General features: G+C 72.0%; 48 protein-coding genes and 1 pseudogene (1 of these 49 cut by a window edge). 20 read left to right on the top strand and 29 right to left on the bottom strand.

The window, feature by feature from the left end; all coding sequences use genetic code 11:
* Positions 1-1,588: the 5' portion of a sigma-70 family RNA polymerase sigma factor gene (locus ABZX96_RS26260; protein WP_355549110.1), read on the bottom strand. The gene continues 206 nt to the left of window position 1, outside the view; only the first 1,588 of its 1,794 coding nucleotides appear in the window; the start codon lies at positions 1,586-1,588; its stop codon lies beyond the left edge, outside the window.
* 429 nt (positions 1,589-2,017) lie between these two features.
* On the opposite strand from ABZX96_RS26260, the gene radA reads away from it, so the two are divergent.
* Positions 2,018-3,445 carry a DNA repair protein RadA gene (gene radA / locus ABZX96_RS26255; protein WP_355549108.1) on the top strand — a complete coding sequence of 476 codons (1,428 nt, stop codon included), beginning with the start codon at positions 2,018-2,020 and terminating at the stop codon, positions 3,443-3,445.
* Between the two features lie 135 nt (positions 3,446-3,580).
* The gene (disA, locus tag ABZX96_RS26250; RefSeq protein WP_355549106.1) at positions 3,581-4,708 is read left to right on the top strand and encodes a DNA integrity scanning diadenylate cyclase DisA; all 1,128 of its coding nucleotides are present in this window, start codon (positions 3,581-3,583) and stop codon (positions 4,706-4,708) included.
* Between the two features lie 354 nt (positions 4,709-5,062).
* Here disA and ABZX96_RS26245 read toward each other — a convergent pair whose 3' ends face one another.
* On the bottom strand, positions 5,063-6,049 hold the full coding sequence (locus ABZX96_RS26245) for an NAD-dependent epimerase/dehydratase family protein (protein ID WP_355549105.1): 987 nt from the start codon (positions 6,047-6,049) through the stop codon (positions 5,063-5,065).
* Between the two features lie 392 nt (positions 6,050-6,441).
* The gene (locus tag ABZX96_RS26240; RefSeq protein ID WP_355549103.1) at positions 6,442-7,287 is read right to left on the bottom strand and encodes a hypothetical protein; all 846 of its coding nucleotides are present in this window, start codon (positions 7,285-7,287) and stop codon (positions 6,442-6,444) included.
* 280 nt (positions 7,288-7,567) lie between these two features.
* On the opposite strand from ABZX96_RS26240, the gene ABZX96_RS26235 reads away from it, so the two are divergent.
* Entirely contained in the window at positions 7,568-8,170 is a 603-nt protein-coding gene (locus ABZX96_RS26235; protein ID WP_355549101.1) for a phosphatase PAP2 family protein, read from the top strand.
* A 211-nt stretch (positions 8,171-8,381) separates the two neighbouring features.
* Here the strand turns inward: ABZX96_RS26235 and ABZX96_RS26230 are convergent, their stop codons facing one another.
* From ABZX96_RS26230 to ABZX96_RS26220, 3 genes are all read right to left on the bottom strand, one after another.
* Positions 8,382-8,831 carry a pyridoxamine 5'-phosphate oxidase family protein gene (locus ABZX96_RS26230; protein ID WP_355549133.1) on the bottom strand — a complete coding sequence of 150 codons (450 nt, stop codon included), beginning with the start codon at positions 8,829-8,831 and terminating at the stop codon, positions 8,382-8,384.
* A gap of 155 nt (positions 8,832-8,986) precedes the next feature.
* Positions 8,987-9,682, bottom strand: coding sequence for a response regulator transcription factor (locus tag ABZX96_RS26225; RefSeq protein WP_355549099.1), 696 nt, complete (start codon positions 9,680-9,682; stop codon positions 8,987-8,989).
* A gap of 158 nt (positions 9,683-9,840) precedes the next feature.
* The gene (locus ABZX96_RS26220; RefSeq protein ID WP_355549097.1) at positions 9,841-11,724 is read right to left on the bottom strand and encodes a histidine kinase; all 1,884 of its coding nucleotides are present in this window, start codon (positions 11,722-11,724) and stop codon (positions 9,841-9,843) included.
* A 464-nt stretch (positions 11,725-12,188) separates the two neighbouring features.
* Here ABZX96_RS26220 and ABZX96_RS26215 point away from each other — a divergent pair, with 464 nt between their 5' ends.
* The 5 genes from ABZX96_RS26215 (at position 12,189) to cseC (ending at position 17,206) form a co-directional block, all read left to right on the top strand.
* Positions 12,189-13,271, top strand: coding sequence for an A/G-specific adenine glycosylase (locus ABZX96_RS26215; protein WP_355549095.1), 1,083 nt, complete (start codon positions 12,189-12,191; stop codon positions 13,269-13,271).
* Positions 13,272-13,694: 423 nt separating this feature from the next.
* Positions 13,695-14,240 (top strand): SigE family RNA polymerase sigma factor, encoded by a 546-nt coding sequence (locus ABZX96_RS26210; protein ID WP_355549093.1) that lies wholly within the window; start codon positions 13,695-13,697, stop codon positions 14,238-14,240.
* 98 nt (positions 14,241-14,338) lie between these two features.
* Positions 14,339-15,172, top strand: a complete 834-nt coding sequence (locus ABZX96_RS26205) for a hypothetical protein (protein WP_355549092.1) — start codon at positions 14,339-14,341, stop codon at positions 15,170-15,172.
* A 7-nt stretch (positions 15,173-15,179) separates the two neighbouring features.
* Positions 15,180-15,890 carry a two-component system response regulator CseB gene (gene cseB / locus ABZX96_RS26200; protein WP_355549090.1) on the top strand — a complete coding sequence of 237 codons (711 nt, stop codon included), beginning with the start codon at positions 15,180-15,182 and terminating at the stop codon, positions 15,888-15,890.
* 8 nt (positions 15,891-15,898) lie between these two features.
* Complete coding sequence (cseC, locus tag ABZX96_RS26195) at positions 15,899-17,206, top strand: two-component system sensor histidine kinase CseC (RefSeq protein WP_355549088.1); 1,308 nt, start codon at positions 15,899-15,901, stop codon at positions 17,204-17,206.
* 161 nt (positions 17,207-17,367) lie between these two features.
* On the opposite strand, the gene ABZX96_RS26190 is transcribed toward cseC, so the two are convergent.
* Both ABZX96_RS26190 and ABZX96_RS26185 read right to left on the bottom strand, forming a co-directional pair.
* The gene (locus tag ABZX96_RS26190) at positions 17,368-17,811 is read right to left on the bottom strand and encodes a VOC family protein (RefSeq protein ID WP_355549086.1); all 444 of its coding nucleotides are present in this window, start codon (positions 17,809-17,811) and stop codon (positions 17,368-17,370) included.
* 196 nt (positions 17,812-18,007) lie between these two features.
* On the bottom strand, positions 18,008-19,615 hold the full coding sequence (locus ABZX96_RS26185; protein WP_355549084.1) for an MDR family MFS transporter: 1,608 nt from the start codon (positions 19,613-19,615) through the stop codon (positions 18,008-18,010).
* A gap of 130 nt (positions 19,616-19,745) precedes the next feature.
* Here ABZX96_RS26185 and ABZX96_RS26180 point away from each other — a divergent pair, with 130 nt between their 5' ends.
* Positions 19,746-20,348, top strand: coding sequence for a helix-turn-helix domain-containing protein (locus ABZX96_RS26180; RefSeq protein ID WP_355549082.1), 603 nt, complete (start codon positions 19,746-19,748; stop codon positions 20,346-20,348).
* A gap of 229 nt (positions 20,349-20,577) precedes the next feature.
* On the opposite strand, the gene ABZX96_RS26175 is transcribed toward ABZX96_RS26180, so the two are convergent.
* From ABZX96_RS26175 to ABZX96_RS26165, 3 genes are all read right to left on the bottom strand, one after another.
* Positions 20,578-21,264 carry a M23 family metallopeptidase gene (locus ABZX96_RS26175; RefSeq protein ID WP_355549080.1) on the bottom strand — a complete coding sequence of 229 codons (687 nt, stop codon included), beginning with the start codon at positions 21,262-21,264 and terminating at the stop codon, positions 20,578-20,580.
* A gap of 709 nt (positions 21,265-21,973) precedes the next feature.
* Entirely contained in the window at positions 21,974-22,273 is a 300-nt protein-coding gene (locus ABZX96_RS26170; protein WP_355549078.1) for an acyl carrier protein, read from the bottom strand.
* Between the two features lie 193 nt (positions 22,274-22,466).
* The gene (locus ABZX96_RS26165; protein WP_355549076.1) at positions 22,467-22,901 is read right to left on the bottom strand and encodes an ATP-binding protein; all 435 of its coding nucleotides are present in this window, start codon (positions 22,899-22,901) and stop codon (positions 22,467-22,469) included.
* A 280-nt stretch (positions 22,902-23,181) separates the two neighbouring features.
* Here ABZX96_RS26165 and ABZX96_RS26160 point away from each other — a divergent pair, with 280 nt between their 5' ends.
* From ABZX96_RS26160 to ABZX96_RS26150, 3 genes are read left to right on the top strand one after another with little or no spacing between them, the layout of a single operon-like run.
* Positions 23,182-24,069, top strand: a complete 888-nt coding sequence (locus ABZX96_RS26160; protein WP_355549074.1) for a helix-turn-helix transcriptional regulator — start codon at positions 23,182-23,184, stop codon at positions 24,067-24,069.
* Between the two features lie 10 nt (positions 24,070-24,079).
* A complete protein-coding gene (locus ABZX96_RS26155; RefSeq protein WP_355549073.1) occupies positions 24,080-24,277 on the top strand; it encodes a DUF397 domain-containing protein in 198 nt (65 codons plus the stop codon).
* A gap of 58 nt (positions 24,278-24,335) precedes the next feature.
* Positions 24,336-27,596, top strand: coding sequence for an NACHT domain-containing protein (locus tag ABZX96_RS26150; protein WP_355549071.1), 3,261 nt, complete (start codon positions 24,336-24,338; stop codon positions 27,594-27,596).
* A gap of 52 nt (positions 27,597-27,648) precedes the next feature.
* Here the strand turns inward: ABZX96_RS26150 and ABZX96_RS26145 are convergent, their stop codons facing one another.
* Positions 27,649-30,174 (bottom strand): ATP-dependent Clp protease ATP-binding subunit, encoded by a 2,526-nt coding sequence (locus tag ABZX96_RS26145; protein WP_355549069.1) that lies wholly within the window; start codon positions 30,172-30,174, stop codon positions 27,649-27,651.
* A gap of 447 nt (positions 30,175-30,621) precedes the next feature.
* Here ABZX96_RS26145 and ABZX96_RS26140 point away from each other — a divergent pair, with 447 nt between their 5' ends.
* Positions 30,622-31,377: an SCO3374 family protein gene (locus ABZX96_RS26140; RefSeq protein ID WP_355549067.1), complete on the top strand. Its 756-nt coding sequence runs from the start codon at positions 30,622-30,624 to the stop codon at positions 31,375-31,377.
* Here ABZX96_RS26140 and ABZX96_RS26135 read toward each other — a convergent pair.
* The 10 genes and pseudogenes from ABZX96_RS26135 to ABZX96_RS26090 all read right to left on the bottom strand — a co-directional run bounded on the left by ABZX96_RS26135 (position 31,308) and on the right by ABZX96_RS26090 (position 40,957).
* Positions 31,308-31,643 carry an Lsr2 family protein gene (locus ABZX96_RS26135; RefSeq protein WP_355549131.1) on the bottom strand — a complete coding sequence of 112 codons (336 nt, stop codon included), beginning with the start codon at positions 31,641-31,643 and terminating at the stop codon, positions 31,308-31,310. The genes ABZX96_RS26140 and ABZX96_RS26135 overlap by 70 nt on opposite strands.
* A gap of 156 nt (positions 31,644-31,799) precedes the next feature.
* Positions 31,800-32,318 carry an amino-acid N-acetyltransferase gene (locus ABZX96_RS26130; protein ID WP_355549065.1) on the bottom strand — a complete coding sequence of 173 codons (519 nt, stop codon included), beginning with the start codon at positions 32,316-32,318 and terminating at the stop codon, positions 31,800-31,802.
* A 9-nt stretch (positions 32,319-32,327) separates the two neighbouring features.
* Positions 32,328-32,984, bottom strand: a complete 657-nt coding sequence (locus ABZX96_RS26125) for a BlaI/MecI/CopY family transcriptional regulator (RefSeq protein WP_355549063.1) — start codon at positions 32,982-32,984, stop codon at positions 32,328-32,330.
* Between the two features lie 437 nt (positions 32,985-33,421).
* On the bottom strand, positions 33,422-33,601 hold the full coding sequence (locus ABZX96_RS26120) for a hypothetical protein (protein ID WP_355549061.1): 180 nt from the start codon (positions 33,599-33,601) through the stop codon (positions 33,422-33,424).
* Between the two features lie 46 nt (positions 33,602-33,647).
* Complete coding sequence (locus tag ABZX96_RS26115; protein ID WP_355549059.1) at positions 33,648-34,280, bottom strand: hypothetical protein; 633 nt, start codon at positions 34,278-34,280, stop codon at positions 33,648-33,650.
* A 252-nt stretch (positions 34,281-34,532) separates the two neighbouring features.
* Positions 34,533-35,330, bottom strand: a complete 798-nt coding sequence (locus tag ABZX96_RS26110) for a type III pantothenate kinase (RefSeq protein ID WP_355549057.1) — start codon at positions 35,328-35,330, stop codon at positions 34,533-34,535.
* The gene (gene nadC / locus ABZX96_RS26105) at positions 35,330-36,499 is read right to left on the bottom strand and encodes a carboxylating nicotinate-nucleotide diphosphorylase (protein ID WP_355549055.1); all 1,170 of its coding nucleotides are present in this window, start codon (positions 36,497-36,499) and stop codon (positions 35,330-35,332) included. Before nadC ends, ABZX96_RS26110 begins: the two co-directional genes overlap by 1 nt.
* A gap of 329 nt (positions 36,500-36,828) precedes the next feature.
* Positions 36,829-38,682, bottom strand: a pseudogene (locus ABZX96_RS26100) (L-aspartate oxidase); the annotation flags it as partial.
* Between the two features lie 107 nt (positions 38,683-38,789).
* Positions 38,790-39,833, bottom strand: coding sequence for a pantoate--beta-alanine ligase (panC, locus tag ABZX96_RS26095; RefSeq protein WP_355549053.1), 1,044 nt, complete (start codon positions 39,831-39,833; stop codon positions 38,790-38,792).
* The gene (locus ABZX96_RS26090; RefSeq protein WP_355549052.1) at positions 39,830-40,957 is read right to left on the bottom strand and encodes a DUF2520 domain-containing protein; all 1,128 of its coding nucleotides are present in this window, start codon (positions 40,955-40,957) and stop codon (positions 39,830-39,832) included. Before ABZX96_RS26090 ends, panC begins: the two co-directional genes overlap by 4 nt.
* Positions 40,958-41,685: 728 nt before the next feature.
* On the opposite strand from ABZX96_RS26090, the gene ABZX96_RS26085 reads away from it, so the two are divergent.
* The gene (locus tag ABZX96_RS26085; protein ID WP_355549050.1) at positions 41,686-43,065 is read left to right on the top strand and encodes a beta-eliminating lyase-related protein; all 1,380 of its coding nucleotides are present in this window, start codon (positions 41,686-41,688) and stop codon (positions 43,063-43,065) included.
* Positions 43,066-43,298: 233 nt separating this feature from the next.
* Here ABZX96_RS26085 and ABZX96_RS26080 read toward each other — a convergent pair whose 3' ends face one another.
* Positions 43,299-43,712 (bottom strand): hypothetical protein, encoded by a 414-nt coding sequence (locus ABZX96_RS26080; protein WP_355549049.1) that lies wholly within the window; start codon positions 43,710-43,712, stop codon positions 43,299-43,301.
* 413 nt (positions 43,713-44,125) lie between these two features.
* On the opposite strand from ABZX96_RS26080, the gene ABZX96_RS26075 reads away from it, so the two are divergent.
* From ABZX96_RS26075 to ABZX96_RS26065, 3 genes are all read left to right on the top strand, one after another.
* A complete protein-coding gene (locus ABZX96_RS26075; protein WP_355549047.1) occupies positions 44,126-45,244 on the top strand; it encodes a DUF5937 family protein in 1,119 nt (372 codons plus the stop codon).
* Positions 45,245-45,347: 103 nt separating this feature from the next.
* A complete protein-coding gene (locus ABZX96_RS26070; RefSeq protein ID WP_355549045.1) occupies positions 45,348-46,118 on the top strand; it encodes a haloacid dehalogenase type II in 771 nt (256 codons plus the stop codon).
* A gap of 177 nt (positions 46,119-46,295) precedes the next feature.
* Positions 46,296-47,180, top strand: a complete 885-nt coding sequence (locus ABZX96_RS26065; RefSeq protein WP_355549043.1) for an alpha/beta hydrolase — start codon at positions 46,296-46,298, stop codon at positions 47,178-47,180.
* A gap of 148 nt (positions 47,181-47,328) precedes the next feature.
* Here ABZX96_RS26065 and ABZX96_RS26060 read toward each other — a convergent pair whose 3' ends face one another.
* On the bottom strand, positions 47,329-48,060 hold the full coding sequence (locus ABZX96_RS26060; protein WP_355549041.1) for a response regulator transcription factor: 732 nt from the start codon (positions 48,058-48,060) through the stop codon (positions 47,329-47,331).
* 177 nt (positions 48,061-48,237) lie between these two features.
* Positions 48,238-49,431 (bottom strand): sensor histidine kinase, encoded by a 1,194-nt coding sequence (locus tag ABZX96_RS26055; RefSeq protein ID WP_355549039.1) that lies wholly within the window; start codon positions 49,429-49,431, stop codon positions 48,238-48,240.
* Positions 49,432-49,731: 300 nt separating this feature from the next.
* On the opposite strand from ABZX96_RS26055, the gene ABZX96_RS26050 reads away from it, so the two are divergent.
* Positions 49,732-50,880 (top strand): SAM-dependent methyltransferase, encoded by a 1,149-nt coding sequence (locus tag ABZX96_RS26050; RefSeq protein WP_355549038.1) that lies wholly within the window; start codon positions 49,732-49,734, stop codon positions 50,878-50,880.
* 177 nt (positions 50,881-51,057) lie between these two features.
* Here the strand turns inward: ABZX96_RS26050 and ABZX96_RS26045 are convergent, their stop codons facing one another.
* The gene (locus ABZX96_RS26045) at positions 51,058-52,449 is read right to left on the bottom strand and encodes a PH domain-containing protein (RefSeq protein ID WP_355549036.1); all 1,392 of its coding nucleotides are present in this window, start codon (positions 52,447-52,449) and stop codon (positions 51,058-51,060) included.
* 215 nt (positions 52,450-52,664) lie between these two features.
* Positions 52,665-53,141: a PH domain-containing protein gene (locus tag ABZX96_RS26040; RefSeq protein WP_355549034.1), complete on the bottom strand. Its 477-nt coding sequence runs from the start codon at positions 53,139-53,141 to the stop codon at positions 52,665-52,667.
* A 150-nt stretch (positions 53,142-53,291) separates the two neighbouring features.
* Here ABZX96_RS26040 and ABZX96_RS26035 point away from each other — a divergent pair, with 150 nt between their 5' ends.
* Complete coding sequence (locus ABZX96_RS26035; protein WP_355549032.1) at positions 53,292-54,434, top strand: NADH-quinone oxidoreductase subunit D; 1,143 nt, start codon at positions 53,292-53,294, stop codon at positions 54,432-54,434.
* A 136-nt stretch (positions 54,435-54,570) separates the two neighbouring features.
* Here the strand turns inward: ABZX96_RS26035 and ABZX96_RS26030 are convergent, their stop codons facing one another.
* Positions 54,571-55,263, bottom strand: coding sequence for a DUF4232 domain-containing protein (locus ABZX96_RS26030; RefSeq protein ID WP_355549030.1), 693 nt, complete (start codon positions 55,261-55,263; stop codon positions 54,571-54,573).
* Positions 55,264-55,655: 392 nt separating this feature from the next.
* Positions 55,656-56,297, bottom strand: a complete 642-nt coding sequence (locus ABZX96_RS26025; protein ID WP_355549028.1) for a TetR/AcrR family transcriptional regulator — start codon at positions 56,295-56,297, stop codon at positions 55,656-55,658.
* A gap of 67 nt (positions 56,298-56,364) precedes the next feature.
* On the opposite strand from ABZX96_RS26025, the gene ABZX96_RS26020 reads away from it, so the two are divergent.
* On the top strand, positions 56,365-57,171 hold the full coding sequence (locus ABZX96_RS26020) for a hypothetical protein (RefSeq protein WP_355549026.1): 807 nt from the start codon (positions 56,365-56,367) through the stop codon (positions 57,169-57,171).
* The last annotated feature ends 319 nt before the right edge of the window (positions 57,172-57,490 follow it).

Below are 57,490 nucleotides of genomic sequence, written 5' to 3'. Positions count from 1 at the left end.
TGCCCGGTCCCCGGCCGTGACCGGCGGCGCCCCGGCCCTCCAGTGCCACGGCCGTCCCTCCCGGGTCGAAGAGGATCCGCGTGCGCCAGTGCCCGGCGGGCTCCCGTTCGTGATCGACGCGCACCGTGAGCGTCGTGACCTCCCCAGGCCGCAGCTCCCCGTCCGAGGTGCTCAGCCGCAGCCAGGGCGCGTCCGACCGCGCCGACCAGTGGACCGGGGCGCCACCGGACGCGGTGAGCACGACGGCGGTGGCGCCGCCGACCGCGTGCGCGGCGACGGCCAGCCGCCCGGGGCCGCTCCGCGACCGGAGCGGCTCCGCCTCCCCGAGCGGCTGCCCGTCCGCGCCGAGCACCGCCACCGCGAGGTCGGGGGACCGGCTGCCCGCGGTGAAGCGCGGATCGGGGGTGGAGTGGGCGCTGCCGGCGTTCTCGTACGGGGCGCCCTCGTAGCCGCCGCGGTCGTTCGTCTCGTTGGCCGTCACCGAGGGGGTGTCGCCGCCCGCCTCGTCCGTGGGTGCGGTGCCCCGGTAGGCGGCCCACAGGGCGAGCAGCGGCGCGGCGAGGACGGTGGCCACGACGGTGGTGGTCAGCACCCGGCGGCGCAGCCTGCGGCGGCGGGCGGCACGGTCCCGGGGGCCGAGGGGGAAACCGCCCCGGTCGTAGCGCGGGGCGTCGTCCGCGCCACGCTTGCCCGCCGCCCGCGCGACGCGGCCCGCGCGGCTGCCGGTGACGGCGCCCGGCACCCCTTCCGCCCGGCCCGAGCGGGAGTTCCACGCCGCCGACATCGCCGCGCCCACCTCCGTCCGGGGCACCGCCACCAGGGGGAGGGCGTCCTGCGCGGCCGGGTCGGTGCCCGGCCAGGGGCCGCCCGCCGTGACCCGCTCGGCCGTGCGCCGGCATTCGGCGCACTCGTCCACGTGCCGGACCAGCTCCCGGCGCAGCGCCGCGCCCAGCAGCATCTGGGTGTCGCCGCCGAGCTGCGCCACGTCCGGGCAGCGCCCGACCTCCACCACGGCCAGCGCCGCCCGCGTCCGCTCCACCTCGCAGGACGCGCTGGACAGCAGCTCCCGGGTGGCCTCCGTCCCGGTGCCCAGGATGGCCGCGACCTCCCCGCACGAGAGGTGGTGGCGCACGGACAGCTCCAGGGCCTCGCGCTGCTCGGAGGAGGTGCCGGCCGCCTCCGGCCAGGCGAGGGCGGCCAGCTCGGCGCGCCGGCGGGCCGCCTCCCGGTCCTCGTCGGGGGCGAGGGGCGCGCCGGGGTCCGGCCGCCCGGACGCGGACGCGCGGACGGGGCGCCGTTCGGCGAGGCGGCGCAGGCAGGCCCAGCGGGCGAGGGCGTAGAGCCAGGGCCGGTAGAGGCCGTCCTCGGTGGGCCGCCGTCCGTGGTGGCGCTCGGCCAGGACCAGCACCTCGCCCAGGACGGCGGTCGCCGCGTCGTGCTCGCACAGCACCGACAGGCAGTAGGTGAACAGCCCGTCCAGATAGGGCTCGTACCGCTCCGGTGGCCGCTGGTGCGTGCGGCCTGACGCGCTCGCGTCCACGGGGTGGGAGCCGGTGGTGTACGGATGGGAGTCGGGCCTGCTGCTCATCACCCGGCGACGGTAGGCGGATGATGCAGACCTTCTCGCGTCACTTGGGCAGTTTTAATCCCTACGGGTGACCTTCTCCCTCAAAAGGGGACAGGAACCCCGCGAATAGCCGCTGTCCTTCCTCCCTCCGGGGTGTTATTCCGCATCCGGGTTTCGTTCGCGGGGTGCCCGTTCCGTGGGGGTTGGTTTGGTTGGTTCGGTTGGTTCCGTAGGCATCGTTCTTCGTTGTTCTTCAGGTTTCGGCCGCTTCGTTCTCGGGGGTACGGGAGCTTCGCCCCGCCGGGGGCACGGGACCTTCGTCCCGGGTTTGTCCCGGGTTTCGTGAGCCGTGCGTCATAGGGCGACCCAGGCCCGTCCCCACCCACCCCGCGCAGCCCGCTCCCACCCGCCCTCCCGGCGTTGTCAGACCCCGCCATTACGGTGAACCCCATGGCGACCCGTAAATCCCCGGCCAAGGAACGGCCCTCCTACCGCTGCACCGAGTGCGGCTGGACGACGGTGAAGTGGCTCGGCCGCTGCCCCGAGTGCCAGGCGTGGGGCACGGTCGAGGAGTTCGGCGGCGCGCCCGCCGTGCGCACCACCGCCCCCGGCCGCGTCACCACGGCCGCGCTGCCGATCGCCCAGGTGGACGGCCGCCAGGCCACCGCCCGCACGACCGGGGTGGACGAGCTGGACCGCGTGCTGGGCGGCGGTCTGGTGCCGGGCGCCGTGGTGCTGCTGGCCGGGGAGCCGGGCGTGGGCAAGTCCACGCTGCTGCTGGACGTCGCGGCCAAGGCAGCGGGCCCCGAGCACCGCACGCTGTACGTGACGGGTGAGGAGTCCGCGAGCCAGGTGCGGCTGCGCGCCGACCGCATCGGGGCCATCGACGATCACCTCTACCTCGCCGCCGAGACCGACCTCTCGGCGGTCCTCGGGCATCTGGACGCGGTCAAGCCCTCGCTGCTGATCGTGGACTCCGTCCAGACGATCGCCTCACCCGAGATCGACGGCGCGCCCGGCGGCATGGCGCAGGTCCGCGAGGTGGCCGGGGCCCTGATCCGGGCGTCCAAGGAGCGCGGGATGGCCACGCTGCTGGTGGGCCACGTCACCAAGGACGGCGCCATCGCCGGTCCCCGGTTGCTGGAGCACCTGGTGGACGTGGTGCTGAACTTCGAGGGCGACCGGCACGCCCGGCTCCGCCTGGTGCGCGGCGTGAAGAACAGGTACGGCACCACCGACGAGGTCGGCTGCTTCGAGCTGCACGACGAGGGCATCACCGGCCTCGCCGACCCCTCCGGCCTCTTCCTGACGCGTCGCGACGAGCCGGTGCCGGGGACGTGCCTGACGGTGACCCTGGAGGGCCGCCGCCCGCTGGTCGCCGAGGTGCAGGCGCTGACGGTGGACTCGCAGATCCCCTCGCCCCGCCGCACCACGTCCGGGCTGGAGACCTCCCGGGTGTCGATGATGCTGGCCGTCCTGGAGCAGCGCGGCCGGATCAGCGCCCTGGGCAAGCGGGACATCTACAGCGCCACGGTCGGCGGCGTGAAGCTGACCGAGCCCGCGGCGGACCTCGCCGTCGCCCTGGCGCTGGCCAGCGCCGCCAGTGACACGCCGCTGCCGAAGAATCTCGTCGCCATCGGCGAGGTGGGGCTGGCGGGCGAGGTGCGCCGGGTCACGGGCGTGCAGCGGCGGCTCGCCGAGGCGGCCCGGCTCGGCTTCACGCACGCCCTGGTGCCCGCCGATCCGGGGAAGATCCCGCCGGGGATGCGGGTGCGCGAAGTGGCCGATGTCGGCGAGGCGCTGGGGGTGCTCCCCAAGCGCGTCCGCCGCGAACCGCCCCAAGAGGACGCCCCCCGTCCGGAGTCCGGCCGCCGGTAGACTTTGCCCAGGTCTCGCCCGTCCAGGGAGCGGTGCCCCCGGCACACGTACGCGACTCGTACGCACGTTCCCACGTGACCAAGGCTTCGGCCGGGCGGCCCGCGGCACCGACAGACCTTGCGACGGAGGAGTGCAGTGGCAGCCAACGACCGGGCAGCGTCTCCCGGCAGGTCCAGGTCGGGGGAGAGCGGCACCGATGGGCTGATGCGCGCCTCGCTGAGCGCGGTGGCACCCGGCACCGCGCTGCGCGACGGACTGGAGCGCATCCTGCGCGGCAACACGGGCGGCCTGATCGTGCTCGGCTTCGACAAGACCGTCGAGTCGATGTGCACCGGTGGCTTCGTGCTGGACGTGGAGTTCTCCGCGACCCGGCTGCGCGAGCTGTGCAAGCTGGACGGGGCGCTGGTCCTGGACAAGGACATCACCAAGATCCTGCGCGCCGGGGTCCAGCTCGTCCCGGACGCGTCCATCCCCACCGAGGAGACCGGCACCCGCCACCGCACCGCGCAGCGCGTCTCCATCCAGGCCGGGTTCCCCGTCGTCTCCGTCAGCCAGTCGATGCGGCTGATCGCCCTGTACGTGGACGGCGAGCGCCGGGTCCTGGAGGAGTCGGCCGCCATCCTCTCGCGCGCCAACCAGGCGCTGGCCACGCTGGAGCGCTACAAGCTGCGCCTGGACGAGGTCGCCGGCACCCTTTCCGCCCTGGAGATCGAGGACCTGGTCACCGTCCGCGACGTCACCGCGGTGGCGCAGCGGCTGGAGATGGTGCGCCGGATCGCCACCGAGATCGCCGAGTACGTCGTCGAGCTGGGCACGGACGGCCGGCTGCTCTCCCTCCAGTTGGACGAGCTGATCGCGGGCGTCGAGCCGGAGCGCGAACTCGTCGCCCGGGACTACGTCCCCGAGCCGACCGCCAAGCGCTCCCGCACCGTCCCCGAGGCGCTGTCCGACCTCGACGCCCTCAGCCACGCCGAACTCCTCGAACTGCCCATCGTCGCCCGCGCCCTGGGCTACAGCGGCTCACCGGAGACGCTGGACTCCGCCGTCTCCCCACGCGGCTTCCGTCTCCTGGCCAAGGTGCCCCGGCTGCCCGGTGCGATCATCGACCGGCTGGTCGAGCACTTCGGCGGGCTGCAGAAGCTGCTCGCGGCCAGCGTGGACGACCTCCAGATGGTCGAGGGCGTCGGCGAGGCCCGCGCCCGGTCCGTACGCGAAGGACTGTCCCGGCTGGCCGAGTCGTCGATCCTGGAGCGGTACGTCTAGCGGCGGGTGCCGTGGGTGGGACGGGGAACCGGTCCTGCGGGGCGGGACGGCGCGGGGCGAGCGGGCGGGCGGCGTGACGGCCTCCTCGTCCCGTCGTAGGTGACTCCCCGCACACGTCGTGATCGGCCTGATCGGCCCCCTCGCGCGTCATGATCGGCTTGCTCGTCCGTCGTGACGGGCGCCCTCTCCCGTCGTGACGGTGCCCTCGTCCGTCAGCGTCGCTTCCGCGCACCCGTCGTGATCGGCTCCCCCACACCCGTCGTGGTGATCGGCTCCCTTGCCCGTCGTGACGGACGCCCTCGCCCCGTCATCGTCGCTCCCGCGCACCCGTCGTAGCCGACTCCCCCGCATCCGTCATATCTGCCGCAGCACCGCCGCCTCCTTCTCCGGGGAGAGGCCCACCGGCGGTCGGTCCGGCCGGTGCGGGGCCGTGCCGCCCCGTTCCCGCAGCCAGGCCCAGGTGTCCGCGACGGTGTCGGCGACCGGCCGGCAGCGCAGCCCGGCCGCGTGGACCTTGGTGACGTCCCCGCCGTGCATGGCCGCGTGCATCTCGCCCGGTGGCGTCCAGACCGGAAGCTCGGTCCACGGTTCGATCCCCGCCGCGAGCACCGTCTCCGGGTCCGTCCAGCGCAGTTCGGCGCCGGAACCGGTGACGCGTACGCAGGCCTCCAGCAGGTCGCCCATCGTGGCGTGCCCCGGCCGGCTCACCAGGTTGTAGGCGCCGCCCAGACCCGCCCGGGCGGCGTCCAGCAACCACTGGGCGAGGTCGCGCACGTCGATGTACTGCAGCGGCAGCTCGCGCGGGCCCGGCGCCAGCACGGGGCCACCGCGGGCCACGCGCCCCAGCCACCACGGCAGCCGCCCGAGGTTCTCCCCCGGCCCCAGGATGAGCCCCGCGCGCCCCAGCAGCGCCCGGTCCCCGAACTCCGCCAGCGCGGCCAGTTCGCCACCCCGCTTGTCCTCGGGGTAGGCGACGTCTCCGGCGTCCGGAGAGGCGTCCACCACCGGGCCGTCCTCGGCGGTCCCCGCCGCGACGGGGAACGGGTGCACCGAGCGGCTGGACACGTAGACGTAGTGCCCGACCCGCCCGGAGAGCGCCCGGGCGGCATCCCGCACCGCCGACGCCGCGCCCGCCCAGGTGTCCACGACCGCGTCCCACTCGCCCTTCTCCAGCGGCGCCAGCGTCGCGGAATCCGTGCGGTCGCCGTGCAGCACGCCCACCCCCGGCGGTGGCGCGTGCTTCCCGCGATGGAAGACGGTCACCTCCCAGCCGCGCGCCAGCGCCTCGTCCGCCACCGCCCGCCCCACGAACTCGGTCCCGCCCAGAATCAAAAGCCTCATGCCGCGACTGTGCCCCACGATCCGGCGCCGGCGGAAGCGGTCACGCCGAGGGCGGAACGGGGTGTGAAAGGCCGATCGGGGACCTATAAAGACGCGGGGAAGTGCGGGGGTTGTGGGAGTTTTTGGGGGTTGTTGCGGTTGTGGGGGTTGTGGGGGTTGTGGGGGTTGTGGGGGTGTGCGCGTCGGGTGTGTCGGGTGCGCCAGGTGCGTAGCTGTGGACGTGGGCGGTTGGCGCCTGATGAGAGGGCAACGCGTTCGTCAGTTCCGCCGACTCGTACGCGCCTTGATGGTGCGTCACATGCGTCGGCTGCGTATACCGCGCTACGCCTTGCGCCGGGGAGGTCGGCACGGGCGCCGCCTCGGGCCGCGAGGACGGCGGATTACGCCCCGGCTCAGGCTTCGGCGAGGGTGAAGCGGACGTGGGTCGCCGTGAGGCCGGGGACCCGGATCTCCGCGAGGTAGTCGCCGGCCGGCACCTCGGTGAGGCTCGGGGTCGCGCACCCGGGGGCGCTGGGCTCGCGGTTCCATTCGACGATGCGGGTGACCGTGGCGCCCGCGCCCACTCGCACCAGCACGGAGCCCTTGACCACCGGGCAGTCGGCGGAGCCCCACACCCGCGTGTCCCCGGTGTCGTCGCTGATGGTGAGCAGCGCCGATCCGCGTCCCAGGTCCACCTTGCAGTCCCCGTCGGCGGAGTTCTTCACCGTGATCTCGAACTCCGGTTTCTCGTCCGGCCCGTAGCTGTCCTTCAAGGGGCGCAGCTTCAACTCGGTCGTGTTCGACGAGCAGTTGGGCGGGGTGGCGCCCGCCGGAACGGTGACCACGCCAGGGCCCGCTCCGATGGGCGCGTTGTCGCCCGCGGATCCGGCGCCGACCCCCGAGCCGGTCGCCGCGCCGCTCCCCCCGGATGCCCCGCCTCCGCCTGAACCGGACCCGGACCCCTCACCTGACCCCGAGTCACCGCCCGACCCGGCACCGCCACCGCTTCCCGACTCGTCGCGTCCGCCCGGCTTTTGGCTGATCCCGGACTCCGTCGCGTTGGGACCGGGCGTGATGGAGGTGGCGGGCGCGGCGCCGCCCCGGCCCTTGCCCGAGCCGGCGGTGTCCTCGTCGTCGCCCAGGTTGACGGCCCAGATGACCAACAGCGCCAGCAGCACCACCACGGCCAGCGCAACGGCCCTCCGCCGCCAGTAGATGGAGGAGGGGAGCGGCCCGATCGGATTGCGCAGAGATCCCACGCGGAAACTCTACGAGAGATCAGTTGTCACTCCGGTCAGTACCCGCCACACGAGGTACCACTTTTCCTATCGTCTGCTCTCATGACCGGTCACGATGCCGCCCATGGCGTCCACACGCCTCGGTGGCCGGTGGACCGGTGGACCGGCGCTCGGCGCTCGGCGCTCGGCGCGAAGAGTGCCGCTCCCGGTGGCCCCGCCGGTGGCCCTTACCTTCGTCAGGTCCCCGGTCCGACCACCGTCTGATGTGGTGATCACCGAGGGCTACGTACCGTTGTCGACCATGAACGATCTCTATCGCGGCAGCGCCGACCTCTATCGCGACATCACCGACTTCGCCCGCAGTACACCCGGCTGGTTCCATTCCTTCGCCGAAGCCGGCACGGAGGGCGGCATCCTGCTCCTGATGGCGGTGGCGGTGCTGGGCTGGTGGCGGGCCCGGCGCGGGGACGCCCGGGGCGTCGCGCTGGCCGTCCTGGTGCCCGTGGGCACGATCGTCGCCTACATCGCCAGTGAGGCCGTCAAGAGCGTGGTCAACGAGGAACGGCCGTGCCGGGCGGTGCGGGCGGCCGTGGCGCCGATCGTGCCCTGCCCGCCGGAGGGTGACTGGTCCTTCCCGAGCAACCACTCGGCCATCGCGGCCTCCCTGGCCGTCGGCATCCTGCTCGCCTGGCGCGTCGCGGCCTGGCTGGCGATTCCGGTCGCCCTGCTCACCGGCTTCTCCCGGATATTCGTGGGCGCCCACTACCCGCACGATGTGGTGGTCGGCCTCTGCGTGGGCGCGGTGCTGGCGGCGGTCACCGTCATGCTGCTGACGCGGCCGGTGACGTCACTGGTGACGCGGCTGGAGACGGGACGCCTTCGGGTGCTGGTGACGACGGCGTAGCGCACGCGCACCGGGCCGCGAAGAGGGCCGCGACGGGAGCCAGGGCTCCGGTCGCGGCCTTCGCGCTATAGGGCGCTATAGGAAGACGACCCGTTCTGGCGGGTGCGCCCAGGTCCGTCACCCAGAGCGCACGCCCGGTCCGTCACTGGGGTGCGCAGATCCGTCACACAGAGCGCTCGCAGATCCGTCACTCGGGGCGTGCGCAGGCCCGTCACTCAGGTGCGGGGTCCGGGTGCCACTCCTCCTTGTGGCCGAAGCCCTGGCCGTTGTCGATCAGCCTCAGCCAGTCCGGGCGCAGTTCCCACAGGGCGGTGCGTTCCAGGGCGGCGGTCAGCCGGGGGTCCGCGGCGACGAAGGGGAACCGTGCGAGGTAGGCGCGCCACCCCGCCTCCCGTTCCGCGCCCTCCAGACGCCGGCAGGTGCCCCGGCCCTGGACCCCGGTGAGCTCCGTCCACTGCTGCCCGTCCTTCTGGACGGTGCAGGCCACCCGCGCCCCCGGGTGCGACAGCGCCCGGCCGTGCCGCGTGGTGGCCGCGGTGACGAAGACCAGCGTGGGCACCGGCCCGTCCGTGGGCGCGTACAGGACGGCGCACGCCTGCGGGCCGTCCTCGTCGGCGTATGCGAGCGTCATCGTCGTGTGCGCGGCCAGCGCGCGGCGGATGGCGGGCGGGCAGGTGCCTGGTGTGCTCGAAGCGTTCGATTCACTTGACGCGTTCGGTTCGCTTGGCGCGTTTGATTCACCTGACGCATTCGATTCGCCTGATGCGCCCGGTACATCCGCCATGTCGGTCATGACCGTATCCTCGTCCCTCTTCGTCACGCGTCGCGTACCAGCCCGGCTTCGTACGCGATGATCGCCGCCCGCACCCGGTTGCCGACGCCCAGCGCCTCCAGGACGGCGCTCACGTAGCCCTTGACCGTGCCCTCCACCAGGTCGAGCCGCCAGGCGATCTCCGCGTTCGTCAGTCCGGCGCCGAGCAGAGCCAGCACCTCGCGTTCGCGGTCGCTCAGCCGGTCGGTGCGCGCCCGTGCCGCGGCCTGGCGGGACAGCCGCACGCCGCCGCCCCCGAGTTCGGCGATGACGTGCCGGGCCACCGTCGGCGCCAGGAACGCGGCCCCGCCCGCCACCGCCCGGACGCCCGCCATCAGTTCGTACGGATCACCGGACTTCAGGAGGAAGCCGGTGGCGCCGACGGCCAGCGCGCGGGCGATGTACGCGTCCTCGGAGAACGTCGTCAGCATCGCCACCGCCGTACCGGGCACCTCCGAACGGATCTCCTCGGCCGCCGTCAGGCCGTCCGCCACGGGCATCCGGATGTCCAGCAGCGCCACGTCGGGCCGGTGGACGCGCGCCGCCTCGACGGCCGCCCGGCCGTCCGCCGCCTCCGCGACGACCTCTATGCCCGGGTCCGCCGCCAGGACGGCCCGGATGCCCGCCCGGACCATCACCTCGTCATCGGCGAGCAGCAGGCTCACCCGTCCGTCGGAGCGCTCGGCACGCGGCTCGGTCATGCGCCCAGCGTAGGGAACGGCGGACGGGCTCCCGTGCGGGGCACCGATCGTCGGCACCCGCACACGCCGACCGCCCTCGGCGGCTTCCGTGCGTCGGCCGTCGATGCCCCCGCGCGCTGCCCGTCGGCGTCTCCGCGTACTGCCTGGGGTGTCGGCCGTCACCGCTCCCGGACGGACGCGAGGGTGGGCACGGTCAGTTTGGACACCAGCCGTCCGTCCCGGAAGCAGAGCCGGAAGTGGTCCACGCTGCCGAAGATCTTTCCGCTGGACCGGTAGTAGGCGCAGGACGCCCCTGGGGGTGGCGCGGGGGCGCGCTCGGCGGGGGTGTCGGTGGCCTCCCGGCCGGGCAGGACGGCCGCCACCTCGGCGTGGGGCTGGCCCACGCGCAGCGCCCGGTAGTCGGCGGGCGCGAGGACGGAGTGGGTCTTCGCGTAGACGTGGTAGCCCGTGAACGCGCCCACCACGGCGAGGGCGACCGAGGCCGCGACGGCCGAGTACACCAGCAGCGACCGCCGACCGGCCCGCCGCGCCCGAAGGAACTCGGCGGCGGGGGCCGGGGCCGGGGCCTCGGGTGGGGCGTTGCCCGAGGTGGGCGACCGGTCGTCATACGGGGTGGCGGTCGGCCCCTCGTACACGGCGTCATACGAGGCGGACGCCCGGTCGTCATAAGGAGCGGCACCCGCCCCCGGCAGTCGGGCCCGGACCCGGTAGCCGCCTTCGTGCGGGCCGGCCTCCAGCGTGCCGCCCGCCAGTCGTACGCGTTCGCGCAGGCCGATCAGGCCCGTGCCGCCGCCGGGACGCGGTGGCCCGGCGCCCGGCGCCCGCTCCGGCGCGGCCGTGTTGACGATCGTGACCACCGCGCCGCCGTCCTCCGTACCCTCGGCGCGCACCGTCACCTGGGCGCCAGGGGCGTGCCTGGCCGCGTTCGTCAGGGCCTCCTGGACGACGCGGTGCGCGGCCCGCTCGGCCTGGGGAGAGAGCCGGGCGAGCGGCGCTGCGGGAGGCGGTGGGGCGGGGGGCCCCAGAGACGGCGGGGCGGAAGCCCGGTCCGGGGTCCGCGACACGGGCACGCCCGCCACCGATCCGGCCGGCCCCACCGCACCGACCGACCCGACCGGCCCCTCTGGCCCCACCGGCCCGACCACCCCTCCGGCCTCCTCCACCTCCACCCCGTCCGTCGCCCCCGCCTCGCCCTCCGAAGGCCCGTCCGCCCCCGTCACCATCCGCACCCGCAGCCCCGACGCGGCGGCCCGGTGCACCAGGGCCTCGATGCTCTCCCCGGCCGGAGCGAGGGGAATGTCCTGTTCCGCTTCCGTCGTCTCCCGCTCCCGCAGGACGCCGATGATCTCGCGCAGCCGTTCCGTCGCGTCCGCCGCCGCGGTGCGCAGTTCGCGGGCCGCCTCACGGTGCGCGGCGCTCATCCCCGGGGCTACCTGGAGGGCGGCGGCCCTCAGGGCGAGCAGGCTGAGTTCGTGGCCCAGGGAGTCGTGCATGTCCTGGGCGATGCGGGCGCGCTCGCGCAGCCGCGCGCGGTCGGCGACGACGGCGCGCTCCCGGGCGAGCTGTTCCGCCCGGCCCCACCCGGCCGCGGCCAGCGCCCGTTCCTGCCGCCGGTACCGCCCGACGAGCCAGGGGAACACCGCGCCGACCAGCAAGGCGGCCAGGATCAGCAGCCATACGGCCACCGGGTCCTGAGCGCCCGCCAACGAGGTCACCAGGCTCGCCAGGGCCATCACGGCGAAGGCGAGGAGCGCGGGCCGGGGGCGGGCCGCCCGGCGGCCCAGCAGGTAGCCGGTGACGGCCAGCGCGGGTACGTACGACGCCGTCAGCAGCGTCGGGCCACAGGTCAGCGCCACCCCCGCCACCACCAGCAGCGCCACGGCCGGCGCACGCCGCGTCAGCGCGACGGCCACCGCCAGCAGCACCGGGCCGCCCACCGCCCACCACCAGGAGACGACCGCCTCCCCCGGCGCCCCGATTTCGGCCACCACCGGCGCGACCAGCAGGGCCCACAGCCCCACGCCCCTCAGGAACCGCCCCATCCGACCGCTCGCCCTCAGGGACGCCGTTCCCCCGCCCTCAACCGGCCGGGCCGGCCGGGCCGACCGGGCCGACCGGGCCGACCGGGCCGACCGGGCCGACCGGGCCGACCGGGCCAGCCGCACCAGTCGGAACAGCCACACCACCCGCCCCAGCCGACGCCTCACCTTCCCCGGCATCCGCACACCCACCCCACCCGAGGCCGCCCACCCTTCCCGCCACTCATCAACCATCAACCATCAGCGATCACCGATCGAGCCATCACCGATCAACAACCGGTCAACGAACAACAATCACCGAACAACATTCACCGACCTCGCCCACCCCGCCAGCCGCCACCCCTCACCCACCCGCCCCCGCGAACCCCACCCCGCGCGTGGCGTGCGGGTGGGCGCGCGCCCCGCCGGACCGGCGCGTTTCCCGGTGGGCGCGCGGCCGTGCCAGGATCGACGGTGCGATGACTTCCATGCCTGTCCCTTCCGCCGCCCCCGCCGCCGACGCCACCGCGGCACCCGTTGACGCGGTCATCCCGGCCTCCGCCGCCGCGCCCGGCACGGCGACCACCGCCCCGTCCGCCACCGACGCCACCCTCACCCCCCTTGAGGCCGCCGTCACGACCGCGGCGCCCGCCCCCGCGCCCCGTTCCGCCCTCGACGTCACCGTGGACGCCGTCGAGGTGACCCGGCTGCACGGGCGCGTCACCGCGTGGTTCGACCAGCACGCCCGCGACCTGCCGTGGCGCCGCCCGGAGGCGGGCGCGTGGGGCGTCATGGTCAGCGAGTTCATGCTCCAGCAGACGCCCGTCAGCCGGGTGCTCCCGATCTACGAGCAGTGGCTGGCCCGCTGGCCGCGCCCGGCGGACCTGGCCGCCGAGCCGCCCGGCGAGGCGGTCCGCGCCTGGGGACGGCTCGGCTACCCCCGGCGCGCGCTGCGCCTGCACGCCGCCGCCTGCGCCATACAGGAGCGGCATGGCGGCGACGTGCCCCGCGACCACGCCGCGCTGCTGGCGCTGCCCGGCGTCGGCGAGTACACGGCCGCCGCGGTGGCCTCGTTCGCGTACGGGCAGCGGCACGCCGTCCTGGACACCAACGTCCGCCGGGTCTTCGCCCGCGCCGTCTCCGGCCGCCAGTACCCGCCGAACGCCACCACCGCCGCCGAACGCCGCCTCGCCCGCGCGCTGCTCCCCGAGGACGAGGCGACGGCGGCGAAGTGGGCCGCGGCCACGATGGAGCTGGGCGCCCTGGTGTGCACCGCGCGCGGGCCCGAGTGCGTCCGCTGCCCGATCGCGGCGGGCTGCGCCTGGCGGCTGGCCGGGTCGCCGGCGCACGACGGGCCGCCGCGCCGCGGCCAGACGTACGCCGGCACGGACCGGCAGGTACGCGGCAAGCTGCTCGCCGTCCTGCGCGAGGCGGTGGCGCCGGTGCCGCAGGCGGCCTTGGACGCCGTTTGGGACGAGCCGGTGCAGCGGGCCCGCGCGCTGGACGGCCTGGTGGCGGACGGCCTGGTCGAACCGCTGCCGAACGGCGAGTACCGGCTGCCGCTGAGCTGAGCTGAGCGCCCTGAGGGCGGGCGCGTTCCCTGGTGCCTGTGGGGGCCCCGATCAGGGCCCTTCGGCACCAGGGCCCTGCAAGGCCGCCCGACCAAGGCCTCACAGCACCAGGGAAGCAATCCCGTTCTCGTAAGGAGAAGCCGCGCACGGAAAAGGCACGTACGAAGAAGGCGCCTCCCGCCCCGCCCCCCTTCCCGCAGCCGCTACGCACCCCGTCCCTCCCTGGTAGGACGCCCCGATGGCAGCCGTCCGTCCCAGGTATGACTACGAGCCCGCTGTTACACAACCGACGGTTTTCCGTGCATTGCCTGTGGGCTCGACGCACATTGCGTCGCAACACCCCGTCCGTAGCGTCTGTCTCGCGCCGGAGATGACCACCAGCGCGACCAACGTGGGGAACGCAAGCGGAACGGAGGCGTCGGAATGGCGACCAGCGGCGGCAAGGTACTGGACTTCGAAGAGTACGTGCGCACGCGGCAGGAGGCCCTGCTGCGCAGCGCCCGGCGCCTGGTGCCGGACCCTGTCGACGCCCAGGACCTCCTCCAGACGGCCCTGGTCCGCACCTACGGGCGCTGGGACGGGATCGCGGACAAGTCGCTGGCCGACGCCTACCTCCGCCGCGTCATGATCAACACGCGGACGGAGTGGTGGCGGGCCCGCAAGCTGGAGGAAGTGCCCACCGAGCAGCTTCCGGACGCCAGCGTGGACGACGGCGCCGAGCAGCGTGCCGACCGCGCCCTCCTGATGGACATACTCGGCGTGCTCGCGCCGAAGCAACGCAGCGTCGTCGTGCTGCGACACTGGGAGCAGATGAGCACGGAGGAGACCGCGGCGGCGCTCGGCATGTCCACCGGGACGGTCAAGAGCACGCTGCACCGGGCGCTGGCCCGGCTGCGCCAGGAACTGGAGAACCGCGACGCCGACGCGCGCCTGCTGGAGCGCGGCGAGCGGGAGCGGTGCGCGGCCTGACCCGCGGGCCGGACCGACGGCGACGGCAGGACGAGCGGCTTGGTCACGAGACGGTGAACAGAAGCGGTTTGACCAGAAGCGGTTTGACCAGGAACAGGTTGGCCAGGAACCGGCCGACCACCGAGGGGCCGGGCGGCCGGGAGCCGACCGGCCCCGAGGCACGCACGGCACCCGGGGCGCCCCCGACGACCGGGACACGCCCGACGACCGAGGCGCACCCGGCAAACAAGACACGCACCACCCCCCGCACCCCCCTCCCCGGCAGCGGCCTCGCCAAGCTCGGCGTGGCGGTCGCCGTGCTGGCAGCCGCCGGTCTGCTGCTCGCCGGGTGCAACGCCGCCGGTCAGGGCGTCCGGACCGAGGGCACCGGGAACAGCACCCCCATCCGCAAGACCCCGACCTCCGCCTCCCCCTCCGCGTCGCCCTCCGTCGCGTACAAGAAGGTCAACGCGGTCGACCTGCTGAAGAAGGACCCGAAGGTCGGCGCGGAGGTGAAGAAGTCCCTCGCCAAGCCGTGCGCCGCCGACGCGTACCCGATCGAGGTGACGTACGCGCCGCTGACCGGCGGCAAGACCGCCGACGTGATCGTGAACGTGATGACCTGCGCCGACTCCGTCGGCATCGGCTCGTACGTCTACCGTAGGAACGGAGACACGTACGAGAATGTGTTCACCATGGAGCAGCCGTCGGTGTACGCGGGTGTGAACAAGGGTGAGCTGGAGGTGTCCAAGCAGACGTATGACACGGGCGACAAGGTGTGCTGTCCCTCCGGCGAGGACGTGATGCCCTACCGCTGGAAGAACGGCCGTTTCGTCGCGTACGCCCCGTACCACACCGACTACAGCAAAACCGCCGTCGAATCCCCCACCCCGGAACCCGCGGAAACCGGAGAACCGGGAGAAACGGAAGACGGCGCGGAACCGGAGGGCTGAGACCGCCATGGCCGACACCCATGTGCTCTTCGTCGAGGACGACGACGTCATCCGCGAGGCCACCCAGCTCGCGCTGGAGCGGGACGGCTTCGTGGTGACCGCGGTGCCCGACGGGCTGGCGGGCCTGGAGGCGTTCCGGGCCGACCGGCCGGACATCGCCCTGCTGGACGTGATGGTGCCGGGCCTGGACGGCGTGAGCCTGTGCCGGCGCATCCGTGACGAGTCCACCGTCCCCGTGATCATGCTGTCGGCGCGCGCCGACTCCATCGACGTGGTGCTCGGCCTCGAAGCGGGCGCCGACGACTACGTGACCAAGCCGTTCGACGGCGCCGTCCTGGTCGCCCGCATCCGCGCCGTGCTGCGCCGCTTCGGGCACGCCAGCGGCCCGGACGGCGCGGGCGCCGGGGCCGGCGAGGCGGAGCGGACCGCGGAGGCCGTGCTGCGCTTCGGCGACCTGGAGATCGACCGCGAGGGCATGGAGGTGCGCCGGGACGGCCGGCAGGTCGCGCTGACGCCGACCGAGATGCGGCTGCTGCTGGAGTTCTCCGACGCGCCGGGCACCGTCCTGTCCCGGGACCGGCTGCTGGAGCGGGTCTGGGACTACGGCTGGGGCGGTGACACCCGCGTCGTCGACGTCCACGTCCAGCGGCTGCGCGGCAAGATCGGCCAGGACCGCATCGAGACCGTCCGCGGCTTCGGTTACAAGCTGAGGGGCTGACACCCGCGGTGGTCATCCGTACGGGGCTGAGGTGGAAGCTCAGCGCCGCGATCGCGCTCGTGGGGGCGCTCGTCGCCATCGCGGTGAGCCTGGTCGTGCACAACGCGGCGCGCGTCTCCATGCTTGACAACAGCCGCGACGTGCAGACCGAGCGCCTGAACTACACCCAGCGGATCTACGAGACCACCAACCGGCTCCCCTTCGGCGCCAAGCTCGACGACCCCGCGCTGCCCGCGCCGCTGCGCGACGAGGTCGCCAAGAACAAGCGCGCCACCTACCTCCAGGACACCGGGGACACCGTCCCCGAGGTGTGGGCCGCGGCGCCGCTCAGCAACGGGCGGGTGCTGTCCATGCACGATCGTTTCGCCGACCGGTTCGCCGTCCTGGACGACCTCGACCAGGCCGTGGTCATCGGCTCCACCTCCGTCGTCCTGGCCGGGTGCGCGCTGGGCGTGCTGATCGGCGGGCGGCTCTCCAAGCGGCTGCGCAAGGCCGCGGCGGCGGCCGGGCGGCTCGCCGACGGCGACACCTCGGTCCGCATCCGCGACGAGGTCGGCGGCCGGGTCCGGGACGAGACCGACGACCTGGCCTGGGCCGTGGACGCCATGTCCGACGCCCTCCAGCGGCGCATCGAGGCGGAACGCCGCGTGACCGCCGACATCGCCCACGAGCTGCGCACGCCCGTCACCGGCCTGCTCACCGCCGCCGAGCTGCTGCCGCCCGGCCGCCCCACCGAACTCGTCCGGGACCGCGCGCAGGCGCTGCGCACGCTCGTGGAGGACGTGCTGGAGGTGGCCCGCCTGGACGGGTACGCCGAGCGCGCCGAGCTCCAGGACGTGGCCCTGGGCGACTTCGTCACCCGCCGGGTCAAGGCGCTCGACCCGGGCATAGAGCTCACCGTCCTGCGGGACGCCGAGGTCAGCACGGACCCGCGCCGCCTGGAACGCATCCTCGGCAACCTCATCGCCAACGCCGCCCGGCACGGCAAACCACCCATTCAGGTGACGGTGGAGGGCCGGGTCATCCGGGTGCGCGACCACGGGCCGGGCTTCCCCGAGGCGCTGCTGCGCGAGGGACCCAGCCGCTTCCGCACCGGCAGCAGCGACCGCGCCGGACGCGGCCACGGCCTCGGCCTGACCATCGCCGTCGGCCAGGCCCGCGTCCTGGGCGCCCGCCTCACCTTCCGCAACGCGGACGAGCTGACGGATGGCAGCACCGGCGCCGTCTCCGTCCTGTGGCTCCCGGAGAACGCTCCGACGGACACGGGCAGCTTTCCGGTGCTGAATCTGCGGCAGGGGGAGGGGCCCAAGGGCTGAGGGGCGCGGGGCGGACGGCAGGCGCCTCCTCCGCGGGCCGTGCGCTTCGTACGCGGGCCGTGCGCCTACTCTGCGGGCCGTGCGCTTCGTACACGGGCCCTGCGCCGCCTACGCGGGCCGTGCGCTTCCGACGCGAGGCATGCACCACGCGCCCCGCGCCGCTACCCCCAGTCCTTGCTCATGTCCAGCTCCTGCGTCGGCTGCGTCAGCGAGATCCAGTTCCCCGAGTCGTCCCGGATGATCGCCTCCGTCCCGTAGGGGCGTTCCTGCGGTTCCTGGACGAACTCCACGCCGCGCGCCGTGAGCATCCGGTAGTCGGCGTACACGTCGTCCGTATGGAACGCGCCGGCCCCGAACGTCCCCTTGGCCACCATCCGCTTCATCGCCTCGGCCTCCTCCGGGCCCATCCCCGGCGGCCCGGGCACCATCAGCGCCATCTCCACGTCCGGCTGCCCGGCGGCGCCGACCGTCAGCCAGCGCATGCCGTCCTCGCCGCCCATCCGCATGTCGGTACGGGCCTCAAGGCCGAGCTTGTCCGTGTAGAACTCCTTCGCCCGGTCGGGGTCCAGGACCCAGATGGTGGCGATGGCCAATCCCTTGATCATGCTGTCTGCTCCCGGTGCGCGCGGGCCCGCCCGGCCCTTCCGCCGGACGGCGCCGGGAGGTGGGGTGTCCCGGGCGGGGGCCTCGTACGCGTACGTGTCCCCGTACGAGGGACGAGCAGCACCCCGCGACAACGCCGACGGCCCCGGCGGGAGGGCCGGGGCCGTACGGAGGTGTGGGGCTTTGCCCCTGGGGTTACTACTCTGCGACCGGCTTCGGGGCCGGGCCGCCGCGCAGCGGCACCTCCTTGAGGAACCACGCCGTCGCGAAGCCGATGACGCTGATCAGCGCGCCCCACACGAAGACCTGGTGCGTACCGCCGGCGACCGCGTGCATGTACGCGTCCTTCATCGCCGCCGGCAGCTTCTCCAGGCCCTTCGGGTCCATCTGGGCGGTCGGCATCGCGGCACCCGCCTTGCCCATCCGCTCGGTCATCGCGCTCTGCACGTGGTTGGTGAAGATCGCGCCGAAGATCGCGACGCCGAAGGAGCCGCCGATCGTCCGGAAGAGGGTCGCGGAGGACGAGCCGACGCCCATGTCCTTCATCTCGACGCTGTTCTGCGCGATCAGCATGGTCGTCTGCATCAGGAAGCCCATACCGGCGCCCAGCACCACCATGTAGACACTGGAGACGAACCGCGTGGTGCCGACGTCCATCAGGGACAGCAGCGCCAGGCCGACCACCAGCAGCCCGCCGCCGATCACGACGAACGCCTTGTACTTGCCGGTGCTCGTGGTGATCCGGCCCGCGACCAGCGAGACGGCCATCATGCCCAGCAGCAGCGGCAGCAGGAGCAGGCCGGAGTTGGTGGCCGAGGCGCCCTGCACGATCTGCTGGAACAGCGGCAGGAAGGTCATCGACCCGAACATCACGAAGCCGACGAGGAAGCCGATGACGGTGATCAGCGAGAAGTTGCGGTTGCCGAAGATGTGCAGCGGCAGCACCGGCTCCGCGACCTTCCGCTCCACCAGGACGAACCCCGCGATGGCCGCGACGCCGACCGCGCCGAGCCCGATGATCTGCCCGGACAGCCAGTCGTACTCGGTCCCGCCCCAGGTGGTGATCAGGACGAGCGCGGTGATCCCGACGGTCAGCAGGATGGCGCCCACGTAGTCGATCCGCGCCTGCGAGCGCTTCTTCGGCAGGTGCAGCACCGCGGTGATCATGAAGAGGGCGACCGCGCCCAGCGGCAGGTTGATGTAGAAGCTCCACCGCCAGCCGAGGTGGTCGGTGATGGTGCCGCCGACGAGCGGACCGCCGATCATCGCGACGGCCATGACGCCGGCCATCATGCCCTGGTACTTGCCGCGCTCCCGCGGCGGGATCAGGTCACCGATGATCGCCATGACGCCGACCATCAGACCGCCCGCGCCCAGCCCCTGGACCACGCGGAAGCCGATGAGCTGCCCCATGTCCTGCGCCATGCCGGACAGCGCCGAGCCGATCAGGAAGATCACGATGGACGTCAGGAAGATGCCCTTGCGCCCATAGAGGTCACCGAGCTTGCCCCAGATCGGCGTGGAGGCGGCGGTGGCGAGCGTGTACGCGGTGACGACCCAGGACAGGTGGTCCAGCCCGCCCAGCTCGCCCACGATCGTCGGCATCGCCGTACCCACGATCATGTTGTCCAGCATCGCGAGCAGCATCGCGATCATGAGCGCGAACAGGACCACGCGCACGCTCGCGGGCTGCTTCTCGCCGGCCCCGGCCTTGGCGGCCCGTGCCGCGGCGTCCGCCGCTCCGCTTCCCCCGTCCTTGGCTGGTCCTGATATGTCCCCCACAGGGGTCGCTTGCTGTTGCGACATCCCGTCCACTCCTACTTACTTGCCGCCCGGCTAGTTCTGTACCGTGCAGAAGGTAGAGGCCAACTAGCCGGGCGTCAAGTAAGTTATTTGGCAAACGCCCTGACCAGGACCGACAACGCAGGAGAGCACCATGGGCACACCGCAGGCGCGCAGGGGCAACACCCGTCAGCGCATCCAGGACGTCGCTCTGGAGCTCTTCTCGCAACACGGCTACGAGAAGACCTCGCTCCGCGAGATCGCGGAACAGCTCCAGGTCACCAAGGCGGCGCTGTACTACCACTTCAAGACCAAAGAGGACATCGTCATCAGCCTCTTCCAGGACCTCGCCCGGCCCTGCGACGAACTGATCGCGTGGGCCCGGCAGCAGCCCCGCACCCTGGAGGTCAAGCAGGAGATCATCCGCCGCTACGCCGGGGCACTGAGCGGCGCCGCCCCCCTCTTCCGCTTCATGCAGGAGAACCAGGCCACCGTCCGCGACCTCAGCATCGGCGAGACCTTCAAGCAGCGCATGATGACGCTCTTCGACCTGCTCCGGGAGCCCGACTCCGAGATGGTCGACCAGGTCCGCTGCCTGACCGCGATCTTCTCCCTGCACGCCGGCACCTTCGCGATGCAGCACATGGAGGGCGACCCCGACGAGAAGCGCAAAGCCCTCCTCGAAGTCGCCACGGAATTGGTCACCGCGGCCAACCACCCGACCGACGACGAAACGCGCCGAACCGAATCCTCTTGATTCGGTACGGCGCGCTCATCGATTCCCCGGCTCCCCGCCACTCAATTACCGAAAGCCATCGGCATTTCACTCACGGGAATCCGCAGCTATTCGGTTGAGTACCGCACTCCGGGCCCCGGGAACGGAATCCCTTCGGCCCCGTCGATTTCCCCCGCCCCGGCGAGCGGGGCGGCGAGGAAATCGGCGTCATATCACCCGGCCGACCGGCCGCGCGTTTCGGTGGTCCGGCTCACACCGCGTCGTCATGACGCTTCAGGAACCCGGTCGGCTCGATGCCCGAGCCGTAGTTCGGGCCGGTCCGCACCTCGAAGTGCAGGTGGGGGCCGGTCGAGTTACCGGTGCTGCCGGACTTGGCTATCTCCTGGCCGGTCGCGACCTTCTGGCCCACCCGGACCTCGATCCGCGACAGGTGCGCGTACTGCGTGTAGGTGTGGCCGTTGTGCTCGATCACGATGGCGTTGCCGTACGCCGGACCGTCACCGCCACCGTTCGGACCGGCCTTGATCACCGTGCCCTGATGGACGGCCTTGACCGCCGTACCGGTCGGCACCACGAAGTCCTGACCACTGTGGTTGTGCGCCCAGTGGGTACCGGCCCGGCCGAACTTCGCGCCCATGACGTAGGAGTCCACCGGCTTCACCCAGGAGGCGGCCTTCTTCTCCGCCGCCTGCTTGGCGTCCTGCTGCGCCTTCTTCGCGTCGCCGGCGGCCTTGCTCTGGGCGTCGGCCTGCGCGTTGATCGTGTCGGTTATCGAGGCCGACAGACCGCTCAGCGCGATACCACCGGAATTGCTCTCCGCAGCCGTGGCCACTCCGGCGCCCATCGCGGCGGTAACTCCCACACCGGCCACCAGAACGGCGGCACGGGTACGCACGGCGGACGACTTGGCGGAGCGGAAAATGGCGTGCTTCGACATACGGGGAAAGACCTCCAGAAAGGAATGGGTCCCGGGTTGCGAACCGGGATCGCCATACCTTGATAGGCGGCGGCTCCCACCCCCGCCAAGAGGCCTACCTACTACCCCCCACCGTATCGATCACCCTGGAAATAAACCCCCACCGCCACCCACCCCCATCCCCACCCAAACTGCCGCCCACCAACCCCGTCCTATCCCCCGTCGTAGTCCGGATTTCACCTGTGCCGCATGTCACCAAAAACGAGATCGTTTACGGGGAGAGGGGCGGGCTTTCCCTGGCCTGGCCCTCTTCATAAGTAGCGCCAGGGCGTGATCAACCCCCTGCCTGACGGGCGGGACCCGCCACATCAACCCCCCGCCCCCCGGCCCGGCTGACAGGCGGCGGCCCGCCCTATCGAACCCGTCCCCCAGCCCGACTGACGGGCGCGCCCCGCTCAATCAAGCCCGCCCCCCAGCCCGACTGACGGGCGGGGGCCCGCCACATCAACCCCCACCCCTCGGCCCGACTGACGGGCGGCGCCCCGCCAAATCAAGCCCGTCCGGCGATTGAGGACAACGCCCCCGGCGTTCACCGGCACCCAAAACCACCCGCCACACGCCCACGAGCCCACCGCCCACGAGACCTGGGAGCGGGCCGGCACGGCCCGAGAGGCCCCGGCGCGCAAGCCGGAAAGAGATCCCGGCACACAGCCAAAAAAGCCGCGGCACCCTACGGAAGCGCCTCGGCCCCCGCCCCCTCACCCGCTACCGCGGCCCGAACCGCCGACGCCAACCCCCGCGACGCCTCCCCCAACGTGCTCGCCGGCGAAATATCCAGCATCCCGTCCTCGATCTCGACCCCGGCCCGGTTCTCGACGATCAGCAACAGCTCCAGCAGGGCGAACGAGTCCAGCTCCAGTTCCTCGAAGGTGGCGTCATCCCTGAGCTGCTCCGAAGCGATGCCGAAGACCTCCTGCAGCAACCCGGCGAGAAACCCCTCGCCCCATCCCTCGGCGGCCTGGTGAGTCATCCTCGATCACCCTTTTCACCTGTTTTCCGACCGGTCGTTCCGGACTCTTCCGGGCCCGTCACGGCGTGTACAGGCGACATGCGGCACGCACCGGAGGAATCCCCCGAAGCGCACAACGAGGACTCTTCACCTCACCCACGGCGCCACCCACCCTCACCACACCCACGACCACCCACCCCGTCAGCCACCCCCCTCACACATTCAGCTCGAACCACACCCCTTTCCCCTCCCACTCCCAATCCCCCTCCGACCGCCGCCCGTCCCCCGTCGTCCCGCAGACATCCGCCAAGGCCGCCACCAGGAACAGCCCCCGGCCGCCCGTGTCCCCGTCCCCCGCCCGCCGCACGTCCGGAAGCACGGGACTGCGGTCGTAGACGGCGACCCGCACCCGCGCCGCCTCGATGGCCAGCCGCAGGTGCACCTGGCTCTCGGTGTGCACATGGACATTGGTGACGAGCTCGGAGGTGCAGAGCGCCGCCGCGTCGACGAGGTGCGCGAGCGCGTGCTCGGTCAGGACGCCACTGACGAAGTCGCGGCAGACCTTGGGAGAGAGCGGTGAATTGGGCGCGAAGAGCGTGTACTGCCCCTGCCGCCCACCTGGTACGTGCGCTTCCGTACGTGTTCCCATCAGACGCCTCCAAGGCGTTGGAACAGTCGTGGGGATTCCCGCCTCGTACGCGTCCAGGCAACTCGTACGCGCTCAGGCGACTCGTACGCGCTCGGGCGACTCGTACGTGTTCAGGCAAAGGGACAACACGCGGCACGCCCATCCCATAACGTGAACGAGGCGCCACACACCGTAGTGGCGCGTTCAGCACTCATGCAACCAGAACGCTCTTTTCGCCAGCACCGGCCCACGCCGCCCGGAACGAGCACCCCGCCACCGGCTCCCCAAGGAGGACGACACCTTGGCCCTGCGCACCCTCATCACCGAACGCCAGCGCCGACTGGGCACCGAAGTCCGCAAAATGCGAGAACGGGCCGGCCTGTCCATCCTCCAGGCCGCCGACCTCGTCGGCATGGGCCGCCCCCACATCAGCCACATCGAGGCCGGCCGCACCGCCGTCCCCCCGGAACGCCTCCGCGAACTGGCCAAGGCGTACGGATGCACGAATGAACCTCTCATCGCGGAACTCGTCAGCATGTCGGAGAGCGATGGGAAGGGGTGGTGGAGCCACTACCGCCGCCAGGTCCCGCAGATCATGCTCGATCTCGCCGAACTGGAAGCCCGGGCAACACACATCCGGAGCCACGAGACGCTACTGATCCCCGGCCTGCTCCAAACCGAGTCGTACATGCGGGCCCTTTTCCGCAGCTCCCGGATCGGCGCGCCGAAGTACGAGATCGAGACGGCCGTCCGCTTCCGGCTGGACAGGCAGCGGATCCTCGCCCCTGACAGCAACGTCACCCTGCACGCGGTCATTCACGAAGCGGCACTGCGCATCGCTGTGGGCGGCCCCGCCGTCATGCGTGAACAACTCGTCCACCTGGTCCGCGCGGCGCAGCGCCCAGGTACGCGCATTCAGTTGCTTCCCTTCGAGACCGGAGCCCGTGCCTGGTTCGGAACGCCCTTCCTCATCGCGGAGCCGAGCGTGCCGCAACTGGGAACAGTCATCCTGGAACACCCTGCGGAACCGCTCCGCCTTGACGACGATGAATCCCTCAGGCGCTACACCGAGACGTTCGAAGGCCTTCAGCACAGCGCTCTTCCCCCGGTGTCCTCCGACGGCTCGCCGGACCCGCACGAGAAGCGCGACTCGTGGGGACTGATCCAACACATCGCGTACACCTACTGAAGGGGGCACCATGGCCCACCTCGTCTGGCAGAAATCCACCTACAGTGACGGTGCCGGCGCCAACTGCGTAGAAATCGCCGCCAATTACCCCGTCCTCCACCTCCGCGAAAGCGACCACCCAAACCACATACTCACCACCACCCCCACCGCCCTCCGCGCCCTTATCCTCACGCTCAAGAACGACACCGCCCACTCACCCCGCGTCTGAGCACCGAGGAGCCGGCCACCATGGAACCCACGACCCGGGCATCCGCCTCGCCTCAACCGTGGCCGGCCCCCTCGTCAGGAAACTGTTCGTCAAGGACGGCCCGGGCGCCGGGCTGGTCGACAAGCCCGTACGGATCTCCGGCCTGCTCTCCTTCAAGGGCGAGAAGCGCACCCTCACCGAGAAGGACGTCCACAAGCTCGCCGCAGAACTGGTGGCCCGCGCCGTCCGCACCGGCGCCCCCGGCGAGCGCCCCGTCCCCGCCGACGAGGAGACGGCCATCGCCGAGGCCCTGGCCCGCACCCTGCACGGCCTCGGCGATCTCGACATGGACGACCTCCAGGCCGTCCAACTCGGCGCCCCCACGCTGGCCGCCCGCCTCCGCGAGACCCATCCGCTGACCACCAGCGGCCTGTCCACCGACAGCCTCGCCCTCCACGACGAGTTACTGCACCTCGCCTGCCTCCACATCGTCCACTTCTTCACCCAGCGCTCCACCTTCGTCGACCGCACCCTCGTTCAGCAGAGCCACGACCTGAACCAACTGATCACCCGCATCGACACCTTCATCGAACGGCACCCCTCCCCCCTCGCCGCCGACACCGCCTTCGAACGCGACTACCTCCGCTACATCGCCCGCAAGCACAACCGCCTGACCATCTACGGCATCGACCTCGGCAACTCCCCGGACCGCTGGCCGCTCGACGCCGCGTACATGAGCCTGGAGGCGACCACCCGGCGCCCGCCCGAAGCAGAGCCCTTCGCCGACCCCATGGGACCGTTCACCACACCCCTGTCCGGGGCACCCCTTCCGGCGGACCAAGCGCTGGCCGGCGAGGAACGCGTCCTGCTGCGCGGGGTGGCGGGCTCCGGCAAGAGCACGCTCGTCCAGTGGATGGCGGTCTCCTGCACCCGCCCCGCCGCCGAAACTCCCCTCCCCCACCTGTACGGCCGCATCCCCTTCGTCCTCCCCCTGCGCACCCTCACCCGATCCGGCGCCGCCCTCCCCACGCCCGACCGCTTCCTCACCACCGTCGGCTGCCCGCTCGCCGGCGCCCAGCCGCACGGCTGGGCCGAGCGCACGCTCACCTCCGGACGCGGGCTGCTCCTGATCGACGGCCTGGACGAAATTCCCGAACGCGAACGCGAACAGACCCGCCGCTGGCTCCGGGACCTCCTGGACGCTTTTCCCCACAACCTGTGGATGGTGACCTCGCGCCCCTCCGCCGTCCGCGAGGACTGGCTCGCCACGGACGACTTCCGCGAGCTGACCCTCTCCTCCATGAGCCACAAGGACGTGGCCGCCTTCGTCCACCGCTGGCACACGGCCGCCCGCGCCGACACCCCCGAGGACACCGACCGCCTCGACGCCTACGAGCAGACGCTCCTCACCGCCATCCGCACCAAACAGGACCTCGGCCGGCTCGCCACCAACCCCCTGATGTGCGGCCTGATCTGCGCCCTCCACCGCGACCGCCGCGGCTACCTCCCCCACGGCCGCAAGGAGCTCTACGACGCGGCCCTGTCCATGCTGCTCTCCCGCCGTGACCGCGAGCGGGACATGCCATGCCCGGACGGCATCGAGCTGAGCGACGAGCCTCAGATCCAGCTCCTCCAACGCCTCGCCTACTGGCTCATCCGCAACGGCCGTACCGAACTCGCCCGCGAACGCGCGGTCCGCATCATCGCCGACGCCCTCCCCGCCGTCCCCTCGGCCGCCGCCCAAGGCGACGCGGAGGCGGTCTTCCGCCATCTCCTCGCCCGCAGCGGCCTACTCCGCGAACCGACCCCCGGCGCCGTCGACTTCGTCCACCGCACCTTCCAGGACTACCTGGGAGCGAAAGCCGCGGTCGATGAATGGGACATCGGCCTGCTGGTCCGCCATTCCACGGACACCCAGTGGGAAGACGTCATCCGCATGGCGATCGCCCACTCCCGTCCCCGAGAGCGCGCCGAGATCCTGGAAGCCCTGCTCACCCACGGCGACAAGCTGGAAGAAACCACCGACCGACTGCGCGTCCACCTGCTGGCCATGGCCAGCCTGGAACACGCGACGGAACTCGATCCGCGGATACGCGGAGAAGTGGAATCCCGCGCCGGGGCGATTCTTCCGCCCCGTTCCTACGAAGAGGCGAAGCTTCTCGCTGACGCGGGACCGCTGGTCCTGGAGCTGCTGCCCGGACCGGACGGCCTGATGGATGACGAGGCCGAGCACACCGTCAACACCATCTGCCTGATCGGCACGGACGCCGGGCTCGAAAAGGCCAAGCTCTTCCGCAACCATTCCGCACGAGGCGCGCAATCCGTACTGGCAAGGGCATGGCACCGGTTCGACACCGAGACGTACGCCGAGGAAATCATCCGGCACCTTCCCCACGACCCCGACAGACCCATCGGCGTACGTTCCCTGGAAGAGCTGGCCCTTCTGCGCTCGCTCGGCAGGCAGACATGGACCGAGATCAATGGTGCCTTCACAGCCCAGGAACTTCGCGAATACCTCGATCCGGCCCAGCTGAGCAACCTCCGCCTGGAAGACAATCCGGTAGTCGATCGTCTTGACTTCCTCCGCGACTTCCCGAAGCTCAAGGAAGCGAACTTCTGGAGATGTCCGAAAGTCGACGACGTCACTCCCCTCGGGGACATACCTCTGCAGACACTGTTTATCGGAGGGTCGGAACTCCACGACCTCCCCCGTGGCCTGTCGGAGCTGTCCACCCTGAAGACGTTGTTTCTCGGCCAGAGCCGACTTACGGCCGCCAGCCTCCATCGGCTCCCTGCCCGGGCTCCCATGGAGTACTTGTCATTCGGAGGGCCGGCAGAGGATGAACTTCCGGGCCTCTCCGCATGGCCCACTCTGCGAGGGCTGCTCATCGGCGAACTCCCGACGGGTTTCGGTGCGGCAACATGGCGGGAAATCGCAAGCCTGCCCCGGCTCCACTCCCTGGGTTTCCGCCTCACCGACGACTGCCCGGTTCCCACGATCCCGTACGGGCTCCAAATGCCACAGGTGCACATGGTCCATGTGCTCGGCCTCAAAGCCACAGACACCGGTCTCATCGGTGACGTACTGCAATCAGTCGTCAGCGCTTTCCCCAAAGCACGGGAGCTGTACCTCAGCGATGACCTTGGTAGGGCTATCAACCCCCTCGATATCAGCCCCTTGTCCGCCCTCACCGACCTTCGAAAGGTCCATCTGTCGTACCTCGTGCCCGACCCACCCATCTCCCTCCCCAACGTAAAAATCGCCCTGCGCCCCCGTCTCCGCTCCGCTCTCGTCCGTAAACGTCATCTCAAACAAACGAAACCGCCCCAGCACCGCTAACGCGGCACCGGGGCGGTTCCCCAGCGTCCTCAGGCCCTATAAAAGGACCTTCTTACGCCTCCTTGCTCAAGTTCGGCGCAGACCCACCCGCGGCGGACTCCACCGGCGGAGCGTCCGGCAGGGCCGACTTCTCCTCGCCGCGGAAGGTGAACTTGGCGGACTCGCCCTCGCCCTCCGTGTCGACGACCACGATGTGGCCGGGGCGCAGCTCGTTGAAGAGGATCTTCTCCGAGAGGGCGTCCTCGATCTCGCGCTGGATCGTGCGGCGCAGCGGACGGGCGCCGAGCACCGGGTCGTAGCCGCGCTTGGCGAGCAGCGACTTGGCGGTACCGCTGAGCTCGATGCCCATGTCGCGGTCCTTCAGGCGCTCGTCCACCTTGCCGATCATCAGGTCGACGATCTGGATGATGTCTTCCTCGGTCAGCTGGTGGAAGACGACCGTGTCGTCCACACGGTTGAGGAACTCGGGGCGGAAGTGCTGCTTGAGCTCTTCGTTGACCTTGTTCTTCATCCGCTCGTAGCCGGTCTTGACGTCGCCCTGGGCGGCGAAGCCCAGGTTGAAGCCCTTGGAGATGTCCCGGGTCCCGAGGTTGGTCGTCATGATGATGACCGTGTTCTTGAAGTCCACGACCCGGCCCTGGGAGTCGGTCAGGCGACCGTCCTCCAGGATCTGGAGCAGGGAGTTGAAGATGTCGGGGTGGGCCTTCTCGACCTCGTCGAAGAGGACGACGGAGAACGGCTTGCGGCGCACCTTCTCGGTGAGCTGGCCGCCCTCCTCGTAACCCACGTAGCCGGGGGGCGAACCGAAGAGGCGGGAGACCGTGTGCTTCTCGCTGAACTCCGACATGTCGAGGGAGATCAGCGCGTCCTCGTCACCGAAGAGGAACTCCGCCAGCGTCTTGGACAGCTCGGTCTTACCGACACCGGACGGGCCGGCGAAGATGAACGAGCCACCGGGGCGCTTGGGGTCCTTCAGACCGGCGCGGGTGCGGCGGATGGCCTGGGAGAGCGCCTTGATGGCGTCCTTCTGGCCGATGACGCGCTTGTGGAGCTCGTCCTCCATGCGCAGCAGGCGCGAGGACTCCTCCTCGGTCAGCTTGAAGACCGGGATGCCGGTGGCCGTGGCCAGGACCTCGGCGATCAGCTCGCCGTCGACCTCGGCGACGACGTCCATGTCGCCGGCCTTCCACTCCTTCTCCCGCTTCGCCTTCGCGGCCAGGAGCTGCTTCTCCTTGTCGCGCAGGCCCGCGGCCATCTCGAAGTCCTGCGAGTCGATCGCGGACTCCTTCTCCCGGCGCACGTCGGCGATCTTCTCGTCGAACTCGCGGAGGTCCGGCGGCGCGGTCATCCGGCGGATGCGCATCCGGGAACCGGCCTCGTCGATCAGGTCGATCGCCTTGTCCGGCAGGAAGCGGTCGGAGATGTACCGGTCGGCGAGCTGGGCGGCCTGGACCAGCGCCTCGTCGGTGATGGAGACCCGGTGGTGCGCCTCGTAGCGGTCGCGCAGACCCTTGAGGATCTCGATGGTGTGCGGCAGCGAGGGCTCGGCGACCTGGATGGGCTGGAAGCGGCGCTCCAGGGCCGCGTCCTTCTCCAGGTGCTTGCGGTACTCGTCCAGCGTCGTGGCACCGATGGTCTGCAGCTCGCCTCGGGCCAGCATGGGCTTGAGGATGGAGGCCGCGTCGATCGCGCCCTCGGCGGCGCCCGCGCCGACCAGGGTGTGCAGCTCGTCGATGAACAGGATGATGTCGCCGCGGGTGCGGATCTCCTTGAGGACCTTCTTCAGGCGCTCCTCGAAGTCACCGCGGTACCGGGAGCCGGCGACCAGGGCGCCGAGGTCCAGGGTGTAGAGGTGCTTGTCCTTGAGGGTCTCGGGCACCTCGCCCTTGACGATGGCCTGGGCCAGTCCCTCGACGACCGCCGTCTTGCCGACGCCGGGCTCGCCGATGAGGACCGGGTTGTTCTTCGTCCGGCGGGACAGCACCTGCATGACCCGCTCGATCTCCTTCTCGCGCCCGATGACCGGGTCGAGCTTGGATTCGCGGGCCGCCTGGGTGAGGTTGCGGCCGAACTGGTCCAGCACGAGGGACGTGGAGGGGGTGCCCTCCGCCGGGCCGCCGGCGGTGGCGGCCTCCTTGCCCTGGTAGCCGGAGAGCAGCTGGATGACCTGCTGGCGGACCCGGTTCAGGTCGGCGCCCAGCTTCACGAGGACCTGGGCGGCGACGCCCTCGCCCTCGCGGATCAGGCCGAGCAGGATGTGCTCGGTGCCGATGTAGTTGTGGCCGAGCTGAAGGGCCTCGCGGAGCGAGAGCTCCAGGACCTTCTTGGCACGGGGGGTGAAGGGAATGTGGCCGGACGGGGCCTGCTGCCCCTGGCCGATGATCTCCTCCACCTGCTGGCGGACCGCCTCGAGCGAAATCCCGAGGCTCTCCAGGGCCTTAGCGGCGACACCCTCACCCTCGTGGATCAGGCCCAGGAGAATGTGCTCGGTGCCGATGTAGTTGTGGTTGAGCATCCGGGCTTCTTCCTGAGCCAGGACGACAACCCGCCGCGCGCGGTCGGTGAACCTCTCGAACATCGTTAATCGCTCCTCAGAGCGGTCAGTCAGTTAGGGGTCGGTCCCCTCCCTGTCCTTCCGCATGCTAGTCCCGTGGGACGGGACAGCTCATTCCTACTGCCGACATCCCGGATCACCCCCGCGTCGACGGGGAAATCTTGTGCGGAACAGCCGACATCTGCTCCAACCCGATGGTGCGAGACGATGTTCCCGCAGGCCAGGCATATACGCTCCCGGCCACTACGCCCGTGGCGAACGCAGCATGAACTGACACGCGCACCGTCCCTCCCCACTAGGGATGTCTTACCCGTTACCGCCGACTCTCCATGCGGCGCGCCCCTCTTCCCTCCGCTACGGGCGAACAACCGCGCGCCTTCGAACACGCCCTTGCGCCGCCCGTTCGGCCACGGTAGGTACCCGGAATCCCACCCAGCGTAACTTCCCCTGGTGCGGTCAGTTGCACCGGGCATGACCACCGCGCTCCCGCGTCCCCGCGTCCCGCACGCCGCCGGCCGCCGGCGCTCCGTCCGGCAGTGGTACGAGGACGACCTGCGGTGGCCCACGTCCCCTACGGAACCCCTGGAGCTACTGACGGGGGTGCGTTTCGACGCGCTGGAGCTGCCCGCGGACGCGGGGTGGGCTCTACTGGGGCGTATGCCCGCGACCGGGCCCGTGGCGCTCGTCCACGGGGCTCCCAGGGGCCGCGAGGGGCGCGGCGGGGAGCCGGGGACCGCCGGCCGCGGAGACGGCGCCACGATGCTGCTGCTCGTGGCCGCCGGTGGCGCCGAGGAGCTGCCCGGGCTCCTGGAATGGCTGGAATGGGGTCCGCTCGCCCCCGACCTGATGGCGCGGGGGTCTGGCGACCGGATGCCCGCCCCGCCGCCTTGTGGGCCGGCACGGCCGTGCGGGCCGGGCTCGCGGGAGGCCGCTCGGTGGGTGCGGCCTCCCGAGCCGGATCGCGAGGTCGAGGCGACACTGCCCGTCACGGGGATGGGGGCAGGTCCCGGGGACCTCGGTGGGGGTCCCCTTACGGGATGTAAGGGGCACACCCCCGACCTCGTGCGACTCGTCAGCGCTGCGGCGACGGAATGTCACCGGGCCCGGTTGCTGCGTTCTCGTAATGCGGGGAATGAAACAGATCGCGGTTACGGCGATCAGCCGTTGGCCTTCTCGTACGCCTCGCGGATGTCGGCCGGAACACGGCCGCGGTCGTTGACCGTGTAGCCGTTCTCCTTGGCCCACTTCCGGATCTCGGCGGTGTCCTTGCCGCTGCCGGCGGAAGCCGCACGGGCCTTGCCGCGGCCGGCCGCCGCGCGACCGGTACGACGACCCGCCTTCACGAAGTCCTCCAGCGCGCTGCGAAGCTTCTCGGCGTTGGCGGTGGTGAGGTCGATCTCGTAGGACTTGCCGTCGAGAGCGAACGTCACCGTCTCATCGGCCTCGCCGCCGTCGAGGTCGTCGACAAGAAGAACCTGAACCTTCTGTGCCACCGGTTTCCCTTTCATCGAATGCGGATTACGACGGAAAGCAAACCGCCTTTCCGGGAAAAACACAAACCCCTGGGTAGGGTTCAGTTGCCCGACGGCCGGGAACCGCCCGGTTCCACAGCTATGTGATAGGGGCGCGATTCGGACATAGAACGCTGATCACAGGTGCAGAAGCATGCGACTGTTGCCCAGGGTGTTGGGCTTCACCCGTTCGAGACCCAGGAACTCCGCAACGCCCTCGTCATAGGAACGCAGCAGCTCGCTGTACACATCGCCGTCGACGGGCGTCTCCCCGATCTCCACGAACCCGTGCTTGGCGAAGAAGTCGACTTCGAAGGTGAGACAGAAAATGCGCCGTACACCCAGCCAGCTCGCCGTGCGCAGCAGCTTGTCCAGGAGTTGATGGCCCACCCCCGTGCCCTTGAGCCGCCGGTCCACCGCCAGGGTGCGGACCTCCGCCAGGTCTTCCCACATGACGTGCAGCGCGCCGCATCCCACGACCTCGGCGTCCTCGTCCCGCTCGGCGACCCAGAACTCCTGGATGTCCTCGTAAAGGGTGACGGTGGCTTTGTCGAGCAGGATGCGGTCCCGTGAGTAGTCGTCGATGAGGCGGCGTACGGCCGGTACGTCGCCGGTACGGGCACGGCGAACGGTGAAACCATTTGATTGCAGCGGCATGCGGGGACGCTATCGCCCCCGGTCGGGGGAACCCGGTGCGGGTTCGGGGCGTTGTGCGGCGCGGGCCGGTTCCGATCGGGCGGCGGCCGGTTCTTCTCGGCTGGGACGTTCGGCCGGTTCTTCTCGGCTGGGGGCCGGTTCTTCTCGGCTGGCGGGTTCGGCCGGTTCTTCGGGGCCGGATGCGACCGGTTCTCCCGGCTCGGATGTGGCCGGTTGTTCCGGAGCAGGCGGGATCTGTTCTTCCGGAGTGACTGTTGCCGGTTGTTCCGGACCGGGTGGGGTCGGTTCTTCCGGAAGTGCGGGTTCGTCCGCCTGGACCATACGGACGGCGTCCCGTAGGGCATGCCGTTGTTCCGGCGACATCATGCCGAAGAAGGCCACGAGAGCGGCGGCGGGGTTGTCACTGACCGACCAGGCTTCGTTCATCAGTGCGGCCGAGTAGGCGGCCCGAGTGGAGACCGCCTCATATCTATAGGCGCGGCCTTCCGCTTCCCTGCGCACCCATCCCTTCTGATGAAGGTTGTCCAATACGGTCATGACCGTCGTGTAGGCGATCGACCGTTCCTTCTGCAGGTCTTCCAGGACTTCTCGAACGGTTACCGGGCGGTTCCACTCCCAGACCCGCGTCATGACCGCGTCTTCCAGATCACCCAAGCGTCTCGGCACACGAGAACAATAGTGGGAGATGTCGCGAATGCCCGTTGTTTGCGACTACTTTATGTCGGAAAAGCGTGTACGGCCCGAGATCAATGATTCTCAGGCCGTACGTTCCATTTGCGATTGTCAATAGCGCGCATTCATACGAACGCCAATAGGCCGAGATCGCTCGGTTCCCCGCGCACCGGTCGGTTTGCCGGCGGGACGCGGGGATCGATCCGGACACGATACGGTCCGCCGGCTCCCGGGGAGGCCGGCGGACCGCGTCGTATGTCGTGTGGTGTATGGCATGTGCCAGGTGGCGTACGGCGTGTGCCGGGTGGCGTACGTCGTAGGGGGTCGCGCGAAGCCGTACGGCCTTGCGGGGAAGGCACGCCGTCGTGGACGAAGACGCGCCGTCCCGTGCGCAGTCGCGCCGTCCCGCGCGGAGGCGGGCGCGTGGGGAGTCAGGCGCCGTGCGGCTTCGGGTCCTGGCGGGGGGCCTCGGCGCGGGCGAGCGCGGCGTCCACCGCCGCGTCTTCCTTGGCCTTGTTGGCACCGCCTTGGTTCTTCACGATCGTGACGATGAGCGCGATGAACGCCGCGGCCATCACCACAGGCGGAAGCAGCGCTGCGACGTAATCCATGCCCTCGGGCCTCCTTCGCGAACGGGACTTCCAGAGTACGCAGCCCTCAGGCCGAACGGGCGGCGGGGGGCGGCGCGGGCTTCCGGCGTGGCGGGAACACCTCGCCCGGCGTGGGCACGGGCCGGTCCGGCCGGGACGGCTGCGGCCGGGGCGCCGGCGCGGGCTTGGGCGGCTGGGCCCCCTCGGCGGCGCGGCTGCCGGGAAGGGCGCGCAGCCGGGCCCGTACGGACCGCTCCGCCAGGTGGGAGCAGCGGCGCAGCAGCGCGGCGCGGCGCCGGGTCTCGCCCTGGCTCGCGGGCAGGGCGCACAGGGAGCGCAGCGCCGCGAGGTCGTCGGGCCCGGGGTCGTACCCGGCGTCCAGGGCGGCGTGGAGCTGGTCGAGGTAGCCGTGCGCGGAGCCGGGGAGCGCCGCCCGGTAGCGGGCGAGGTCGGCCAGGAGGAAGGCGCGCAGCCGCCCGCCTTCCCGGGCGGCCTCGTCCACGTCCTCGGCCAGCCGGAGGTACTCCTGGACTTCCGCCACCCATTCGGGGTCGCGGGCGCCGGACGGGGACGCGGGCGGGGTGCCGGCCGGGACGGCGGGGTGTGTCGGCAGGAGGACGGTGGCGAGGGCGCGACGCAGGACACGCAACTCATCCGCGCTGAACGCCATGCCGCCGCGGGTTCCGTAGGGCGTAGGCATGGGGTGACCATACGACGTTGACGAACAAAATCCGCTTAACGCCATTGGTGTCGGAAGTTGACGCGAATGGGATGTATGCGGATGGGGGTGGGGGTGTACGGCATACGGGGGAGCGGGGGCCGGGCCGGAGGAATCCCGGGGGTCCTCCCGGCTGAGGCGCCGGGAGGTGTTCCGGGGGCGCGGGCCGTGCCGCTCGATGCCCTTCGTGCGCGGGCGCGCGAGCTTCGTGCGAGCCCGCGCGCCCGTCGGCGCTCAGAGGCGCGACACGTTGCGTTCGTACACGAGGCGCAGCCCGATCAGGGTGAGCCAGGGCTCGTGCTCGTCTATGACGGAGGACTCGCCGAGCACCATGGGGGCGAGGCCGCCGGTGGCGATCACGGTCACGTCGTCCGGATCGTCCGCCAGTTCGCGCGCCATGCGGTGGACGACGCCGTCCACCTGGCCCGCGAAGCCGTAGAGGATGCCGGACTGCATGGCCTCGACGGTGTTCTTGCCGATGACGCTGCGCGGCCGGGCCAGTTCGATCTTGCGGAGCTGGGCGCCCTTGACGCCCAGGGCGTCCACCGAGATCTCGATGCCCGGGGCGATCACCCCGCCCACGTACTCCCCACGGGCGCTCACCGCGTCGAACGTGGTGGCCGTACCGAAGTCCACGACCACCGCCGGGCCCCCGTACAGCTCGACGGCGGCCAGCGCGTTGATGATCCGGTCGGCGCCGACCTCCTTCGGGTTGTCCATGAGGATCGGCACGCCGGTCTTCACGCCGGGCTCGACCAGGATGGCCGGCACGTCGCCGTAGTAGCGGCGGGTCACCTCGCGCAGCTCGTGCAGGACGGAGGGGACGGTGGAGCAGATGGAGATGCCGTCGATGCCGTCGCCCAGGTCCTCGCCCAGGAGGGGGTGCATGCCCATGAGGCCCTGCAGGAGCACGGCGAGCTCGTCGGCGGTGCGGCGGGCGTCGGTGGAGATCCGCCAGTGCTCGACGATCTCCTCGCCGTCGAACAGGCCGAGGACGGTGTGCGTGTTGCCGACGTCGATGGTGAGCAGCATCAGGCGCGTTCCTCCCGGGCGGCTGCGCCGGACGCGGCCTGTGCCGTTCGCTCTTCGCTTTCGCGCAGGTTCGCCGACTGCTCTTCGCTTTCGCGCAAGTCCGTCGACCGGTCGTCGCTTTCGCGCGAGTCCGCTGACCGCTCCTCGCTTTCGCGCAGGTCCAGGCCGATGTCCAGGACCGGCGAGGAGTGGGTGAGCGCGCCGACGGCGAGGTAGTCCACGCCGGTCTCGGCGTACGCGCGGGCGTTCTCCAGGGACAGCCGGCCGGATGACTCCAGGACCGCGCGGCCGGCGACCAGCTCGACGGCCTCCTTGGTCTCTTCGGGCGTGAAGTTGTCCAGGAGGATGAGGTCGGCGCCCTCGTCGAGGATCGGCGGGATCTGGTCGAGCCGGTCCACCTCCACCTCGATCGGCACCCCGGGGAACTCCCGCCGCACGGCGCGGAACGCCTCGGCGACGCCGCCCGCCGCCACGACGTGGTTGTCCTTGATGAGCGCCGCGTCCGACAGCGACATGCGGTGGTTGACGCCGCCGCCGCAGCGCACCGCGAACTTCTCCAGCGCGCGCAGCCCCGGCGTGGTCTTGCGGGTGTCGCGGACCTTGGCCTTGGTGCCCTCCAGCACGTCGGCCCAGGCGCGGGTGGCGGTGGCGATGCCGGAGAGGCGGCCCAGGAGGTTCAGGGCGCTGCGCTCGCCGGTCAGCAGGTCGCGGGTGCGGGTGGTGACGCTCAGCAGCTTCTGGCCGGGCTCGACCCGGTCGCCGTCCTCCACGTGCCGCTCGACCTCGAACTCGTCGGTGCACACGATCGAGAGCACCGCCTCGGCGATCCGCAGGCCCGCCACCGTGCCGGCCTGGCGCGCCGTGAAGTCACCGGTGGCCACGGCGTTCTCGGGGACGGTCGCGACGGTGGTGACGTCCACGCCCTGGTCGAGGTCCTCTTCGACGGCCATGTGGGCGATGTCCTCGACCTGGACGGGGTCGAGCCCGGCGTCCACCAGCAGCGCGGCGAGGTCGGGGTCCAGGCCGCAGGTCAGCGGGTCCAGGTCGTAGGCGCCGTCCTCCGCGCCGCCGCCGCAGCCGCAGGCGTCGCCGCAGCCGCCGCCGGCGGGCCGGCCGGTGCTGGAAGGGGTGCCGATCTGGAGGAGAGGCAGGTCGTCGGGGGTGCTCACGGGTTCGGCTCCGTCTCGGGGAAGGTGGCGGTGTCCGTCGTACGGACGACCAGGGTGCGGGGGGAGGAGGACGGTGGGGCGGCGGTGTCCGGGGCGTCCTGGGGATGGGGCGTGTGCGGGGGCGCGTTCTGGGGTGCGGGCGCGGGTGCGTTCGCAGGTGTGTACGCGGGCGCGTTGGCGGGAGTGGAGGCGTTCGGGGTGGCGTGCGCGGGTGCGTTCTGGGGTGCGGCGGCGTGGTGCGCCCCTGAGGCTGCCCCCGGGGCAGTCCCCAGGGCTGCCCCCGTGGTCGTCCCCAAGGTTGCCCCCTTGGCCGTCCCCGGGGTCGTTCCCAGGCTGATGAGGAAGTGGCGGCGCCAGGTGGTGTCGTCCCGGTCGGGGTGGTCCTCGCGCCAGTGGCAGCCGCGGGTCTCCTCGCGCCGGAGGGCGGCGGCGACCAGCACCCGGGCGACGCACAGGAGGTTGGTGGCCTCCCATGCCTCGACGCCGGGGACGGGGGGCTTGCCGTGGTCCGGAGCGATGCCGGTGCCGGAGCCTGTGGTGGTGCCGGTGGGCGAGGGGGCGGCGGGGGCCGCGTCCGGGACGGCCGGGACGGGCCCGTCACCGGTGCTCGCGTCGGAGGCGGCCGTCGCGAAGGCGGCGTCGGCGGCCCGGCGGATGCGGTCGAGTTCGGCCGCGGCCCGGCGCAGGCTCTCGGCGTTGCGCAGCACCCCGGCGCCGGCCGTCATGATCCGCTGGATGGCCGTCCGGGACTCGGGGGCCAGCAGGGGCAGGACGGTGGCGGCCCGGCGGGCTTGGACCGGGCGGGGCGCGTGCGCGGTGCCTGTCGTGGGGGGCTCGGCCGTGATCCCGGCCTCGGTCGCGGTCGTGGTCGTGGCGCCTGTACCGGTCGTGGCCGGGGCCGGGGCCCCTGTTGCGGTCCCCGCCGTCGGGGCCTCGGTCCCGGTCCCCGTCGCCGCGATGTCCGCCGCGATGCGTTCGGCGAAGACCAGGCCCTCCAGGAGGGAGTTGGACGCCAGGCGGTTCGCCCCGTGGACGCCCGTGCAGGCGACCTCTCCGCAGGCGTACAGGCCCGGGACCGTGGTCCGGCCGCGCAGGTCGGTACGGACGCCGCCGGAGGCGTAGTGGGCGGCCGGCGCGACCGGGATCGGCTCGGTGATCGGGTCGAAGCCGTGCGCGCGGCAGGCGGCGAGGATCGTGGGGAAGCGGTGTTCCCACTTGTCGGCGCCGAAGTGGCGGGCGTCCAGGTACATGTGCTCGACGCCCTGCTCGTGCGCCCGGCGCATGATGGCCTTGGCGACGATGTCGCGCGGCGCCAGCTCGGCGAGCTCGTGCTGCCCGACCATGAAGCGAATCCCGTCGGCGTCGACCAGGTGGGCGCCCTCGCCGCGCACCGCCTCGGAGATCAGCGGCTGCTGCCCCTCGGCGTCCCGCCCCAGGTACAGCACCGTGGGGTGGAACTGGACGAACTCCAGGTCGGAGACCTCGGCCCCGGCGCGCAGAGCGAGGGCCACGCCGTCGCCCGTGGACACGGCCGGGTTGGTCGTCGCGGAGAAGACCTGGCCCATCCCCCCGGTCGCCAGGATGACGGCGGGGGCGTGCACGGCGCCCACCCCGTCGTGCTGGCCCTCGCCTATGACGTGCAGAGTCACGCCGGCGGCCCGGCCTTCGGCGTCCGTGAGCAGGTCCAGGACCAGGGCGTTCTCGATGGTCCGGAGTCCCTGGGCGCGGACCGCCTCGACCAGCGCGCGGGAGATCTCCGCGCCGGTCGCGTCGCCTCCCGCGTGCGCGATGCGGCGGCGGTGGTGGCCGCCCTCACGGGTGAGCGCGATGGTGTCGGTCCCCGGGGCGGTGTCGAACCGGGCGCCCGTCTCGATGAGCCGCCGCACGGCGTCGGGCCCTTCGGTGACGAGGGTCCGGACGGCCCTCTCGTCACACAGGCCGGCGCCCGCGACGAGGGTGTCGGCGAGGTGCTGCTCGGGGGTGTCCCCCTCGCCGAGCGCGGCGGCGATGCCGCCCTGGGCCCAGCGGGTGGAGCCGTCGTCCAGCCGCGCCTTGGTGACGACGACGGTCCGGCGGCCCGCGGCGGCGCACCGCAACGCGGCCGTGAGCCCGGCCACGCCGGAGCCCACCACGACGACGTCCGCCTCGATCGCCCATCCGGGGGCGGGGGCGTCCAGGCGTATGCCGGTGAGGGGGGTGGCGCGGGTGACTTCAGGTGGGGCGGTGTGGGGCGGGGTGGGAGTAGTGATTTCGGAGTGTCCACCGGTGCGGGTGGGGTTGCCGGTACCGCTCATCGGGACGCTTCGTTCATCGCAGTGCTCCGGAACGTGGGAAACGTGAGACGGATGTTGTCGATGAGCCGGGTGTCACCGACCCTGGCGGCCACCGCGAGGATGGCCTCGCCCTCGTACGCGTCCGGCACCTCGGTGAAGTCGGACGGATCGACGAGCGCCAAGTAATCGAGCACCAACGGGGGCGTGAGCCGGGCCGCGTCCTCCAGGACCAGCCGGGCCGCGGCGCGTGCGACGGACGGGCCGCGCGGCGGCGTCGTCGCGGCGAGGGCCAGGGCGTGCGCGTCGGCGGCGGCCCGGTCCTCCCCCAGGGCGGCCAACGCGGCCGAACGGTTCTGCGGCCGGGACGCGGTCGAGGTGGCGCGCTCCCGCAGCGCTTCCTCGGCGGACAGGCGGTCGCGCGCCGCGAACAGCGCCCGGGACAGCGCGAGCGCGGTGCGGCGCTCGGTGGCGGACAGGTAGCGGTTGCGGCTGGAGAGCGCCAGGCCGTCCTCCTCACGCACGGTGGGGACGCCGACGACCTCCACGTCGAAGTTGAGATCGGCCGCCATCCGCGTGATCAAGGCGAGCTGCTGCGCGTCCTTCTGACCGTAAAGAGCCACGTCAGGACGGGTGAGGTGGAGCAGTTTGGCGACGACCGTGAGCATCCCGTCGAAGTGCCCGGGACGGCTCGCGCCCTCCAGGAGGGCGCCCATGGGGCCCGCGGTGATGCGTATCTGGGGCTCGCCGCCCGGATAGACCTCGTCCACGGAGGGCGCGAAGACCACGTCCGCCCCGGAGGCCCCGGCCAGCAGGACATCCGCGTCCAGGGTGCGCGGGTAGCGGTCCAGGTCCTCGCCCGCGCCGAACTGGAGCGGGTTGACGAAGACCGTCACCACGACCTGGCCGTCCGCACCGGCTCGTTCCCGGGCGCTGCGTATGAGCGTGGCGTGGCCTTCGTGCAGGGCACCCATCGTCATGACGACCGCGCGCGGCCCCGTCCGGCGGTCCAGGGCGCGCAACTCGGCGGCCGTGTGCACGAGGTGCGGGCGCGGCGCGCTCACTGGTCGTCTCCGTCCTGGGGGTGGTGCGGGTCGTTGTTCTGGGGGTGGTCCGGGTTGTCGTTCTGGGGGTGGCCCGGGTTGTCGTTCTCAGGGGGGTGCGGGTCGTCCGAGGGGCGGGGGGCGTCCGGGCCGTCCGAAGGGCGCGGGACGTCCGGACCGTCCGAAGGGCGGGAATCGTTCGGACCGTCCGAGGGGCGGGGGGCGCCCGCGGGGTGCGTGCCCGTCCCATGGGCGAGGACGTCCAGCAGCGCCTCGGCGGGCTCCGGCTTCAGGAGACCGTGCGCCAGCGCCCGGTCCGCCGTCGTCCGGGCCATGGCCAGGTACCCGTCGACGGCCTGCGGCGCGTGCCGGCGCAGTTCGGCGACGTGGGCGGCGACCGTGCCCGCGTCCCCGCGCGCGACCGGGCCGGTCAGGGCCGCGTCACCGGACCGCAGGGCGTTGTCCAGCGCGGCGCCGAGCAGCGGGCCGAGCATCCGGTCCGGGGCGTGGACGCCGGCGCCGTGCAGCAGTTCCATCGCCTGGGCGACCAGCGTGACCAGGTGGTTCGCACCGATGGCCAGAGCCGCGTGGTACAGGGGGCGGGCCGTCTCCTCGATCCACTCGGGTTCGCCGCCCATCTCGATCACCAGCGCCTCGGCGGCCATCCGCAGCTGCTCCGGCGCGGTGACGCCGAAGGAACAGCCGGCGAGCCGCTGGACGTCGACGGGGGTCCCTGTGAAGGTCATCGCCGGGTGCAGGGCCAGCGGCAGGCCGCCGACGCGGGTGGCGGGGTCCAGCACCGCCGCCCCGAACCGTCCCGAGGTGTGCACCAGCAACTGCCCCGGCCGCACCGCGCCGGTCTCGGCGAGGCCCTTCACCAGGCCGGGCAGCGCGTCGTCGGGGACGGTGAGCAGGACGAGCTCCGCCCGGGCCAGCACCTCGGACGGCGACACGATCGGCACGTCGGGCAACAGCGCCTCGGCCCGGCGGACGGACGCGTCCGAGACGCCGGAAACGGCCACCGGGCGATGCCCAGCGAGCTGCAACGACGCGGCCAGAGCAGGCCCTACCCGTCCTGCGCCGACGACGCCGACGGTCAGCCGGGCGGGGCGGTCCTGGGCCTCGATGGATGGGGATGCGTTCACGCGGTGGTGGCCTTCCGTTCCAGTCCGCGGGGGGTACCGGACGATTCGTTCGCCATGCTACGCGAGCGTTTCCGGCGAACCCCGAGGTCGTGCGGAGGGTGAGACGGGGGTCTCTTTCGGCGGAGGGTCCCGGGGTGGGCGTCGCTTTCGGTGGCGTGTCCTCGCGGCGGGCGAGGTTTCTCCCGGCGGGGGCCGGGGCCGTCTCGACGCGCCTCTTTCGGCGTCTCTTCCGGCCTCTTTCGCCCCTCTTCCGCACCTCTTCCGCACCTCTTCCAGCGCGGGCGGGGTCTCTTTCGGCGAGGGGGCGGAGGAGTTGGGCGTCGCCGTGCGGCGTGCCGCCGGTCGTGCGAGGTGTGCGGCGCGCCTCGCGCGGACCGCCCTTGCGGAGGATCGGGCCAGGTCAGCGGCCGTTCCGAACAGACCCGGAGAAAGTTATCCACAGGCCTCGGCGGGATTCGTCGCGGTCCGCGATGATCGATGCACAGCGGACGACGCGGCAGGAGCGGCGGACGACGCGACAGACGAGTCAGATGAGTCAGGCGAGCCGGGCAAGCCGGACGAGCCAGGCGGGTCAGAGGAGTCAGGCGAGGAACGGGCTGCGGAGGTGCGAGAGCGGCGAGTGGGCGCCGGCGATGGGATCACGGAGGAATGCCCCCACGAACCGGCACGTGACGGGCGGATGTTTCCGCAGACCGGCGACGGCGGGCGGAAGAGGAAGGGACGAGGACATGGACGGGGAAACGGGCGGGGAAACGGGCGGGCGCGGCCCGGGACGTGGGGACCAGCGGAACCGCGCGGACGCGGACGCGGTGGAGTTCGAGGCCGAGGCTGAACGCTCCGGGGCCGCACCATCGCGGCGCGACACGTCCGAAGCCGCACGGCAGGAGCTTCCCGCGCCCACGGGTCAGGGCGATCCCGTGGACGGGGAGAAACCGGCCGACGACCGGGGGCGTCTGTCGGCCGCCTGGCACGGCGCGGAGCGGGCCCTCGCGCACGGCCCGAGCGGCAGGACGCTCAAGGAGCAGTTGGCCCTCCTGACGTCCCACGCTCCGGAGGTTCATGACCTCGACGACTGGACGGACCTGTACGGCGACGAGGACAGCGTCGTCGGCGCGCTGGAGCGACGTACCGCCGAACTGCTCGGCACCGCGTCGGCCGCCTTCTTCCCCACCGGCACCATGGCGCAACAGGTGGCACTGCGCTGCTGGGCGGGCCGGACGGGCAACACCACGGTCGCCGGCCATCCGCTGTCCCACATGGAGGTGCACGAGCGTGACGCGTACTCCGTGGTCAGCGGCCTGCGCATGGTGCACCCGACGAACGCGCCACGGCTGCCGACCGCTGACGAGATACGCGACTGCCCGGAGCCCTTCGGCACCCTGGCGCTGGAGTTGCCACTGCGGGACGCCGGCTTCGTCCTACCGAGTTGGGCGGAGCTGACGGCGACGGTCGAGGCGGCGCGCGAACGGGACGCGGTGGTCCACTTCGACGGTGCCCGCCTGTGGGAGTGCGGTCCGCACTTCGGCCGCACGCTGCCGGAGATCGCCGCGCTCGCCGACAGCATGTACGTGTCCTTCTACAAGTCGCTGGGCGGGATAGCCGGCGCCGCGCTGGCGGGGTCGGAGGACTTCGTCGAGGAGGCCCGGGCCTGGCGGCACCGTTACGGGGGCCAGCTTTTCCAGCAGTGGCCCATGGCGCTGAGCGCGCTCATCGGACTGGACCGGGAGCTGCCACGGCTGCCGGACTACGTGGCACAGGCCAAGCAAGTGGCGCGGGCGCTGGCGGCGGGCCTTTCCGAGGGCGGGGTGCCCTGGTTCCGGGTGCATCCCGAGATACCGCACACCCATCAGTTCCAGGTGTGGCTGCCGTACCCGGCCGAGGTGCTGAACGAGGCCGGGCTGCGGCAGGCGGAGACCACTCGGACGGTGCTGTTCCGCACATGGCAGGAACCGGCGCCGTCGGGCCCCCCGGGGCTCGCGATGACGGAGGTGACGGTGGCCTCGTCCGCAAGTGACTGGACATCCGAAGACGTTCGGACGGCACTCGCGGACTTCCTGCGGCTGGTCGAACAGGTGCGCCAGGAGGGACGTGACCTGACGATGCCGTGAGGGCGGGTGGTGGGTGTTTTCAGGGAGGAGGAGGGCTGGGGCGAGGGCGAGGGGGTGGAGGAGGCGGGGGGGGTGGGGGGGGAGGGGGTGGGGCCCCCAGAAGAACGGCGAGAATTTTCTTCACCTCACCCCTCACCCCTCACCCCTCACCCCGCCCAAGCCCCGCACCCCCGACGGCTCCCGCACCCCCGCCCCCCAACGGATTCCACGCCCCAGCCATTTCCGCGCCCCTGTCAGTCCCTGCACTCCGACAGTCCCCTCGCCCCCGCAGCCTCGGCGGATCGCCCCATCACCGCCTCCCCCTGCTCACTCACCGCACCAACCCTCCGGGTCCCCCTGGCGGCCGGGCGGTTTGCGGCTCGGCCACTCGGCCCGTGCGCCGGTGCGCCGCCCGAGCCCGACGGCGCGCCGGCAGGGCCGCCCGTCCTCGCGCCCGTGCCGAACGACCGGGTGAGGGCATGTCGTACGGTGCGCAGGAAGCGGGTCAGTGGCCGGTCCTCCGGGTCGGTGATCACGGTCTTGAACCGTCGCCACATGCGGATCTCGCGTACGGCCCGGACGTCACCGGCTCCGGGGAGGATGGGTGCGGCCTCACCGTGCTGGGTGGCTCGGTAGGCGTCGAGCATGTGCTGCTGGATGGCATTCATGCTCTTCACCTTGGGGCGGTTCCGGAGGAGTTGGCCCGTCATTTGACGGGAGCCGTCAAATGACGGTTGTAGAGGTCGCGGGCTCGCGCATGATGGATGCGCGACCGAACCTCGGATTCATGTCCAACCGACACGGAGATCGAGCGCCGCACGGTCCGGTCCGGGGCAATGGAGGCCCGGACCACGCAACGGGGCAGCGCGGGACGCGGCGCCACAGGAGCGTCGCGGCACCGCACGAGCGCCCCGGTGCCGGTTGATCACCGCCCGGGCCACGCACCACCAGCGGTCCGCGCCGCCCCCGACCGTCTCTCCCCCACCCTCACCAAGACCACGCAGACCACCCACCCCGCACACCCCACGAATAACCCGGCACGACACGTCACTCGGCACGACACGAACGGAGCGGACGGCGCATGAGCGTTTGGATCGACATCGCGGGGCTGCCGCCCGAGAACATCGTCTTCAGCCCCTCACCGCTGTCCGAACTCGGCGCCGCCCTGCACGCGCTCGCCGAGCCCGGCCACCACCCCGGCCTCCACGGCTGGACCACCGCCACGACCTCCGCCCTCAAGCCGGACCTGGCCGACCGGCTGCTCGAAGCGGACTTCCTCTGGGGCCCGACCTTCTCCGACATATCGATGCCGTTCGCCGCGCTCGCGGACGTCGCCGGTCAGCCCGGTGCCACGCTCGCCGAGGAATTGGACATGCTGGACCGTTTGGACGACGAGCTGTACGTGGCCGCGGCGCTGGAGATCTCGTGCGCCAGTGCGTACAGCAGGGGTGGCGCCTCCCCGCTCGTCGACGCCACGGCCCGGGAGCAGGCGCTGGACCGCGCCACGGCCCGTGGTCCGCGTCAGGCCGAGTTCGCCCGGCGGCTGCTCGCGGACCCGCCCACCGTCCGGGCGTGGATCCGGCGGCTGTTCGAGGACTGCGACGAGGCGTTCTTCGCGGACGTGTGGAAGCGGGTACGGGTCCAGCTGGCCGCGGACGCCCGTCACAAGGCGGACGTGCTGCGGCACAAAGGGCTGGCCGAAGCGCTGACGCAGGTCTCCTCCGCGTTGTCGCTGGACGAGGAACGGTCCCGCATCGTCCTGGACAAGCTGAGCGACGGGCACACGACGGCCACCGATCCCGTGATGGGGCCGGGACTGACCTTCGTCCCGTCCTCGTTCGGCTGGCCACATCTGATGGCCTTGCACGCGCCGGGCTGGCGACCGGTGATCCACTACCCCGTGGCGGCCCCCGAGCTGTCCGGGCCCGCCTCGGTGGCCCTGCTGGAGGCCCGTTTGGAGGCGCTGGCGCATCCGATGCGCATCCGGATCTGCCGCAACATCGCGCGCACCGCCTACACCACGGGTGAGCTGGCGACCTCGCACGGCATTTCCGCGCCCGAGGTCTCCCGGCACCTGGCGATCCTGAAGAAGGCCGGGCTGATCCAGACGCGCCGCCGGGGCCGGTACGTCCTGCACCAGCTCAACCTGCCGGTGGTGGCCCGCCTGGGGAGCGACTTCCTGGAGGGCGTGCTGCGCTGACGCCCGCCGCGCCGCCCTCGCCCGGTCGGAATACCGTGTCGGCTCCGCGCCCGGGGATACCCTCTCCTCACGCCCGCACGAACCCGACCGAAAGGACGGAAACGTGACGAACCCCTTCGAGCGCAGCGGGGCTGTCTCCGAGCGCAGCAGGGCCCGCGCGAACGCCGCGTTCCCCGGTGACATCACCACGGTCGTCTTCGACGTCGTGGGCACCGTCGTCGACCAGACCGGCACCATGGTCAGCGAGACGAGCGCGGCCTTCGCGGACAGCGGGCTGGACCGCGGTGGCGTCGAGCCGCTGGTGCGGACCTGGCGGGACCGGCTGGACGGGCTGACCGCGCGGGTCCGGGCGGGGAACGAACCCTGGCAGCCCCACGACACGCTGTGCCGCCGTGCCCTGTTCGAGGCTTTGGAGGCCGCCGGATCGCCGCCGCTGCCCGAGGACCGCGTGGAGCGGCTGGCGATGGTGGGCCACCGCCTGCGGCCGTGGCCGGAGGCGGTCACGTCGATCGACCGGCTGGCCCGGAGTTTCGCGGTGGTGGCCCTGACGAACGCCAACTGGTCGGAGGCGGTCGATCTGTCCGTGGCCGGCGGTCTGACCTGGCACTGCCTGCTGTCGGCCGAGGCCGTCCGCGCCTTCAAGCCCGACGCGGCGGTGTACGAGCTGGCGACCGGTTCGCTGGGGATCGATCCTCGCCACAGCTTGTTCGTCGCGGCTCACCCTTGGGACTTGAAGGCGGCGCGCGGCCACGGCTTCCGGACCGCGTACGTGCCCCGGCCCAACGAGGCGACGACCGACGACCCGGGCCAGTTCGACCTGCACTCCCCCGACCTGGCCCACCTGGCGGACCTTCTCATCGGTGTCGCGGCTTAGCACCCGCTCCTGTTCGCCCGGCCCACACCTTCATCGCCCTGGCCCGGACCCGGCCCGCGGTTTCCCACCGTGCCGGACGAGCCGATCGGCCACCAGATCCCTCGGGCTGACCGCGGCACCCCGGCTCCGGCTCCGGCTCCGGCTCCGGCTCCGGCAAGCAGGAAAGGCAGGTTCACGATGACCGAGCACGTCAGCACCCGCGACCTGGTCATCGGTTACGAGGTCGACGGTCCCGCGTCCGGCCCGGTGGTGGTGGCCGTGCACGGGTGGCCGGACGACGCGCATTGCTGGGACGGAGTGGTGCCGGAGCTGTGCTCGGCCGGGTGCCGGGTCTACCGGCCGTATCTTCGCGGCGTCTCACCTACGCGTTTCCGGACGGCGGAGAAGCAGCGCAGCGGTCAGATCGGTGCCCTCGCCCACGACCTCTCGGCGTTCCTGGAAGCGCTGGACCTGCGGAACGTCTGTCTGGTGGGGCACGACTGGGGCGCCCGCGCCGGGTACGTCCTCGGGGCGCTGTTTCCGGAGCGGCTGCGGACACTGGTGGCGATGTCGGCCGGTTACTCGACGAACCTCGGACGCATCCCATACCCACTGGCCCAGGCGTATTGGTACGAGTGGTTCGTCGCCACGGAACTGGGCCGCACCGCGATGGACGAAGACCGGCGGGAACTGTGCCGGTACTTGTGGCGCACCTGGTCTCCGGGCTGGGCCTTCACCGACCGGGAATTCGAGCAGGCCGCCGGCCATTGGGACAACGCGGACTGGGCGCCCATCACCGTGCACGCCTACCTGCACCGCTGGGGCGAGCGTCCTGGTGACCCCGCTTACGAGGACATCGAGCGCGAGCTGGCCGCGAGCCCGCCGGTCCGGGTGCCGACCCTGGTCTTGCACGGTGCGGACGATCGCGACAACGCGCCGCACACCACCGAGGGGAAGCAGGACCTTTTCGCGGCACGTTACGAACGCCAAGTGCTCCCGGGGATCGGTCACTTCGTTCCACGTGAAACACCGCATGCCGCCGCACAGGCGATCCTTCGGCACGCCTCGCTCGGTTTCACGTGAAACGTGCTACAGATTGCTGATCTTGGCCAGTTTCACGTGAAACGTGGCTGCGGGCCCGCCCTTCGGGCGTTTCACGTGAAACGTGGCCACGGTTCCGTCCCCTTCGCGACAGCGCACGGCACCCGCCGCCCGTTCTCCCTGTTGTGCCTCAGGACGCTCCAGAGCCACCCGGTGAGGCGCCCCCGGCCCGCACCAACCCGGTCTCGTACGCCAGCACCACCGCCTGCACCCGGTCGCGGAGTTCCAGCTTCGTCAGGATCCTGCCGACGTGCGTCTTCACCGTGGCCTCGGACAGGACGAGCTTCGCGGCGATCTCCCCGTTGGACAGCCCTTGCGCGATCAGCAGCAGGACCTCGCGCTCGCGGTCCGTGAGCCGTCCGATCTCCGGGCCCACCTTCTCGGCGCCGGTGGTGGGCAGCATCGGCGTGAAGCGGTCCAGCAGACGCCGTGTCGTGGACGGCGCGACCACCGCGTCACCGCTGTGCACGGCGCGGATGCCGGCCAGCAGCTCGCTCGGCGGCACGTCCTTGAGCATGAAGCCGCTCGCCCCCGCTTTGAGGGCCGAGAACGCGTACTCGTCCAGGTCGAAGGTGGTGAGGATGAGCACCTTCGGCGCGCCTTCGTTCTGGCCGCCCGCGCAGATCCGGCGGGTGGTCTCCACACCGTCGAGGTGCGGCATCCGCACGTCCATCAAGATCACGTCGACCCTGGTGTGCCGCAGTACGTCCAGGGCTTCCACGCCGTCCCCGGCCTCGGCGACGACCTCCATGTCGGGCTGTGCGGCGAGCACCATCCGGAACCCGGTGCGCAGCAGCACCTGGTCGTCGACGAGCATGATTTTTACGGGGTTCACCGGCTTCTCGGCGTGGGCTTCGCTCATGAGTTCAGGGTACGTACGCGGGGACGCGGCCGGATCATCATTCAGGCTGAGTGTGCGCCTCACGGAGCCGACCGGCCGACCGGCCGACCCGGCCGTACGCGCTCCGGTCCGGCGCCTGCGCGCATCCGGCCTGGCCCGTGTGCCGGGAAAGCCGCGGCCAAACGTCCCCGTCCCGCCCTACCGCTCCGGCTTCAGCGGCAGGACCGCGCTGATCCGGAAGCCACCACCTTGGCGTGGCCCGGCTTTCAGGATGCCGCCCACCATGCCGACGCGTTCCCGCATGCCGATCAGGCCGTGCCCCAGGCCGTCCGCGCCCCCCGACTCGTACAGCTCCTGCTGAGCACCGCGCCCGTCGTCCTCGACCAGGAGGTCCAGCTCGTCTTCCCGGTAGGTGAGCCGGACGGTGGCTCCGACGTCGGGACCGCCGTGCTTGCGGGTGTTGGTCAGGGCTTCCTGGACGATGCGGTAGGCGGTGAGTTCGACGCTGCTGGGCAGCGGGCGGGGTTCGCCCTCGACCCGGAAGTCCACCGGGAGCCCGGCGCCGCGGACCTGGTCGATGAGGTCGGCGAGCTGTTCCACGCCGGGCTGCGGGACGTACTCGCCGCTCTCGGGCTGCTCCCCCGTGCGCAGCACGCCCAGCAGGCGTCGCATCTCGGCGAGCGCCTGCCGCCCCGTGCCGGAGATGGTCTCCAGCGCCTGTTTGGCCTGCTCGGGGGAGGAGTCGAGGACGTAGGCGGCGCCGTCCGCCTGGACGACCATGACGGACACGTTGTGCGCGACGACGTCGTGCAGCTCACGGGCGATCCTGGCGCGTTCGGCGGCCACCGCGATCTGGGACTGGGTCTCGCGTTCCTTCTCCAGCCGGGCGGCCTTCTCCTCCAGTTGGGCCCAGTAGGCCCGCCGCGTACGCACCGAGTCACCGAGCACCCAGGCCAGCACGAAGGGGACGGTGAGCAGCGCGGTGATGAAGACGAGCTGACCGGCGTTGCGGTACGCCGGCCCTTCCCCGAAGCGGATCATCGAGAGGGCCGGCGCGATGAAGGCGCCGCAGAGCGCGAGTCGCGAGGCCCAGCGGGTGGTTCCCGAGGCGACCGTGTAGGTGATCACCAGCATCGCGAAGTTGGACACGTTCTGTTCGACACCGGTGACGAGCTGGACGGCACCGATAGCGATCGCCAGCAGCAGCATCTTCTCGGGTGCCTTGCGACGCAGCGCGACGACGGCCGACATGCCGACCACGCACAGCATGGCCAGTGGTCGCTCCGAGAATTCCGCCAGGACCCACAACGAACCCAGGCCGAAGAGGAGGACCGCCCAGAAGGTGTCCACCCCTGTCGGGTGCCTGCGGAAGAAGTCGTAGAGACGCTGCACGTAACCCAGCGTAGGCAGGACGTATAGATGTACGGGTCAACCGGACGGGCGATCCTCGCTCCGCGCCGTACTCCCCAAGGTGGAGACGGCACCGCGCGGCCCCGCCCCACGGTCCTCCCACCGCCTCGCGAACGGCGGTCCGCGAGGTCCACCGCCCCGCGCACGGCGGTCCGAGAGGTCCACCGCCGCCGCGCACAGCGCTTTGCAAACGTCCCACCGCAGCCGCGCACGGCGGTCCGCGAGCTTCCCACCGCCGCCGCGCGCAGCGGTTCACGAGTCCGCGCGCCTTACCGTAGGGCGGTGACGAACGAGTGGCGCGGCTGGCGGGACGCGACGGAGAGGGCCCTGTACGGTCCGGACGGTTTCTACTCCCGAGCGCACGGCCCCGGTCCGGCCGGGCATTTCCGCACCTCCGTGCATGTCTCCCCGCTGTTCGCGCAGGCGGTCGCCGGCCTCCTGCGCCATGTGGACGCGGCGCTGGGTCACCCGTCGGAGCTGGCCCTGGTGGATGTGGGCGCGGGCCGTGGCGAACTGCTGGCCGGGGTGCTCGCCGCGCTGCCGGACGACGTGACCGCCCGGCTCCGGCCGTACGCCGTCGAGCGGGCGCCCCGTCCCGCCGGGCTCGACCCGCGCGTCACCTGGCTCCCCGAGCTTCCCGCCGCCGCATCGCTGACCGGCCTGCTCTTCGCGAACGAGTGGCTGGACAACGTTCCGGTCGACGTCGTCGAAACCGACGCGGCCGGTGTGGCGCGCCGGGTCCTCGTCGGCCCGGACGGGACGGAACGCCTCGGCGATCCCGTCTGCGGACCGGATGCCGACTGGCTGGCCCGCTGGTGGCCGCTCCCCACACGCGACGAGTCCAAGGCGCCGGGGGGAACGGAGGGGCGGGAGGAGGGCGAAGCACCCCGATCACCGGGAGAGCCGGACGCTGCGGAGCCTTCGGAGGGGCACCAGCTCGGGGCCGGTGCCGCCTGCCCCGTCCCCGGTCTGCGGGCCGAGATCGGCCGGCCGCGCGATGCCGCCTGGTCCCGCGCCGTCCGCGTGCTGCGCGCCGGGCTCGCCGTCACGGCGGACTACGCGCACGACCGGGCCACCCGGCCCCCGTACGGCTCGCTCACCGGCTTCCGCGAAGGGCGCGAGGTACGCCCCATACCGGACGGGACCTGCGACATCACCGCGCACGTCGCGCTGGACGCCCTGATCCCGCGGGCGCCCGCGGGGAGCCCGCCCGCGCGGCTGCTCACCCAGCGGGACGCGCTGCGCGCCCTCGGTGTGGACGGGCGCCGGCCGCCGCTGTCTCTCGCGTCGAGCGACCCGGCCGGGTACGTCCGCGCGCTCGGCGCGGCGGGGGCCGCCGCCGAACTGATCGACCCGGCGGGGCTGGGCGGTTTCCGGTGGCTGGTGCAGCCCGTGGGAGGGGCGTGTGCCGGGGTGCTCGGGGAGGGCTGACGTCCGCGGGGAGGGAGGGCTCGGAACCCCCGGCCCCTGACCAGGCCCGTCCGCCGCCCCGTGCAAAGTCCGCGCCTTCCCGGCGACGCCCGACTCCCCGGGAACCCCCCAGCCGATCCCCCGCGCACGCTCGGCAGGAGGGAAACCCGAAAGCGCTGGCGGCCGGAATCCCCGCCCCTAAGCGGACGCGTCCGCCCCCTCCCGCCGCATCCACCGGTCAGGCAGCGCCTCCCGCCTCCCCGTGCGCGACCGTTCCGCCTGCTCGGTCACGATGCGCCGGGCCTCGGCGGCCGGACGCAGGCGGGCGACGACCGTGGTGTTGGCCCCGGTGTCCACCGAGACGTGGGCCAGGTCCAGCCGCCGCTGCCAGGGGCCCTGGCCGAGCCGTACGCTCTGCACCTTCGCGTGCGGGACCAGCGTCAGCGTCCGTTTGAGGACCCCGGTGGAGGCCGCGAAGACGGCTCCGTCCGCGGCCCAGCCGTAACCGCGCCGGAAGACGGGCGCCGCGAAGCGGGCCCGGCGCGGCGCGGGCCGCAACGCCGCCCGCACGGCGTCGACGTCCACGCCGGAGAGGACGTACTGGAGGACCATCCGGGCGGTGGCCTGGTCGGCGACGGGGAGCAGGACGTCGTTGGACGAACCCGCGACGTCCAGTTCGATGCGCATCCAGCCCTTCGGGCGCCACAGCAGCGGCCGGATGATCCGCACCGCCTGGACGCGGCCGGGCGGCACCGTCTCGTGCTTGCGGTCGAGCAGGCCGTGGTCCAGCCGGAGGCCGTCCGGCGACTCGCCCACCGTCCAGTCGTACTCGCTCAGGAACCGGCCCCCGGTCGCGGCCCACAGCACCCCCAGGAGCGAGGCGACCCCGGCCGCCGCCGCCCAGAAACTGTGCGTGACCCACCAGACCAGGCCAGCCGCCACGGCGCAGCCGAACACCGCCGACAGGAGCGCGCCGTTCAGCAGCACCGCCACGCCCAGCATCCGCGGCGCCACCCGGGTCACTTCCCGTACGGGTGCCTCCCCCGCCGTCTCCGCCGACGCGGGCGTGAACCCGGCGGCCAGCGCCAGCAGCTCCGCGCGCAGCGCCCGCGCGTGGGCCCGGCCCAGGTAGGCGAGCTCGTCCTTGTCCTCCGTGCCGATGACGTCCAGCTTGAGTTTGGCGATGCCGAGCAGGCGGGCGAGCAGCGGTTCGGCGATCTCCACGGCCTGGAGGCGTTCGAGCCGGATGTGGACGGCGCGGCGGAAGAGCAGGCCGCTGCGGATGCGCAGTTCGGTGTCGGTCAGCGCGTAGTACGTACGGCGCCAGGACTCGACGCCGTACGTGACCGAGGCCACCACCAGCAGCACCATCCCCGCGACCAGCCAGCCGCGGTCCAGCCGCAGCGCCCAGTCCCGCAGCCAGTCCTGCTTGACCAGGCCCACGACCACCGCGATCGGGGCCCAGGCGCGCCGCAGCGGCGTCACCGGGTGCAGGCGCCGTTCCCGGCGGTGACCGGGGTTGTCGGGGTGACTGGGGTGACCGGGGTTGCCGGAGGCTCCGGTCGCACCTGTCTCGGATGTGTCAGGCACTGGCTTATCGATCGCCGGGGCACCCACCGCCGACGGTTCGATCACCAGAGCACCATCGCCCACCGCAGCGTGAGGCACCGAAGCCTGAGGCCCCGCAGCATGAGGCACCGACGCCTCCGCCACCGACGCCCCTGCCGCCGACGCGTCCCCCGCGTCCGTCACCACGCGACCGTCACCCGTCACCTCATGCCGCTCGTCAGACACGCGAGGCCCCCTCACAGCCCCGCCGACCGGGCCTCGCCCAGTTCGGTCAGCCGGTCGCGCAGGCGGGCCGCCTCCTGGGGGACGAGGCCGGGGATCTTGGCGTCGGTCCGCGCCGCGGCGGTGCGCAGTTGCACGCTCGCCAGGCCGAACCGCCGCTCCAGCGGTCCGGAGACCACCTCGACCAACTGCATCCGCCCGTACGGAACCACCGTCAGCTCGCGCCACAGCACCCCGCGGCTGATCAGCAGGTCGTCGGCGCGTTCGGCGTACCGCCAGGAACGCCAGTTGCGCTCCAGCACCCGCCACCCCCAGGCCCACGCGATCAGCGGCACCAGTCCTAACGCGGCGTACAACGGTCCCGCCAGCCACCACAGCAGGCCGGCCACGAGCAGCGCCAGCGGCAGTGAGGCCAAGGACAGCAGCAGCCGGCGCAGTCGCAGCAGTTCCCTGGGCACTGTGCGCCAGTCGGCGTGTATGCCTGTGTGCACCGCGGCGTTCCCCCCGTTTTCGCTCGTCTTGTTCCCCCGCCGTCCCGCCCACCTTAGAGGCCGCGCACCGACCCCGAAGAGCCGCCGTACTGGCCACGAAGCGCCGCCGTCCCCACCCGGGAGAGTCGCCGTACTGAGACAATGTGCCCCATGACGGAGACCACGGTCGGCATCGGCGGTGCGGCGGAGAGCACCGACATGGTGCTCAACATCGGCCCGCAGCACCCCTCCACGCACGGCGTGCTGCGGCTGCGCCTCGTCCTGGACGGTGAGCGGATCCAGCATGCCGAGCCCGTCGTCGGCTACATGCACCGGGGCGCCGAGAAACTGTTCGAGGCCCGCGACTACCGGCAGATCATCGTGCTCGCCAACCGCCACGACTGGCTGTCGGCCTTCTCCAACGAGCTGGGCGTGGTGCTCGCCGTCGAACGGATGCTGGGCATGGAGGTCCCCGAGCGCGCCGTGTGGATGCGCACGCTCCTGGCCGAGCTGAACCGCGTCCTGAACCACCTGATGTTCCTCGGCTCCTACCCCCTGGAACTGGGCGGGATCACGCCGGTCTTCCACGCCTTCCGCGAGCGGGAGGAACTGCAGAACGTCATGGAGGAGATCTCCGGCGGCCGGATGCACTACATGTTCAACCGGGTCGGCGGCCTCAAGGAGGACCTGCCCGCCGGATGGCTGGACCGGGCGCGGCACGCCGTGGCAGCGGTGCGCTCCCGGATGGACGTCTTCGACCGGCTGGTCCTCGGCAACGAGATCTTCCGAGGCCGGACCCGCGGCGTGGGGGTGCTGTCCCCGGCGGCCGTCCACGCGTACGGCGTCTCCGGCCCGATCGCCCGCGCCTCCGGCGTGGACTTCGACCTGCGACGGGACGAGCCCTACCTCGCCTACGCCGACCTCCAGGACACCCTGCGCGTGGTGACCCGGGAGGAGGGCGACTGCCTGGCCCGCTTCGAATGCCTCCTGGACCAGACCCACAATTCGCTCGACCTCGCCGACGCGTGCCTGGCCCGCGTCGCCGAGCTGCCGCCCGGCCCGATCAACCAGCGCCTCCCCAAGGTCCTCAAGGCGCCGGAGGGCGCGACGTACGCCTGGACCGAGAACCCGCTCGGCATCAACGGCTACTACCTGGTCTCCAAGGGCGAGAAGACCCCGTACCGGCTCAAGCTGCGCTCGGCGTCGTACAACAACATCCAGGCGCTGACCGAGCTGCTGCCGGGGACGCTGGTCGCCGACATGGTCGCCATCCTGGGGTCGCTGTTCTTCGTGGTGGGCGACATCGACAAGTAGGCGCCGCGTACGGGACGGGCGGGGCGCCTCAAGCAGGCAGGGCACGCGCCGGGCGCACCGCAGGTCGCCCGGCCGAGGCTCCGGCGAGGCGGCCCGCGCCGCACGGCAGGCGGTCACGCCCCCCGCGCCCCGCGGCTCATCGCTCCTTCTCGGGCCGTTTCCAGGCCGTGGCACCCAGCTTGCCGGTGGTGCCCACGTCGATGAGTTCCTTGACGACCTGCGGGGGCCGCCCCTTGGCCGGGGTGACCTCCAGGAACTCCCCGTTCGCCGGCTCGGTGATGCTGTCCACCGTGTTGCGCCACACCAGCATCGCTATCGCCCGCTCCCCGGGCCGCAGGGTCAGCGGACGGGCGCCGGGGTCCTTGATGTCCGACGCTATGGAGGAACTGTCGACGGTCCGCACCGCGAGGGGCTCGCGCTTGTCGTCCAGGACGCGCAGGCCCGGGTAGCCGTTCACTTCGTACGGCCGGGTCCCGCAGTTGGTCATCGAGATCGACATGGCCCGCAGTCCCATGGCGGCGCTCACCGGTCCGCCCGCGATGCGCACGCCCGGTTCCGGGCAGGCGGTGGTGTTCTCGGCGGACGAGGACGGCGGGGTGGAGGCGATGGTCAGGTCGGACGGGGTGGGCACGGCGGACGATGCGGACGGCACGGGCGCCGCCGAGGAAGTCGTCACCCGGGAGGACGACGGCGCCGGCTTGGCGTCCGCGCCCGGGCCGGAGGTGCCACATGCGCTGCCGAGGAAGGCGGTGGCGATCAATACCGGAACGAATCCGGCCGACCGTACGCGCTTCCGGGCCCGGCCCTGCGTCGTGTCCATGATGTCCATCCGGGGAGCATGCCACGGCCGCCGACCCGGGACGGGCCCGGCCCCACTCCACGTTCGTCGGGCGGGAGTTCGCGCCGGTCACACCGAACGCGTCACTCGGCAAACGGGTTTGTCCCGCACACCAGCCGAACCCCGCCTTGTCGACCACCAGGCACCCGCGCGCAACCAAGCCCCCGCCTCGTCGACCATCAAGCGCCCGCACCCAGCCAAGCCCCCGCCTCGTCGACCATCAAGCGCCCGCGCCCAACCAAGCCCCCCGCCTCGTCCGCCATCAGGCACCCGCGCCCAGCCGAACCCCGCCTCGTCGACCATCAACCGCCCGCGTCAACCACCGACCGGCCCGTCAGCCCAAGGCCGCGCTCCGGCGCCCCGGCCCCGCGGCACCGCTCTCCTCAATTTCGGGGAGCCCCCACGGCAGCGGCCGGGCTCCGCAGCGTGTCCACGTGCCGCCGCAATACCCGCAGGAGCACGTCCGGCGTGACGCTTTCGGGATCGGCCATCGCCTGAACGGTGAGGCCGTCGAGCAGCGAGTGGAGTCGGAGCGCCTCCAGTTCGATGTCCTCGCCCGCGCCCCAGGCCCCTTCCTCCCTCGCGCCGCGCAGCACCATCACGAGCAGGTGCCGCGTGGTGGCCTGCGACTCGGCGACCACCGGGCGCAGGCTCGGACGCGTACGGGCCGCCGTGACGAACGCCTGCCACACCACGCTCTCGACGCGGCGCACCTCGTCCATGGGCAGGAACTCGGTCAGCAGCGCCTCGGCCTGGGCGCGGCGCTCGCTCTTCAGGTCCGGGGAGGTCAGCCGGTCGACGTGCGCGCGGACCCGGCGTTCGATCCGGGCGCTCAGCTCCCGCATGGTGAAGAGCATCAGCTCGTCGTGGTCGGTGAAGTAGTGGCGGACCGAGCCGATGGCGAGTCCGGCTTCGTCGGCGACTTTGCGCAGTGACGCGTTCTCCACACCCTCGCGCATCGCCACACGCAGCACCGCTTCGGCCACGGCCGCGCGGCGTTCACGGGGATCGACGATCTTCGGCATGTTGAGATTGTGGCACGCCTGAGCTAACTTGTTTTTAGCATGGTCGAGCTAAAAACGGGGGTGCTCAGTGACCGGATGGCTGCTCTGGGTCTTCGTCGCCATCGGTGTGGTCCTGCCGGTGGCCTTGCGCATACGGGGCTATCCAGCGGATCTGCGGGACCTGTTCGTCACGCCCTTGATCTTCGTCGGCATCGGCGCCCTGTCCCTGGCCAAGATGGACGACCTCAGCCCCAAGGACCTCGCATGGGCCACGGGTGGTGCTCTCCTGGGCCTCACGCTCGGTGTCCTGCGGGGGTGCCTGACGCAGGTGTACGAGAAGGAGGGCGTGCTCTGGCAGCGTTACCGCCGCAAGACCCTCTTCCTCGTCCTCGCCTCGCTCGTCGTCATGGTCGGGTTCGGCTTCCTCGCCGCCGGGGTGGGCGTGCACAAGGACGCGCGTCCCGTCCACCTGAACATCGGCGTGAGCTTCCTCGGCGAGGCGCTGGCCATCGCCTACCGCGGCTGGAGGACGGGCATCCCGTTCGCCACCGAGAACAAGAGCAAGCCCGGCAGGGGACGCGAGGCCGGAGTGCGGAACACCCCGGGACGGCTCGACACCCCAGGACGGCGCAGCACCCCGGGCGGGCCGCCCGGGCAAGGCCCGCCCATGCCCCATCCCCCGCCGACTGACGCGTATGGAACGCGCGCCCCCGCACCCCGTCCCGGGCCGGACGAACAGGAGAGGGAGCCGGGCGGCACCCCGGGGACCCGGTGGCTGCCGCCGAGCGGACGCCCCAACCTCTCCGTGCCGGCGCCCCGGAGCAACCACCCTGGTTTCACGTGGAACAAGAACCCCGATGAGCCTGAGCAACAAGGCGGCTCAGGCCAACCGTGAAGCCCGGCCGACCATGAGCCAGGAACTCCGAGTCGTACGGCCCGTCACCGCGCATCCGCACCGAACCGCCACCGCCGCCACCACCGCCGACAACGCCCGGCAGCGCGCGCCTGGGTGACGTGTGGCTCGTGCCCGCGTGGTCGCGCGTCTCGGTGGCGTCGGCGTAAGGGTGCGCCGACGACATGCCGGTGGGAAGACGGCACCTACGGGGGTGGTGCCGTGGACCTGCCGGCCCTGGGGCCCTCGGGCCGGCGGCCGTTCGCCGCCGCGCCCGGCCCCGGGACGGACGACGCCGTGTACGCACCCCTGGTGCGTACAC

The sequence above is a fragment of the Streptomyces sp. NPDC003077 genome, from assembly GCF_040611095.1.
Lineage (GTDB): Bacteria > Actinomycetota > Actinomycetes > Streptomycetales > Streptomycetaceae > Streptomyces.
The sequence above is the reverse complement of the archived record's forward strand: the minus strand, read 5'-3'. Positions and strand labels throughout refer to the sequence as shown.

Excerpts from the sequence above, each read along its gene's own strand:
- ABZX96_RS26145 (WP_355549069.1), bottom strand. The coding sequence starts at position 30,174 with ATGTTCGAGAGGTTCACCGACCGCGCGCGGCGGGTTGTCGTCCTGGCT.
- ABZX96_RS26220 (WP_355549097.1), bottom strand. The coding sequence starts at position 11,724 with ATGGGGCGGTTCCTGAGGGGCGTGGGGCTGTGGGCCCTGCTGGTCGCG.
- ABZX96_RS26210 (WP_355549093.1), top strand. The coding sequence starts at position 13,695 with ATGGCGACCAGCGGCGGCAAGGTACTGGACTTCGAAGAGTACGTGCGC.
- ABZX96_RS26075 (WP_355549047.1), top strand. The coding sequence starts at position 44,126 with ATGAGCGTTTGGATCGACATCGCGGGGCTGCCGCCCGAGAACATCGTC.
- ABZX96_RS26115 (WP_355549059.1), bottom strand. The coding sequence starts at position 34,280 with ATGCCTACGCCCTACGGAACCCGCGGCGGCATGGCGTTCAGCGCGGAT.
- cseB (WP_355549090.1), top strand. The coding sequence starts at position 15,180 with ATGGCCGACACCCATGTGCTCTTCGTCGAGGACGACGACGTCATCCGC.
- ABZX96_RS26085 (WP_355549050.1), top strand. The coding sequence starts at position 41,686 with ATGGACGGGGAAACGGGCGGGGAAACGGGCGGGCGCGGCCCGGGACGT.
- ABZX96_RS26215 (WP_355549095.1), top strand. The coding sequence starts at position 12,189 with ATGCCTGTCCCTTCCGCCGCCCCCGCCGCCGACGCCACCGCGGCACCC.
- ABZX96_RS26065 (WP_355549043.1), top strand. The coding sequence starts at position 46,296 with ATGACCGAGCACGTCAGCACCCGCGACCTGGTCATCGGTTACGAGGTC.
- ABZX96_RS26225 (WP_355549099.1), bottom strand. The coding sequence starts at position 9,682 with ATGACCGAGCCGCGTGCCGAGCGCTCCGACGGACGGGTGAGCCTGCTG.
- ABZX96_RS26235 (WP_355549101.1), top strand. The coding sequence starts at position 7,568 with ATGAACGATCTCTATCGCGGCAGCGCCGACCTCTATCGCGACATCACC.
- ABZX96_RS26155 (WP_355549073.1), top strand. The coding sequence starts at position 24,080 with ATGGCCCACCTCGTCTGGCAGAAATCCACCTACAGTGACGGTGCCGGC.
- ABZX96_RS26130 (WP_355549065.1), bottom strand. The coding sequence starts at position 32,318 with ATGCCGCTGCAATCAAATGGTTTCACCGTTCGCCGTGCCCGTACCGGC.
- ABZX96_RS26180 (WP_355549082.1), top strand. The coding sequence starts at position 19,746 with ATGGGCACACCGCAGGCGCGCAGGGGCAACACCCGTCAGCGCATCCAG.
- ABZX96_RS26110 (WP_355549057.1), bottom strand. The coding sequence starts at position 35,330 with ATGCTGCTCACCATCGACGTCGGCAACACGCACACCGTCCTCGGCCTG.
- ABZX96_RS26245 (WP_355549105.1), bottom strand. The coding sequence starts at position 6,049 with ATGAGGCTTTTGATTCTGGGCGGGACCGAGTTCGTGGGGCGGGCGGTG.
- ABZX96_RS26025 (WP_355549028.1), bottom strand. The coding sequence starts at position 56,297 with ATGCCGAAGATCGTCGATCCCCGTGAACGCCGCGCGGCCGTGGCCGAA.
- ABZX96_RS26140 (WP_355549067.1), top strand. The coding sequence starts at position 30,622 with ATGACCACCGCGCTCCCGCGTCCCCGCGTCCCGCACGCCGCCGGCCGC.
- ABZX96_RS26080 (WP_355549049.1), bottom strand. The coding sequence starts at position 43,712 with ATGAATGCCATCCAGCAGCACATGCTCGACGCCTACCGAGCCACCCAG.
- ABZX96_RS26170 (WP_355549078.1), bottom strand. The coding sequence starts at position 22,273 with ATGACTCACCAGGCCGCCGAGGGATGGGGCGAGGGGTTTCTCGCCGGG.
- ABZX96_RS26060 (WP_355549041.1), bottom strand. The coding sequence starts at position 48,060 with ATGAGCGAAGCCCACGCCGAGAAGCCGGTGAACCCCGTAAAAATCATG.
- ABZX96_RS26175 (WP_355549080.1), bottom strand. The coding sequence starts at position 21,264 with ATGTCGAAGCACGCCATTTTCCGCTCCGCCAAGTCGTCCGCCGTGCGT.
- ABZX96_RS26165 (WP_355549076.1), bottom strand. The coding sequence starts at position 22,901 with ATGGGAACACGTACGGAAGCGCACGTACCAGGTGGGCGGCAGGGGCAG.
- ABZX96_RS26120 (WP_355549061.1), bottom strand. The coding sequence starts at position 33,601 with ATGGATTACGTCGCAGCGCTGCTTCCGCCTGTGGTGATGGCCGCGGCG.
- ABZX96_RS26035 (WP_355549032.1), top strand. The coding sequence starts at position 53,292 with ATGACGGAGACCACGGTCGGCATCGGCGGTGCGGCGGAGAGCACCGAC.
- ABZX96_RS26185 (WP_355549084.1), bottom strand. The coding sequence starts at position 19,615 with ATGTCGCAACAGCAAGCGACCCCTGTGGGGGACATATCAGGACCAGCC.
- ABZX96_RS26030 (WP_355549030.1), bottom strand. The coding sequence starts at position 55,263 with ATGGACATCATGGACACGACGCAGGGCCGGGCCCGGAAGCGCGTACGG.
- ABZX96_RS26190 (WP_355549086.1), bottom strand. The coding sequence starts at position 17,811 with ATGATCAAGGGATTGGCCATCGCCACCATCTGGGTCCTGGACCCCGAC.
- radA (WP_355549108.1), top strand. The coding sequence starts at position 2,018 with ATGGCGACCCGTAAATCCCCGGCCAAGGAACGGCCCTCCTACCGCTGC.